We start from the raw sequence: 53,380 nt of genomic DNA, 5'->3' as shown, positions 1-53,380 counted from the left end.
CCTAGCTAGGCATGCGACTCTCGCAAGTGCACCTAAAGTGGAGACTTCCTCGCCGGCTTTCAAGCGAGGTATCCGGGCCATGCACCGCTGTCCTGCAGCGGGCGAAGGGCGGAAACCACGACCTGCGACGGTTCAGTCCCGGACGGAGCTGTCGCAGTGCGGCACTGCGATCAGCCCATGCCATCACAACGCAAAACGCGCGCCAATGGCGCGCGTCGCGTTGTCGCAAGGCCTGAGAAAACCTCAGGCCGAGGCGGTCTTGGTTTCGTCCTCGCGCTCGGCGTAGATGAACAGCGGCCGCGCCTTGTTCTCCACGGCCTCCGGCCCGATCACGATTTGCTCGACGCCCTCGAGCCCGGGCAGCTCGTACATGGTCTCGAGCAGAATGCCCTCCATGATCGAACGCAGGCCGCGCGCGCCGGTCTTCCGCTCGATCGCCTTGCGGGCGATCAGGCTGACGGCCTCGTCGGTGAAGGTGAGCTGGGTGTCCTCCATCTCGAAGAGACGCTGATACTGCTTGACCAACGCGTTCTTCGGCTCGGTCAGGATGGTCTTCAGCGCCGGCTCGTCAAGGTCTTCCAGCGTCGCCAGGACCGGCAGGCGGCCGACGAATTCCGGGATCAGGCCGAACCTCAACAGATCCTCGGGCTCGACCTCGCGGAAGATCGCGCCCGTGCGGCGCTCGTCGGGCGCCTTGACGGTCGCGCCGAAGCCGATCGAGGTGCCCTTGCCGCGGCTCGAAATGATCTTGTCGAGACCGGCGAAGGCGCCGCCGCAGATGAAGAGGATGTTGGTGGTGTCGACCTGCAGGAATTCCTGCTGCGGATGCTTGCGCCCGCCCTGCGGCGGCACGGAGGCGACGGTGCCTTCCATGATCTTCAGCAGCGCCTGCTGGACGCCCTCGCCCGACACGTCGCGGGTGATCGAGGGGTTGTCCGACTTGCGGCTGATCTTGTCGATCTCGTCGATATAGACGATGCCGCGCTGGGCCCGCTCGACATTGTAGTCGGAGGCCTGGAGCAGCTTGAGGATGATGTTCTCGACATCCTCGCCGACATAGCCGGCCTCGGTCAGCGTCGTGGCGTCGGCCATGGTGAAGGGCACGTCGAGGATACGGGCGAGCGTCTGCGCTAGCAGCGTCTTGCCCGAGCCGGTCGGCCCGATCAGCAGGATGTTCGATTTGGCCAGCTCGACGTCGTTGTGCTTCGTCGCGTGGCTGAGGCGCTTGTAGTGGTTGTGGACCGCTACCGAGAGCACCTTTTTGGCGTGATCCTGGCCGATGACATAGTCGTCCAGAACCTTGCGGATCTCCTTAGGCGTCGGCACGCCGTCCTTCGACTTCACCAGCGCGGATTTCGATTCCTCGCGGATGATGTCCATGCAGAGCTCAACGCATTCATCGCAGATGAACACGGTCGGGCCCGCGATGAGCTTGCGGACCTCGTGTTGGCTCTTGCCGCAGAAAGAGCAGTACAGCGTGCTCTTCGAGTCGCCGCCGGGCTTATTAGCCATTGTCCATCTCCAGTTCCGGAGACCGGGACCACACCAGCCGAGGCGGATGCAACCGTCGTCTCTCCGTCATAAATAAGCGCTCAGATCACGATGATTAGGTTAACGACCCGTTCCGATACATCCGGATACGCTGGGCCAATCCAAACCGGATCATAGTGGAGCGCTAGTCCGCTCACCCCCGACCCCATGCAAACACGGGGCCGATCTGCTTTCAATATGGCCCCTGTGAGCCGGCGCGCCAACCCACAGGTTCCACACCCCGCGTCGCAGGGCTCAGGCCGCCTCTTCCGGCCGCTTCTCGATGACCTGATCGATCAGACCGAACTCCTTGGCCTGCTCCGCGGTCATGAAATTATCGCGCTCCAGCGCGTTGTGGACGTCCTCGTAGGGACGGCCGGTGTGCTTCACGTAGATTTCATTGAGCCGCTTCTTCAGGCTCTCGACTTCCTTCGCATGGATCAGGATGTCGGTGACCTGGCCCTGATAGCCGCCGGAAGGCTGGTGAACCATGATGCGGGCGTTCGGCAGCGCGAAGCGCATGTCCTTGGCGCCGGCCGTCAGCAGCAGCGAGCCCATCGAGGCGGCCTGGCCGACGCAGAGCGTCGTCACCGGGCAGCGGATGAACTGCATCGTGTCGTAGATCGACAGGCCCGAGGTAACTACGCCGCCGGGCGAGTTGATGTAGAAGGAGATCTCCTTCTTCGGGTTCTCGGCCTCGAGGAAAAGCAGCTGGGCGACGACCAGCGAGGCGGAGAAGTCCTCGACCGGGCCGGTCAGGAAGATGATGCGCTCCCGCAGCAGGCGCGAGTAGATGTCGAAGGCGCGCTCGCCCCGGCTCGACTGCTCGACCACCATCGGGACGAGATTGTTGTAGGTCTCGATCGGATCGCGAAGCATTGATCTGTCCTCGGATGAGTGCGCCGGATTGCGGCGGTTTTGTCGAATCAGCGGCTGTCTCGGAAGACATTCACATAAGCACGCCGAACGCGACTGAAAAGGGAAGCGCCGCCGGTCACGAAGGCCGGCGGCGCGAATGCTGAAATTAAGGTTGCCGGCAGCCTCAGGCGGAGGCTTCGTCGGCCTTGTCCTCGGCCTTCTTGCTCTTCTTGGCAGCAGCCTTCTTCGGCTTGGCCTCGGCGGTCTCCTCGGCCTCGTCGTCGGCGTAGAGCGCCTCGCGCGACACCGTCTGATCGGCGACCTTCACCTGGCCGAGCAGATGGTCGACGACCTTCTCCTCGAAGATCGGGGCGCGGATCTCGGCGAGCGCCTGCGGGTTCTTGCGGTAGAACTCCCAGACCTCCTTCTCCTGGCCCGGGAACTGGCGGGCGCGCTCGATCAGGGCCTGGGTGACCTCGTCATCCGAGATCTGGACCTTGGCCTGCTCGCCGATCTCGGCCAGCACGAGGCCGAGGCGCACGCGGCGCTCGGCGATCTTGCGGTAATCCGCGCGGGCGGCGTCCTCGGTGGTGTCCTCGTCGGCGAAGGTCTTGTTGGCGGCCTTCATGTCGGCCTCGACCTGGCTCCAGACGCTGCTGAACTCCTGCTCGACCAGGGTCGGCGGCAGCTCGAAGGTGTACTTGCCGTCGAGCGCGTCGAGCAGGCCCTTCTTGAGCTTGCGGCGGGACTGAGCCTGGAAGTCGCGGCCGATCTGCTCGCGCACGGCAGTCTTAAGGGCGTCGAGCGACTCCATGCCGAAGGCCTTGGCGAGCTCGTCGTCGATCTTGGCCGCATCGGCCTTCTGGATCTCGGTGACGGTGACCTCGAACTCGGCGGGCTGGCCGGCGAGGTGGGCCGCCCCGTAGTTCTCCGGGAAGGTGACCTTGATCGTGCGGGTCTCGCCCTGCTTCGCGCCCTCGAGCTGCTCCTCGAAGCCGGGGATGAACTGGCCGCCGCCGAGATCGAGCGGGATGCCCTCGCCGGTGCCGCCCTCGAAGGCCTTGCCGTCGATGGTGCCGACATAGGAGATGATCAGGCGGTCGCCGCTCTCGGCCTTGGACTTCTCGCCCTTCGGCGAATAGGTGCGGTTGCCGGCAGCCATGCGCTCCAGCGCGGCGTCGACATCGGCGTCAGGCACCTCGGCGACGGGCTTCGTCAGCGAAACGTCGGAGATGTCGGCAAGCTCGATCTTCGGCAGCACCTCGAGCGCGACGGTGAAGGCAAGATCGCCCTTGGCCTCCATCGCGGCCTCGATCTCTTCCTTGTTCTCGGGGAAGCGGATCTGCGGCTCGAAGGCGAGCTTCAGATTGTTGTCGGCGACGATCTTCTGGTTGGCTTCGTTGACGGCGTTCTGCAGCACGTCCGACATCACCGAACGGCCATAGAGGCGGCGCAGATGCGCGACCGGCACCTTGCCGGGACGGAAGCCGTTGATCTTGGCCTTGCCCTGAAGGTCCTGCAGGCTGTCGTCGAGCCTGGTCTTCAGGTCGGCGGCGTTCAGCACCACCTGGAATTCGCGCTTGAGGCCCTGGGACAGGGTTTCGGTCACGTTCATTTTTTTACCGCCAACAGCTCGTTTACGTCTCAATGTCCAAAGCGCGACGCCGGTTCCGACCGCCGCCGCGCTCGCGAAAAAACCAAGCCGATGGTGCGGGCGGAGGGACTCGAACCCCCACGACTTTCGCCGCTGGTACCTAAAACCAGTGCGTCTACCAATTCCGCCACGCCCGCCGGCCCGATAGCGCTGCGCGCGAGCAAACGCAGCGCGGCCATCGTCAAGCCGCAGCGCTATACGCATTTCGGCCGCGCCATGCAGCAAAAAAATGACGGTTCTGCAAAGAACGCCTTTCGCGACGGTTTTTGCCGCGGGCGCCGCCGCGCCTCTCGCCTCGGAGGCCTGCCCGGATTATGCGATATCCCATGACGATATCGCGCCCTGCCCGACCACCGCTTCCGTCCCGTCGGCTCGTGCTCGCCGGCCTTGGCGGCGCCGGGCTCTTCCCGCCAGCGAAGGGCTTCGCACAGGCATCGGCCGACGCACCGAAAGCGCCGGATGCCGCGCAGCCCCGCGCGCTCACGGCCGCATCAGCCAAGGCGCGGCTGCGCCCGACGCCACCGGTCGACACCGAGATCTGGGCCTTCGATGGCGCAACACCGGGCCCGACGCTGCGAATCAAGCAGGGCGAAACGCTGAGCCTGAAACTGGAGAACCGGACCACCGCTCCGCTCGGGCTGCATTGCTACGGTCTGCGCGGCCCAGCAGCACGCGACGGCGTCGGCGGCTTCAGCCAGCCGCCGATCCCTCCGGGCGAGACCGGCGAGATCCGCCTGACCCCGCCGGACAGCGGCACCCTGCTCTACCGGCCACTGGTCCTCGGCGGCTCCTCGGAGCCTTGTGGCCGCGGTCTGAGCGGCCTGCTGATCGTCGAGGAGCCGGAGCCGCCTGCGGTCGAGCTCGACCTGCCCGTGCTGGTGACGGACTGGCTCCTGGGTGACGACCAGTCGCTTCAGCCCTTCGTTCTGCAAGGGAACCCCGCCGCTTCCGCCGGACGGCTCGGCAGCTGGCTCACTGTGAATGGCCGCTCGCCGCCCCTGCCGGTGACGGCAAGGCCGGGCGCGCGGATCCGACTGCGCCTCGCCAATGCCTGCAACGCCCGGATCATGCGGCTGCGCTTCGACGGCGGCAAGCCGACCGTGATCGCGGTCGACAGCCAGCCGACGGAGAGCTTCGAGCCGGTCCGCTCGCAACTGCCCTTCGCGCCGGGAACGCGCTACGACGTGATCCTCGACCTGCCGGTGGAAGTCGGCGCCTCGGTCAACGTCACCGCCCTGATCGGGCCGGGCCTGCCGCTGGTGCGAATCGTGACCGCGGGAGAGCCGAGGGTCCCGCCCGCCGCTGTTCCCCAGCTCAAGCTCAACCCGGCGCTGCCCGCAGCTGTCCGCATGCAGGATGCCACGCGCCCGGAAATCGTGATCGAAGGCGGCGCGAAGCTCTCCGACGACCAGAAGCTGGATTTCTCGGGCCTCGACCTCGCCAGGCCTTGGCTCATCAATGGCGGGGTCGGCAGCCTCGACAGCAAGCCCCTGTTCAGCGCGAAGCGCGGCACGCCGATGGTGATCGCCATCGACAACCGCACCGCCTTCATCCAGCCGATGCACGTCCATGGCCACGGCTTCCGGCTGCTGCACCCGCTCGACGACGGCTGGGAGAACTATTTCCTCGACACCGTACAGATTCCGGAGCGCAAGAGGCTGCACATCGCCTTCATTGCCGACAATCCCGGCCGCTGGCTGATCTCCTCGACCGTGCTGGAACGCTTCGACCTCGGCGTCTGGACCTGGTTCGAGGTGACGTGAGGCCGGGCCGTCAGAGGCCCAACCGGTCGACCACGTCCTGCACGATCGCGTCCTTGCTGTCCTCGACCGAGACGACCAGCGGCCGCTCGTCCGGTCCGGGCTCCTCCAGCGCCGCGAACTGGCTGTCGAGCAGCGCCGGCGGCATGAAATGGTGCTGGCGGGCGGCCATGCGCCGGCCGATCAGCTCGCGCGAGCCCTTGAGATAGACCAGCGCCACGTCTGGGCGGTCGCCGACGATCACCTGCCGATAGGCGCGCTTCAGCGCCGAGCAGGTGACGATGCCGTGCTCGTCCTTCCCCCTCAGATCGTCGATCCAGGCGGCGATGGCAGCGAGCCAGGGCTTGCGATCCTCGTCGGTCAGCGGCGTGCCGCCGGCCATCTTGGCGACGTTCTCGGGAGGGTGGAAGGAATCGGCGTCGCGGAAGGGCCAGCCGAGACGCGCGGCCAGCCGCTCGCCCAGCGAGGTCTTGCCGGAGCTGGCGACGCCCATGACGACGATGACGGCCGGATCGCCGTCCTTATGCTCTGCACTCACGCTGATCAGCCCTGCTTCTTCGGCTCGACATGGCCGCCGAAGCCGGCGCGCATGGCGGAGAGGATCTTCTCGCCGAACGTATGGTCCACCCGCGAGCGAAAGCGCGCGAACAGCGCCGAGGTCAGCACTTCGGCCGGCGTCGCCGTCTCGACGGCGGCATCGACCGTCCAGCGCCCCTCGCCCGAGTCCGAGACGTTGCCGGTGTAGGAGGACAGCTCCTCATCTGCCGCCAGCGCCTCCGCCGTCAGGTCGAGCAGCCAGGAGGTGACGACCGAGCCGCGCCGCCAGACCTCGGCGATCTCGGTGACGTCGAAGTCGAAGCCGTATTCGGCCGGCAGGCCCTCCTTGGCGGAGGCATTGCGGAGCAGGTCGAAGCCTTCGGCGAAAGCCTGCATCATGCCGTATTCGATGCCGTTATGGACCATCTTGACGAAGTGGCCGGCGCCGGTGGGACCACAATGCAGATAGCCCTGCTCAGCCGTCGGGTTGCGGCCCTCGCGATGCCGGGTCGGTTCGATGTCGCCCTTGCCAGGCGCCAGCGCCTTGAAGATCGGCTCCAGCCGGTCGAAGGCCGCCTTGTCGCCGCCGATCATCAGGCAGTAGCCACGCTCCAGCCCATGGACGCCGCCGGAGGTGCCGATGTCCATGTAGTGGATGCCCTTGGCCGCGAGTTCCTTGCCGCGGCGGACATCGTCCTTCCAGAAGGCGTTGCCGCCATCGATGAGGATGTCGTCGGCACCGGCAAGGCTGGCGAGCTCGGCGAGCGTCGCCTCGGTGATCTTGCCGGCCGGCAGCATCACCCAGATCGCGCGCGGCGCCTTGAGCTTGGCGACCATGTCCTTGAGATCGGCCGCCACGATCGCGCCGTCGGCGGCGAGCGCCTGCCCCGGCTTCGGATCGCGGTCATAGACCACGCATTCATGGCCGGCGCGCATCAGGCGGCGCACGATGTTGGCCCCCATGCGGCCGAGGCCGATCACTCCAAGCTGCATATCCGACACTCCGCGAAGCCCGCTTTTATCGCTGCTTCAAGCATGGAGGCGGCGGGCGGGGCAAGCCGGCGCAGTTCGGACGCTAGCCTTCGACGCGCTTCTGCAGGGCGCGCCACCGCCCCGGCGTAACACCATAAGCGCGGCGGAACTGGCGGGTCAGATGGCTCTGGTCTGCGAACCCACAGGCGAAGGCGGCGTCCGCGAGGGAGACGTCCCGCACCAGCATGCGGCGAGCGCGCTCGAGCCGGCGCATCACCAGATAATTGTAGGGGCTCGTGCCGAAGGCGGCGCGAAACTGGCGCGCCAGCGCAAAGCGGTCGAGCCCGGCTACAGCTTCGAGCCGCGCCGAATCGACGGCCTCCGTCGCGTGGGCATCGAGATAGTCGCGCGTCCGCTCCAGCGCGACCGGGTCGATGCGCTGCGCCCGGGAGCAAGCCGCCGAGGGATCGAGCGCGAGCAAGGCCCCGGCCAGCCGCTCGAGCATGTCATCGACGGCCATCGGATCGAGCGGCATCTCCAGGTCGCGCAGCGCGCGAGCGATGGCGCCTGCCAGCCGCGCGTCCTGCGACACCGCAGCCGAGACGAAGGGCAAGGCCCGGCCGCGCTCGCCCATCGCATCGCGGATCAGCCGCGGCTCGACATAGAGCATGCGGTAGCGGAAGCCCTCGGCGATGCCGGAACGCCCGTTATGGACCTCGTCCGGGTGGATGACGATCCCGTGTCCGCTGAGGCTGTCTCGCCGGATGCCGCGATAATCGAAGGACTGCACGCCCGAGAGCGTGAGGCCGAAGGCATAGGTGTCGTGGCGGTGTGGATCATAGGCGTAGCCGCGGAAGAAGGCCTCGATCCGCTCGATACCCGGCGCGCCGGTGCCGAGGCGGATCCAATCCTGCCGCTCCGGTCCGCACGATCGTTCAAGACGGGCCTTCCCGGCCTCGGTTAGCGATGAGCCCATGCGCTACGATACCAAGATCGCCCTCGTGGTTCGCGAAAATCTCGCAACCTGGCAGAAACTCAACGTCGCCAGTTTCCTGGCCGGCGGGCTCGTGGGAGCAACCCCGGAAATTTCCGGAGACCCCTACCACGACGGATCAGGCCGGTTCTACGGCCCGCTGATCCGACAGCCGGTACTGATCTTCGCCGCCACGAGCGAGGAGCTGAAGCAAGTGCTGCAACGCGCCCAGGGGCGCGGCGTGCGGGCTCACCTCTACACCAACGAGCTGTTCGCAACCGGCAACGACATCGATAACCGCGCGGCGGTGGCCGGCGTCGCGACCGACGATCTCGACCTTGTCGGCCTCGGGCTCCACGCCGAGCGCAAGGAAATCGACAAGATCGTCAAGGGGCTGAAGCTGCACGGGTGAGATTTCGATTCAGCCGGCGGATTTTCCGGGAATGAGCGCTTGACTTAGAGTGCGCTCGAACCCGTAGCTTCCCGGGCGTCGTGATGAGAAGCGTGTGCTCATGAAGATCGGCGAACTGGCCAGGCGTTCAGGACTATCGGCCCATACGATCCGCTACTACGAGCGGATCGGGCTCCTGCCCTATGCCGACAGGGACCGGTCGAGCCAGCGTGACTACGACGCTTCGATCCTCGTCTGGATCGAGTTCCTCGGCAGGCTGAAGACCACGGGCATGCCGATCCGCGAGATGCTGCGCTACGCGGCCTTGCGGGAACGGGGTTCCAGCACGGAATCCGAGCGTCGCGCGCAGCTGGAACGCCACCGCGAGCAGGTTCGCGCCCGCGTTGCCGAACTCCAAGCCTGCCTTCTCGTCCTCGACACCAAGATCGCCGGCTATGCCGACGTCGAGAAGAGGATCGAAGACCATGACGCATATCAACGCAAACGCCGAAACCAACAGGCGGGAGCGCGGCAGGCGCGCCCTCGCTGAGATCGACGGCGAAGCCGGCCACAAGGTGATTGCAGCGCTCGCCGACATTGCACCCGATTTCGCCGACTACGTGTTCGAATTTTCGTTCGGAGACATCTACTCGCGGCCGGGGCTCGACCTGCGCTCCCGCGAGATCGCGACGATTGCGGCTCTGGCCGCGATGGGCAACGCCCAGCCGCAGCTCAAGGTGCATATCGAGGCGGGTTTGAACGTTGGATTGTCGCGCCAGGAGATCACCGAAATCCTGATACAGATGGCGGTCTACGCCGGCTTCCCGGCAGCGCTCAACGGGCTGTTCGCGGCGAAGGAGGTGTTTGCGACGCGCGATCTCGCGGCCTGAGGCGAGGCGCATCTCGACCCGCTGACTCCTAATCAGCGTGTCTTGCCCTCACACCTGAATGAGCCGCTGCACCTGATTGCCGTCGAGCGTGTCCATCGGGCCGGAGAGCACGACCTCGCCGCGATCCATCACGAACATCGTATCGGCGAGATCGCGGGCGAAGTCGAAATACTGCTCGACGAGCACGATCGCCATGCCGCCCTTCTGGCGGAGATAGTCGATGGCGCGACCGATGTCCTTGATGATCGAGGGCTGGATGCCCTCGGTCGGCTCGTCCAGCACCAGCAGCCTGGGTCGGGTGACCAGCGCCCGCGCGATTGCGAGCTGCTGCTGCTGGCCACCCGAGAGGTCTCCGCCGCGCCGGCCGAGCATCGACTTCAGCACGGGGAACAGGTCGAAGAGTTCATCCGGGACGTAGCGCTCCTTGCGCTTCAGCGGCGCAAAGCCCGTCTCCAGATTCTCCTTCACCGTCAGCAACGGGAAGATCTCCCGCCCCTGCGGCACATAGGCAATGCCGGCGCGCGCGCGCTCCTCGCTGCGTAGGCCGGAAATCTCCTCTCCGTCGAAACGGATATGCCCCGCCGAGATCGCCTGATGGCCGACAATGGCGCGCATCAGCGAGGTCTTGCCGACCCCGTTGCGGCCCATCACGCAGGTGACCTTGCCGGGTTCGGCCGTGATGGAGACGTGGCGCAGGGCCTGGGCGGCGCCGTAGTGCAGGTTGATGGCGTCGACGGTCAGCATGGCTTCGCCTCCACTGCGATCGTGCAGGAGAAAGCGCGGGTCATCCCGGGCAGAGCGCAGCGCAGACCCGGGATCCATGCCTGAACCTCTGTCGGAGGCGCTCCGGCAGGGATTCCGGATCGGCGCGGCTGCGCCGCTTGTCCGGGATGACGGCAGAGGAGAACCGAGGCGTGTGTCGCGATCATCCCTCACCGCCCCAGATAGACTTCGACAACGCGCTCATTGGCGCTGACCTGGTCGAGCGGCCCCTCAGCCAGCACCGAGCCTTCGTGCAGCACCGTGACCTTCACGCCGAGTTCGCGGATGAAGCCCATGTCGTGCTCGACGACGATGACCGAATGATCCCGCGCGATCTCCTTGAGCAGCACAGCGGTCTGCGCCGTCTCGCCGTCGGTCATGCCGGCAGCGGGCTCGTCCACGAGCAGGAGCCTGGGGTCCTGCGCGAGCAGCATGCCGATCTCGAGCCATTGCTTCTGGCCGTGCGAGAGCGAGCCCGCGAGCCGGTCGCGTTTGTCGGCCAATTTCACGATGCCAAGGATGTCGTCGATGCGCTTCTGCTGCGGCGGCTCGGTTTTCCAGAACAGCGTTTTGCCGACCGTGCGCTTCGATTTCAGCGCCAGCAGGATGTTGTCCTCGATGGTGTGGAAGTCGAAGACCGTCGGCTTCTGGAATTTGCGGCCGATGCCGAGATTGGCGATCGCGGCTTCGTCGAGCTTGGTGAGATCGACGGTGCCGCCGAACATGACGGTGCCGACATCGGGCTTCGTCTTGCCGGTGATGATATCCATCATCGTGGTCTTGCCGGCGCCGTTGGGGCCGATAATCGCACGCATCTCGCCGGGCGCGATGGTGAGCGACAGGCCGCGGATCGCCTTGAAGCCGTCGAAGGAGACGCTGACGCCGTCGAGATAGAGCAGCGAAGAGGTCAATGCGCCGGGCACGGGAGCGTTCATCGCATTCACTCCGCCGGGGCCGGCTCGGCGGCCGGTGTCGCGTCGGGTTTGCGGCGGCGCGCCCAGAGCGCCTCGGCGGTGCCAAGGATTCCCTTGGGCAGGAAGAGCGTGACGACGACGAAGAGACCGCCCAGCGCGAAGAGCCAGTAAGGCGCCATGAAGCCCGAGGTGAACACCGTTTTGGCCCAGTTCACCACGCCCGCGCCGAGTGCTGCACCGACCAGCGTGCCGCGCCCGCCGACCGCGACCCAGATCACGGTCTCGATCGAGTTGGCCGGGGCGAACTCGCTGGGGTTGATGATGCCGACCTGCGGCACGTAGAGCGCTCCCGCGACGCCGGCCATGCAGGCCGAGACGGTGAAGACGAAGAGCTTGAAGCGATCGACCCGGTAACCGAGGAAGCGGGTGCGTGACTCCGCATCGCGGATCGCGATGACGACCTTGCCGAGCTTCGAGACGACGATGCCCCGCGCGATGAGAAAGCCGGCGGCCAGCATCACGCAGGTCATCGAAAACAGAGCGGCGCGAGTCCCTTGCGCCTGGACGTTGAAACCGAGGAGATCCTTGAAGTCGGTCAGGCCGTTGTTGCCGCCAAAGCCCATGTCGTTGCGGAAGAAGGCGAGCAGCAGCGCATAGGTCAGCGCCTGGGTGATGATCGAGAGATAGACGCCGGTGACGCGCGAGCGGAAGGCGAACCAGCCGAAGACGAAGGCGAGCAGCCCGGGCACCAGCAGCACCATCAACATGGCGAAGGGGAAGGAGGAGAAGCCCCACCAGTACCAGGGCAGTTCCTGCCAGTTCAGGAAGACCATGAAATCGGGCAGGATCGGGTTGCCGTAGACGCCGCGGGTGCCGATCTGGCGCATCAGATACATGCCCATGGCGTAGCCGCCGAGAGCGAAGAAGGCGCCGTGACCGAGGCTCAATATGCCGCAATAGCCCCAGACGAGATCGAGCGAAACCGCCAGCAGCGCGTAGCAGAGATACTTGCCCCAGAGCGACATGGTCGAGGTCGGGACATGGAAGGGGGAGCTTGCCGGCAGCAGCAGGTTCGCCAGCGGCACCAGCACCGCGAGGCCGATCAGGATGGCGAGGAAGACCCCGCCGCGCTTGTCCATGTTCTGGAGGAGGAAGCGGGTGATCATGCTTCCACCGCCCTGCCCTTGAGCGCGAACAGTCCGCGCGGTCGCTTCTGGATGAAGAGGATGATGCAGACCAGCAGCGCGATCTTGCCGAGCACGGCCCCGGCATAGGGTTCGAGCAACTTGTTGGCGACGCCGAGCGTCATGGCGCCGACCAGCGTGCCCCAGAGATTGCCGACGCCGCCGAAGACCACCACCATGAACGAGTCGATGATGTAGCTCTGGCCGAGATTCGGACTGACATTGTCGATCTGCGAGAGCGCAACACCCGCAAGCCCGGCGACGCCCGAGCCCAGCCCGAAGGTCAGCGCGTCGATGCGGCCGGTGCGGATGCCCATGGCCGAGGCCATGCGCCGGTTCTGGGTGACGGCGCGCATCTGCAGGCCCATCGGCGTCAGCTTGAGGATGGCGAGCAGCGCGGCGAAGACCAGCCCAGCAAAGACGATGATCCAGAGTCGGTTATAGGTGATTGCCAAACCACCAAGTTCGAATGCGCCCGACATGAAGGCGGGCGCGCCGACCTCGCGGTTGGTCGGGCCGAAGGCTGTGCGCACCGCCTGCTGCAGGATCAGGCTGATGCCCCAGGTTGCGAGCAGCGTCTCCAGTGGGCGGCCGTAGAGGAAGCGGATGACGCCGCGCTCGATGGCGATGCCGACCGCACCGGCGACGATGAAGGCCGCCGGGAGCGCAATCGCCAGCGACCAGTCGAACAGCCAGGGCGCATTGGTGCGGATCAGCTCCTGCACCATGAAGGTCGTGTAGGCGCCGAGCATCACCATCTCGCCATGGGCCATGTTGATAACGCCCATCACGCCGAAGGTGATGGCGAGACCGATGGCGGCGAGCAGCAGCACCGAGCCGAGCGAAAGGCCGTACCAGAGGTTCTGGGCGACGGCCCAGAGCTTCAACCTGCCCTCTATGGCAGCGACCGCCCTGCTCTGCGCATCCCGGAGCGTCGGCGTGATCTCTCCGGAGAGGCTGCGCAGCGCCGCCAGCGCATCCTGATCGCCGCGCTCGCGCAGCACCTCGACGGCCGCGACCCGGTCGAGCGGCTGGGCATCGGGCTTGGCGATCAGGATCGCGGCCTGGGCCTGGCGCAAGGCGGCGAGCGCGCGCGGATCGGTCTCCTTGCCGATCGCGGCCTCGACGATCGGCAGCAGGCCAGCATCGCGCGACTTGAAGACGGCCTCCGCCGCGGAGATGCGCTTGCCCGGATCGGGATTGAGCAGGGTCAGGCCGCCGAGCGCGGCCTGGACGGCGCGGCGCACGGCGTTGTTGAGGCGCACCGTCTTCAGCCCCTCGGGAGCGGCGGTCAGCGCCCTTCCGGTACGGGCATCGACAAAGCCACCCGCAACGGTCTTCACCACCACGCTGCCCGGTCCGGCGAGCAGCCGCCCGTCGCCGAGCGCCTCGACGATCAGCGCGGCATTCGGATGGGCGGTCGAGGCCAGGATCTCGATCGCGCGGGAGGTATCGGAATAGCTGTCCGCCGCGAGCCGCGTGAAGGCTTCATCGGCCGTCTGCGCGAAGGATGCGACCGAGGCGGCGAGGAGCGCCACGAGGATGACGGTCGCGTGCTTGAGGCGATGGAAGATGAGCATCGGGCCGGTTCGCCTCACGCTTGGTTCAACCTCAGCCCTCATCCTGAGGAGCCGCGCAGCGGCGTCTCGAAGGATGCTTCCAGCGCTCTCTGGATCATCCTTAGAGACGCGAGCCCTGCTCGCTCCTCAGGATGAGGGCCCGATCTGAAATAGGCCGCTCGTCGAGCCACGAATGAAGGGCGGCCGGGATTTTTCCCGTGCCGCCCTTCCCCCTCATGATCTCAGACGGCGCCGCACTTGCCGGTCTTGACGTTGAAGTTGCCGCACTTCTTCTCAACCCAGTCGCCGATCAGGTCCTTGGAGCCGTCGAGTTCCTTCGACCAGGCATCGCCGGGGACAAGGCCGCTGGTCTTCCAGACGACGTCGAACTGGCCGTCTTCCTTGATCTCGCCGATGAAGACCGGCTTGGTGATGTGGTGGTTCGGGAGCATCTTCGAGATACCGCCGGTCAGGTTCGGCGCCTCGATGCCCGGCAGCGCGTCGATGACCTTGTCCGCGTCGGTGCTCTTCACCTTCTCGACCGCCTTCACCCACATGGCGAAGCCGACGACATGGGCTTCCATCGGGTCGTTGGTGACGCGCTTCGGGTTCTTGGTGAAGGCCTGCCACTGCTTGATGAAGGCCTCGTTCTCCGGCGTCTTGATCGACTGGAAGTAGTTCCAGGCGGCGAGATGGCCGACGAGCGGCTTCGTGTCGATGCCGGCAAGCTCCTCCTCGCCGACCGAGAACGCGACCACGGGAATGTCGGTCGCCTTGATGCCCTGGTTGCCCAGCTCCTTGTAGAACGGCACGTTCGCGTCGCCGTTGATGGTCGAGACCACGGCGGTCTTCTTGCCGGCCGAGCCGAATTTCTTGATGTCGGAGACGATGGTCTGCCAGTCGGAATGGCCGAAGGGCGTGTAGTTGATCAGGATGTCCTCGGGCTTCACGCCCTTGGACTTGAGATAGGCCTCGAGGATCTTGTTGGTCGTGCGCGGGTAGACGTAGTCGGTGCCGGCGAGCACCCAGCGCTCGACCTTCTCCTCCTTGGCGAGATAGTCGACGGCGGGGATCGCCTGCTGGTTCGGCGCGGCACCGGTATAGAAGACGTTGCGCTCGCTCTCCTCGCCCTCGTACTGCACGGGGTAGAACAGGATGTTGTTGAGCTCCTTGAAGACCGGCAGCACCGATTTGCGCGACACGGAGGTCCAGCAGCCGAAAGTGGCCGCAACCTTGTCCTTGGTGATCAGTTCGCGTGCCTTCTCGGCGAAGAGCGGCCAGTTCGAGGCGGGATCGACGACGACGGCCTCGAGCTTCTTGCCAAGCAGGCCGCCCTTCTTGTTCTGCTCCTCGATGAGCATCAGCATGACGTCTTTCAGCGTCGTCTCGGAGATGGCCATCGTGCCCGAGAGCGAATGAAGGATGCCGACCTTGATGGTCTCCTGCTGCGCCGCCGCCGGCAGATGGGAGGATCCGAGGAAAGCGGCGCCGGCCAGAGCCGTGCCGAGGAATTCGCGACGATTGCTGTTCACGGACATCTCCGAAGGATGTTTGTTGGCGGCGCCCCTCGACGCCGGCAGGCCTCCCTGGCCCGGAAGCGACGTTCGCAAGGGCCGTGCCAATCGCACGCAACGTCAGCCGGCTGACGCAAATCTCTGCCGCGAGACGCGCCCTTGAGGAATTTCCTGCGATCATAAGCCAACGCCGCGCAATCATCGGGCTTCAGGCGGTAATTTTGGCTATTTCTTGGTCAAATCTCCTGCCGCATGTTTGTGCACCGCACCATCTGCCCGCAATTTCATCGACGGACACGGGCTTTCCTTTGACGGGCACAGCTTTTTTTTTGGCATTTACGAGTCGCAGAGAATCGCCTTAGCCTCATCTTCGTCGGTAACAACTGAAAGGAGGTGATCCAGTGTCTCATTGTCATCAACCGCTGGTGCAGGGCGGCTGGAGCTGGACCTCTTCTTGCTGGGGTACTTGTTCCGCGTGAGTTTTCGCACCTTTGATCCGGCTCGCTGGATCGCGGTTCGACAATGGAAGGGCTGTCCGAAAGGACGGCCCTTCTTCTTTTGATCTCGCGAATGCTGGCGCGAGCCCAAAAGGCGTGGCAGACAGGCGGGGTGACCTCCTTTCCCAGCCTTTACCCGTCGAGTACCAGCATTGTCCGTTCCTGAACCGAGCCGCGTGGCAATCCTCGACTTCATCGAGGAGGAGCGCGCCGCCGGCCGCGAGGTCGGCCGCCGCGAGATCGCCAAGGCCTTCGGGCTGGACCAGGGCGGCAAGATCTGGCTGAAGCGGCTGCTGAAGGAACTTGCCGAGGAAGGCGAGATCGGCGGCGACGGCAAGGATCGCCCGGTGCATCCGCGCGGTGCGCTGCCTCCCGTGCTGCTGTCCGAGATCAAGCGCCGCGACCGCGAGGGCGACCTCGTCGCCCAGCCTCTCGAATGGGACGAGGCGGAAAGCGGTGCACCCCCGCACATCCTGGTCGAGCGCGTCCGCGACGGACGACGGAAACCGAACGCAGCGGCCCCGGCACCCGGCGTCGGCGATCAGGTCATCCTGAAGCTGACCCGGCTGAGGGGCGTCGAGGGCTTCGCCTATTCCGGCCGCGTGCTCAAGATCATGGGCAAGGCCAGGGCCGCCGTGCTCGGCATCTTCCGGGCCCTGCCCGACGGGTCGGGCCGGCTGGTGCCGATCGACAAGAAGGCGCAGGGGCGCGAGGCGATCATCCCCAAGGGCCGCACCGGCGAGGCCGAGGATGGCGACCTCGTCTCGGTTTCGCTGCGCCGCGAGAGCCGCTTCGGCCCGCCAGAGGCGCATGTGCGCGAACGGCTGGGGTCGATCAAGTCCGAACGCGCCGTCAGCCTGATCGCGATCCACGCCCACGGCATCCCGCATGAATTCCCGCCGGCAGCCCTTCAGGAAGCGGCGGACGCACCGACCGCGACGCTGAAGGGGCGCGAGGACTGGCGCGAGCTGCCGCTCGTCACCATCGACCCGGCGGACGCCAAGGACCATGACGACGCGGTCCATGCGGCGCCCGATGAGGATCCGTCCAATCCAGGCGGCTTCGTCGTCACCGTCGCCATCGCCGATGTCGCGGCCTATGTCCGGCCGGGCTCGGCGCTCGATCGCGAGGCGCTGCAGCGCGGCAATTCGGTTTATTTCCCCGATCGCGTCGTGCCGATGCTGCCGGAACGGATCTCGAACGACCTGTGTTCTCTTCGCGAGAATGAAGACCGCCCGGCTATGGCGGTGCGGCTCGTACTCAAATCCGACGGATCGAAGAAGAGCCACTCCTTCCATCGCGTGCTGATGCGCTCGGCCGCCAAGCTCTCCTACCAGCAGGCGCAGGCCGCCATCGACGGCAAGCCGGACGGGAAGACCGGACCGATCCGCGAGAGCGTGCTGATGCCGCTCTGGGCGGCCTATGGCGTGGCGGCCCGCGCCCGCGACCAGCGCCAGCCGCTCGATCTCGACCTGCCCGAGCGCAAGTTGATCCTGAAGCCCGACGGCGCGGTCGAGCGCGTGATCGTGCCGGAGCGATTGGCGGCGCATCGGCTGATCGAGGAGTTCATGATCCTCGCCAATGTCGCGGCGGCCGAGACGCTGGAGAAGGCCGGGAGCCTGCTGGTCTATCGCTGCCATGACGAGCCTTCGCTCGAGAAGATGCGCGCGCTCGGCGAGGTCCTGGCCTCGATCGGCATCAAGCTGCCGAAGGACGGGGCGCTCAGGCCCGTGCTGTTCAACCGCATCCTGGCGATGATCAAGGGTTCGGAGAACGAGACGCTGATCAACGAGGTGGTGCTGCGCACGCAGGCGCAGGCCGAATATGTGGCCGAGAATTACGGGCACTTCGGACTCAATCTGCACCGCTATGCGCATTTCACCTCGCCGATCCGCCGCTATGCCGATCTGATCGTCCACCGCGCGCTCGTCACCGCGCTCAAGCTCGGCGATGATGGCCTGCCGAAGAACACGACGCTCGCCGAACTGCGCGAGGTAGCGACCCGCATCTCCGCCGCCGAGCGCCGCGCCATGGCGGCGGAGCGCGAGACCACCGACAGGCTGATCGCACACTTCCTCGCCGATCAAATCGGCGCGAGCTTCGACGGACGCGTCGGCGGGGTGAACCGCGCCGGGCTTTTCGTGAAGCTCAACGACACCGGCGCCGACGGTTTCATCCCCGCCTCCACTCTCGGGGGCGACTATTACCGCTATGACGAGGCTGCCCATGCCCTGGTCGGCGAGCGCACCGGCGAAAGCTGGCGCCTCGGCGACAAGGTGCACGTCAAGCTGGTCGAGGCCGCCCCCGTCGCAGGTGCGCTGCGCTTCGAGCTGCTCTCGGCCGGCAGAACTGTGGCGACTGGCCGCGCTGGCAAGCGCCGCGGCGGCGCGCCATATGGGGAAAGCCGGCCGGCGACCTTTGGCAAAAGGGCCAAGCCGGGCCGGGCCAAGCCCGGCAAGAGGCGGTGATGAGCGTCCAGATCCACAGCGCGGAAACGCATGTCGAGGCCCGCGACTGGCGCGAAGCCGTGGCGCGCGGGCTGAAAGGCCGCTGCCCGCATTGCGGGCAGGGCCGGCTGTTCCGCGCCTTCCTGAAGCCGGTCGATGCCTGCGAAGCCTGCGGCGAGGAGTTGCATCATCAGCGCGCCGACGACCTGCCGCCCTATATCGTCATCACCATCGTCGGCCATATCGTGGTCGGCGGCATCCTGCTCGCTGAGAAGTACGGCGACTGGCCGATGTGGTGGCACATGGCGCTCTGGCCGGCGTTGACGCTGATCCTGTCCATCGCCCTGATGCAGCCCGTGAAGGGCGGCGTCGTCGGCCTGCAATGGGCCGTGCGCATGCACGGCTTCGGCGGCGAGCCCGACCGGCCCGAACGCCAGCCCCTGCCCTCACCTGGACCGCGCCCATGACCGATCATACCGTCACCCTGACCCAGGCCGAGCGGGTCCGTACCACGGTCAACCTGCGTCCGAAGGACGCCGCCACCATGCTGATCCTCGACAGGAGCGGCGCGCGCCCGAAGGTGCTGATGGGCAAGCGCCATCCGGGCCACAAGTTCATGCCGGGCAAATACGTCTTCCCCGGCGGGCGGATCGACGAGGGCGATCGACGCATGGTCGCCACCGGGGCAGTGCCGCAGATCTGCGAAGACCGTCTCGGCAAGCGCTGCCTGCGCCCCAGCGCCGGCAAGGCGCGCGCGCTGGCGCTCGCCGCGATCCGGGAGACCTTCGAGGAGACCGGGCTGCTCTTCGGCTCCGACGAATTCGGCACGCCCGAGAACCCGCCGGCCGGCAGCTGGAGCGACTTCGCGGCGCAGGGCATCTTTCCCGATCTCTCTGCCGTCACCTTCGTCGCCCGCGCAATCACGCCGCCGCGCCGCCCGAAGCGCTTCGACACGCGCTTCTTCACGATCGATGCCTCCGCCGTCGCCAAGAAGATCGACGGCGTGATCGGACCCGATTCAGAACTCGTCGATCTCGTCTGGGTCGACTTCGACGAGGCCAAGGCGCTCGACCTGCCGACGATCACCACGGTCATCCTGCAGGATGTCGAATCGCGCATAGCCGGCGGCTTCGCGCCCTATCTGCCGGTGCCGTTCTATTGGGAGAAGCGTGGCAGCTTTGTGCGTGAGGAACTCTGAAAGCCCCGGTTTTCCGCCCCGGGCGCCGGCTGCGTCATCAGATCGTCTTTCTTTCTTGACTTCGCCGGCCCTTTGCGGCATCTCCCACGCCGACGGTTTGCCGGGTTCGCCCGGCCATTTTCTTTTCCGAGGGCCCTGCGGCCCGCATGGTTCGAGGATAGACCCATGGCCAAGGCCGTGACGATCAAGATCAAGCTGCTTTCGACCGCAGACACCGGTTTCTTCTACGTGACGAAGAAGAACTCGCGCACGATGACTGAGAAGATGTCGAAGAAGAAGTACGACCCGGTCGCGCGCAAGCACGTCGAGTTCAAGGAGACCAAGATCAAGTAAGGCACAGCCTTACCGATCCGGTCGACAAAGAACCGCCCTTTCGGGCGGTTTTTTGTTGCCTGCACGTCAGCTGTATTTCTGCCGGCTGAGCGGCTCAGCTATCATCCCGCCGGCTCGGCCGGCGAAGCACCGCGGGTCACATTTCAAGCGGAAGATGCGTGAGATCGGCGATCAGCCATGACAACAAGCCCGTGCCGATCATCAGCACGGCCACCAACACGGCCTGGACCATAACGCTACACCGCCCCCGTTTCCCGCGCGGCAATAGCTAGAATTTTAACGATTTGTAAATGAATTTATTTGGCAGAATCGCGCTCATGAAGGCTGCATGACGCCAGTGGAGGCAGCCCGACATGGATGAACTCTCTGAAGCCGGGCTGGATCTCGAGCTCCGCGAATTCGGCAAGCGATTGGATTCGCTACTGATCTCCCGCGGATGGAATCCCCGAGCACGGCGGAGCCCGCGTTCGAGCTTCGAGTTTTCGGCGAAGCGGTATTCGCCGGACACTGTCCACATCGTCCTGGACGCCGTCATGCCGGAAGCCGCAGCCAAGGAAATCATGGCCCTCGCTCTCCGGCACGGCCTGGCCGAACCGACCAAGCAAGACGCGCCGCCCGAGCCCCGCTGAACGAAGCGGCTCGCCGTGCAACCGCTCTGCGCGCACCTCAGTGCGTTCAGTCGCGCTCCACCCCGCTTCGCAGCGGGGTCATTGACTCTTCCAGGAAAGCCCCCACCTGTTGCGCTTTGCGCCGTCGCCCGGATGTCGAGCCGGGATAGCAGAATAGCGAGGCCCGAACGGCATGGTGCGACAGTTGCTGAAGCTGCTGGTCGAGATTGATTCCTCGCGCTTCCTGACCACACGCGTCGGCGCCGCGATCGGCGTGCTGGCTTTGCTCGCGGCCTTCGGCGCTGCAGGGTACTGGTTGCCGGCGGCGATCTCGGGCTATCTCTACCGCTGAAGCGGCAGCTCCAGAAACAAGGTGGCCGGCCGGCGGCGGTTCTGAGGAGGCCAGAATTCCGTCACCGACCGGCCGAGCCCTTCGGTTACCCAGGAGATGCGGCGGACCCGAGCTCCCGAGGGGCGTTCCGGAGCGGTCACCGGGACCGCTGCGTTGCAACGACCCTTACAATGCAACGTATCCGAATCAATCAAATCCAACCGATTCCCCTGCGTTCATCGATCGTTAACCCTACCGGCTAATCTTAAATTTCCGCGCGACGCAGCTGACTCTACGGCAATTCCAGAAACAACTTCAGATCGTTGCCGATTTTTGTTCACGCACTGCCTTAGCATTTTGCCGGAAGTGCCCTCATGTCGCAGATCACCGCCGTCGAGGGCAGCCAGACAAGGCCCGCCAGGCGAGCCCCAACGTCCATCGACCTGGCTTGAGCGAAGCTTGGTCGCCTACGCGGCGCTTGCCGCGACGACGCGGTTGCGGCCGCCAGCCTTGGCCCGATAGAGGGCGTCATCGGCGCGCTTCATGATATCGGCCGAGGAGGCGTCCCCGGCTCGGCGGTTCGCGACGCCCACCGAAACCGTGACCCTGATATCGTGCGTATCGCTCTGGATCGCGAAGGGCTCGCTTTCGACCCGCTCGCGAATGCGCTCCGCGACCTGGCAGGCGGCATCGCGCCCTGTATCGGGCAGGACGACGACAACCTCTTCGCCGCCCATCCGAGCAACGAGATCGATACCGCGGGTGCAGGCGCGGACGCGGTTGGCGAACTCGCGCAGCACCTCGTCGCCGGCGTCATGCCCCCAGCTGTCGTTGACAGCCTTGAAGTGATCGACATCGAGCAGAAGGATCGAGAGCGAGCGGGCACGCAGCGCCGACTCGTCGAACATCATGGCGAGCCGGCTGGTCATGAAGCGACGATTGTGCAGCCCCGTGAGCTGATCCATCACGGCCATCTCCATCGAGGACTGCACGCTGTCGCGCAGCCGCTCGGTGAAGCGCTTCCGGCGCACCTGGGTACGAACCCGGGCGAGCAATTCGTTGCGGTCGATCGGGCGGAGCAGGAAGTCATGCGCGCCGATATCGAGACCGCGCAGGATGCGGGCGCGATCCTCGGCCTCCCCCATCAACAGCACGGAGATGTTGCGCGTGCGCTCCAGCGAGCGCAGCTGGCTGCACAGGCGCAAGCCGTCCTGGTCCTGCAGGTCGAGGCTGATGATGACGCTGTCGAAGCCGCCCTCGGCAGCCCGCTGCGCAGCCTGCTGGGCATCTTTCTCGACCTCGACGGCATGGAAGGCCGAGAGCGCGCTCTGAAGCCGCTCGACCACGCTGGGCCGGTCCTCGACCAGCAGGATGCGGCCATTGAGCCCTGTTTCTGCTGCGGCGGCGGCCAGCGGATCCGCCATGCCAAGCCGGACCGAAGCAACGGCACGGCCGCGCAGCTCGTCAGTCATCTCCTTCAGCCGCGCCAGGCTCCGCACCCGGGCGAACAGCGCGGCATCGTCGAGCGGCTTGGTCAGGAAGTCGTCGGCGCCGGCATCGAGCCCCTGCAGGCGGTCTCGCGGCTGATCCAGCGCGGTGACCATGACGATCGGAATATGCGCGGTCGCCGGCGTGCCCTTCAGATAGCGGCAGACCTCGAAACCGTTCATGCCGGGCATCATGACGTCGAGCAGGACGATGTCTGCCTCGCCGCGCTCACAGATCGCAATCGCGTCCGCGCCGTTCAACGCCGTCACCACGCCGAAGTACTCTGCCGAGAGCTTGGCCTCGAGCAGCTTCACATTGGCGACGATGTCATCGACGACGAGGACGCGGGCAGTCATGGAACGCTCTTGCGCGGCTCAGGCGGCGCCGGCATAGGCGCGGACGGTCTCCAGGAACTTTGCAACCGAAATGGGCTTGGAGAGATAGGCCTCGCAGCCGCCCTCCCGAATCCGCTCCTCGTCGCCCTTCATGGCAAAGGCCGTGACGGCCACCACGGGGATCGACTTGAGGTCGTCGTCCTCCTTGATCCATTTGGTGACTTCGAGCCCGGAAACTTCCGGAAGCTGGATATCCATCAGGATCAGCGCCGGATGGTGCGTCCGCGCCAGCTCGATGGCTTCGATGCCATCCGACGTCTTCAGGGTCGCATAGCCATGCGCCTCGAGAAGATCGTTGAAGAGCTTCATGTTGAGTTCGTTGTCTTCGACGATCAGAACCGTCTTCATCAGGCCGCCCTTCATTTGCGCCAGGGATGTCCGCCGCCAGGCAGCGGTCTTCCCAAAATGGCGGCGTCGTTCGATGATTGCTATCACGCGAGCAGTTGACGAAACGCAAACCGGATACGCGACTCCCAGGCCATGGCACCACGACTGACCACCGAGGACGCAGAGACACTGGCGCTACGCGCCCTCGGCTTCCTGGCCGCCGAACCGGAACGGATCGAGCCGTTCCTGAGCGCAACCGGCCTCAACCCGGCCAATCTGCGCTCCGCCGCGAGCGAACCCGGCTTCCTCGCAGCCGTGCTCGACCATATCGCAGGAAGCGATTCGCTCCTGCTCGAATTTGCCGAAAATTTAAGGCTGAATCCGGAAATCATCGGCGAGGCGCGCCGCCTGCTGGCCGGGCCGGAGCCGGACGACTTCTCTTGACCGCGAATCCCCTTTCGCTGCGCAGCCTGTGCCGCGACTGCCTGGCGGATCACGAGGCGGCAGGGCCGCTCCGGCGCTGCCCGGCCTGCGGCTCGCCGCGCCTGATCCGCCACGCCGAGCGCGACACGCTCAGCCTCGCCCATATCGACTGCGACGCCTTCTACGCGACGATCGAGAAGCGCGACGAGCCGAGCCTGCAGGACAAGCCGGTGATCGTCGGTGGCGGCAAGCGCGGCGTGGTCTCGACCTGCTGCTACATCGCCCGCACCTTTGGGGTGCGCTCGGCGATGCCGATGTTCAAGGCGCTGAAGGCCTGTCCCGAGGCGGTGGTGGTCAAGCCGAACATGGCGAAATACGTCACCGTCGGCCGCGAGGTCCGGCAGATGATGCGCGAGTTGACACCGCTGGTCGAACCGCTCTCGATCGACGAGGCCTTCCTCGACCTCGGCGGCACAGAGCGTCTCCACCACGCCAGCCCGGCCGTGACTCTGGCGCGCTTCGCCAAACGCATCGAGGCAGAGCTCGGCATCACCATCTCGGTCGGCCTGTCCTATGCAAAGTTCCTGGCCAAGGTCGCGTCCGACCTCGACAAGCCGCGGGGCTTCTCGATCATCGGCCGAGGCGACGCGGTCCCATTTCTGGCCGACAAGCCGGTCAGCCTGATCCCCGGCATGGGGCCGGCGAGCGTGGCGAAGCTGGCGGAAGGCGGGTTCAAGTTGATCGGAGACCTCCGCGAGGCGCCGGTCGAAAAGCTCTTCCGCATCGCGGGCAAGGACGGCCCGCGGCTCAAGAACCTCGCCAACGGCATCGATCCGCGCGAGGTCACGCCCGAGCGCGAGACCAAGAGCGTCTCGAGCGAAACCACGCTCGACATCGATCTCTCCGCCTTCGACGAGCTGGAGCCGATCCTGTGGCGGCTCTGCGAGAAGACGTCGAAGCGACTGAAGGCGCAGGAACTCGCCGGCCGGACCATCACGCTGAAGCTGAAGACCGCGGACTTCCACACCATCACCCGCGCCACGCGGCTGCCAGAGCCGACACAGCTCGCCGCCCGGCTCTTTACCGCCGGGCGCGACCTGCTGAAGCGCGAGTGCAACGGCCCGCGCTACCGGCTGATCGGCATCGGCACCAGCGATTTCAGTCCGCCTGCGGAGGCGGACCATGGTGACCTCGCCGATACCGCGACGCCGCGCCTCAAGGCGATGGAAGGCGCGCTCGACAAGCTGCGCGCCCGCTTCGGCGACGAGGCGATCGGCAAGGGGCTGAGCCTCAGGCTGCCGGAGCGCCGATCGTCCAATCCGGCTATTTCACGCAAGCTTCCTGAGGAAGAAGATCCAGACGCGTGAGCGTGCCGCGTAGTGCGAAGCTGCCATAGTCGAGCTTGATCGCGCCGGTGACGCCGTTTTCGTAGAGCTCGAACGATATCGAATAGGACGGCGTCGATTCACCCGAGTCGACCTTGAAATAGGAGATTGTCACTGGCCAACGCGCCATCTTCTCGAATTCAGGACGCTGCAGCGGCTTTTCGGATGGCTCGCTCTCGATGCGCTTCCCGATGACCGAGAGCGTGTCGTAGACCTCCTTGCCCGAATTGGCGCCGTCATAAAGCCGCACGTTGAGGGTGTGCTTGCCAGTGCGCGCGGCCTGGATGACGGCCTTCATCTGGGCATTCGGGAACAGCGCATCGGCGCCGTCGCGATGGATTTCGGCCTTGGGCTGGCGCAGCTTCACCTCATAGCCGCCGCTGTTCTTCTCGGCAGTGCCGTCGACGGTTTCTGGTGTGGCGCCGCCCGAGGAGCTTTCGGTCTTGAAGCGATAGCTTGCGCCGTCGCCTGCCTCGAAGCTGGTCGTGCGCGCATCGATGACGCGTGGCCCCGCTTCAGTGCCGAGCTGCGTCACCTGCCGGAACGACAGGGCGTAGCCCTCACAGGCGTCGCCGGTGAACTCGAAGGCGATGCGGCCCTTGGCCGTCTCGATGTTGCCGGATGGCTTGGCGTTGTCGAGGACAAGGTCGTAGACCGCGCGATGCGGCGCGAGCACCACCCGGTCCGGCGCGGGTTGCGCCGCATTTGCCTGCGCCCAGGCCGGCCCGCCGGCCAGCATCAGGGCTGCGATACCGACCTGTCTCGCATGGGCCGCGAGCCTCAAACCTGTGTCGTTCATGCGCCGCTTTCCGTTCGATCCTCGATGGAAATCTAGGTGCATTGCGGCAATGGCGCAAACATGGCGATGAGCCCGCTTCCTGACGCCGCATCACCCCTGCTGGCGTCGCATGCCGCAATGCTTGCGGGCCGTCCGGGCTTCGGCCATGAAAGACCAGTCTTGAAAGACCCTGCCTCGCTCGCGGAGCCATGCCCATGAACGTCGTCGAAACGCGCCTCGCCGAACTCGGAATCACCCTGCCGAGCCCGGCTGCTCCCGTCGCCAACTACGTCCCCTATGTCATCACCGGCAACCTGCTGATCATCTCGGGGCAGATCTGCTTCGGCCTCGACGGCAAGCTTTCCGACAAGCACAAGGGCAAGCTCGGCGCTGAAATCTTCAACGAGGCCGGCCTCGAAGCGGCGCGGCTCTGCGCGATCAACGTTCTGGCCCAGGCCAAGGCGGCGCTCGATGGCGATCTCGGCCGGATCGTGCGCTGCGTGCGTCTCGGCGGCTTCATCAATGCCGCCCCGCATTTCGCGGCCCTGCCGGCGATCATGAACGGCGCCTCCGATCTCATGGTCGAAGTGCTCGGCGACAACGGCCGCCATGCCCGCTCGACCGTGGGCGTCGCCGAATTGCCGGCCGACGCCGCCGTCGAGGTCGAGGCGATGTTCGAGATTCTCTGATGGCACAGGGTTCCAACAATGCCGGCCGGCCCGACCTGGGCTGGCTGGTCGCGCGGCCGATCGCGCATCGCGGCCTGCATGATCTCGCTGCTGGCGTTATCGAGAACAGCTCCTCGGCGGCGCAGGCTGCGATCGCCGGCGGCTTCGGCATCGAGTGCGACGTCCAGCTCACCGCCGATGGCGAGGCGGTCGTGTTCCACGATTTCGTGCTCGACCGGCTGACGGGTGAGAGCGGTGCTGTCGTCGAACGCAAGGCCGAGGTGCTCTCCGCCATCACGCTCAAGGGCAGCGGCGACCGTATCCAGACCTTGTCGGCCTTCCTCGACCTGATCGGCGGGCGGGTGCCTGTTGTCATCGAGATCAAGAGCCGCTTCGACGGCGATCTGGCGCTGACGCGCCGGACGGTCGAGGTCGTCGCCGGCTACCGGGATCATCCGATCGTGATCAAGTCCTTCGATCCCGCGATCGTGACCGCTCTGCGCGAGATTGCGCCGGAGATTCCGCGCGGCATCGTGGCGATGAACGCCTATGATTACGGGGACTACGACAAGCTCTCCGCGGAACGGAAACATGCGCTGGCGAATCTGCTGCATTTCACCGAGAGCCGGCCGCACTTCCTGTCCTGGAAGGTCACGGACCTCGAAAGCGCCGCGCCCTATCTCTGCCGCAACGTGCTCGGGCTGCCGCTGATGAGCTGGACCGTACGCACGCCGGAGGATCGGCAGCGGGCGGCGAGGTTCGCCGACCAGATGGTCTTCGAGGGCTTTCGTCCTTGAGCAAACGCGAGAGCGACGATCTGATCGTTCGCGTCGCGACCTCGCTCAAGGCCGTAGCTGCAGGCGCATGGAACGCCTGCGCCAACCCTCTCGCCTTGCAGGACGCCGTCTCGGCGCCCTGCCCCGCCGATGCGGATGGTGGCATCGACCGGGACAACCCCTTCGTCAGCCATGAATTCCTGACCGCGCTGGAGGAAAGCGGCTGCACCGGTGGCCGCAGCGGCTGGTCGCCAGCCTATCTCCTTGTGGAGGATAGCGCGGGCGAACTGCTCGCCGCCGCGCCCAGCTTCCTCAAGAGCCACAGCCAGGGCGAATACGTCTTCGACCATGGCTGGGCCGATGCCTATGAACGCGCCGGCTGGCGCTACTATCCCAAGCTCCAGGTCGCGGCGCCCTTCACCCCGGCGACGGGCCCGCGCCTGCTGGTTGCCGACGGGCCGCGCGCTGCCGAGGCCCGCGCAGCCTTGATCGCCGGGCTGGAGGCGCTGCGGGGGCAGACGCAGGCCTCCTCGGTGCATGTCACCTTCGCGCAGGAACCGGATGTCGCCGCGCTGAAGCAGGCCGGATATCTCGAGCGCAACGATCTGCAGTTCCATTGGCAGAACGAAAGCTTCGGGAGCTATGACGACTTCCTGGCGACGCTCGCCTCGCGCAAGCGCAAGGCCCTGAAGCGCGAGCGGCGCGAGGCACTCTCGGCCGGTATCACGATCGAGGCGCTGTCGGGCTGCGACCTGACCGAAGCGGTCTGGGACGATTTCTTCGCCTTCTACCAAGACACCGGCTCGCGCAAATGGGGCCGGCCCTATCTCAACCGCGCATTCTTCTCGCGCGTCGGCGCGGCGATGGGCGAGCGCATCGTGCTGATGATGGCGAAACGCGCCGGCCGCTACATCGCCGGCGCCATCAACTTCCGCGGCGCCAACACCCTCTACGGCCGCAACTGGGGCTGCATCGAGGACCATCCCTTCCTGCATTTCGAGGTCTGCTATCATCAGGCCATCGATTATGCGATCGCGCATGGGCTTGCCCGCGTCGAGGCCGGAGCGCAGGGCGAGCACAAGCTGGCGCGGGGCTATCGGCCCGTCATCACCCACTCCCTGCACCATATCGCCGATCCCGGGCTCCGCCGGCCGGTCGCCGCCTATCTGACGCAGGAGCGCGAGCAGATCGCCGCCGCACAGGCCGCGCTCGCGGCCGAAACTCCGTTTCGCAAGACGGGAATGCTCGATGAATGACGCGGTGACGTTCGCAGCGGCGGCAGATCAGTCGATGTTCTGCCGAGATGCCGAACTCGGCTATCGGCGCAGCCTGACCGATTTCTCCGCTCCGCTGCTGCTCGATGATAGCTACAGGCTGGCGCATCTGCCGCTGGTGGCACCGGAGCATCCGCGCGTGATCGCCCGGCGCGAAGGCAAGTTCTACGAGATGGGCCGGCATCCGCGGGTATTCTCGCTGGTGCTGCCGGTTCATGATGCCGCCCTGCAGACATCGGCCGCCTTTCGCGCCTTGGAAGAAGAGCTCAGGACCGCGCCCTTCGCCGACAAGATCGCCTGGGAGATCCTGCCGAAGCGGCGCGACAAGCTGCACGCCACGGTGTGCGGCTCGCTCGGGATCGAGGAACCGCCAGCGATCGCACAGGCCACGCGCGACGCGCTCGCCCAGATCGAGCCCTTCGCCGTCGAGTTGCGCGGATTGTTCTCCGGCAACGTCAACCGCGGCCGGCTCTATCTCGCCGTCTATCCCGAGAGGCGCGATGACGCGAATATGCTGCAGGCGGTGCAGGGTGCCTTCGGGCGCCCTCCCGGCGATCTCTGGCTCGTTGGCCTCTACAACCTCCGGGATGATCTCGATGCCGCCGAAACGGCAGCGCTGGCTGATATCGTCGCGCGCTGGTGGGACCAGCCGCTCTTGCGTTTGGACGTGACGGCGCTGCAGGTGATGAGCGCTGGCGACGACCTCGTTCTCGACGGTGCCGTCGAGGAGACATTGTCGCTGGGCGCCTGACGCGGGCGAGACCCGCCTCCCCGGCCTTGACGCCCTTGCGTGGGGGCCACAGGTTCAGCGCTCCGCTTCCAAGCCATCGGAACCGCCATGACCGCCTATGATCCGTCCAACGTCTTCGCCAAGATCCTGCGCGGCGAGCTGCCTTCCCACACGGTCTATGAGGATGCCGAGACGATCGCGATCATGGACATCATGCCGCGCGCCGAAGGACATGTGCTGGTGCTCCCGAAGATTGCGTGCCGCAACGTCTTCGACGCGCCGGCAGAAGCGCTGAATGCCGTCGCATTGACGACCCAGAAGCTGGCGCGCGCCGTCAAGGCCGCCTTTGCCGCCGAGGGCGTCACCATCCAGCAATTCAACGAGGCGGCCGGCGGCCAGGTCGTCTTCCATCTCCATGTCCACGTCATGCCACGCTTCGACGGCGTGGCGCTGCGTCCGCATACGGGCGCGATGGAGAAGAACGAGGTGCTCGCCAGCAATGCCGAGAAAATTCGGGAGGCCCTGAAAAAAATCTGAGGGGCATGTCACAAGGGGCCTGGCTGCCTCGTCTTGTCGTCATCAACCGATGGAGAAAGACCATGAGCCAACGCCTCAATGCCTTCCAGGTCGCCCCCGGCGCGATCGAAGCGTTGCTGAAGACCCAGAATTACGTCAACGAGAGCGGGCTGGAGCACAGCCTGCTCGAACTGGTGAAGATGCGGGCGTCGCAGATCAACGCCTGCGCCTATTGCCTGCACATGCACTCCATGGATGCCCGCAAGGCAGGGGAGAGCGAAGCCCGGCTCTACCTGCTCGATGCCTGGCATGAATCCGACCTCTACACGCCGCGCGAGAAGGCCGCACTCGGCTGGACGGAAGCGCTGACCCGTCTTTCGGAGGGCAGCCCGAGTGACGAGGCCTTCGCCGGGCTGCGCGCCCATTTCAGCGAGAAGGAGTGCGTCGATCTCTCGCTCTCGATCGCCACGATCAACGCCTGGAACCGGATCAATGCCGGCTTCCGCTCGCGCCACCCGGCCGACCGTGCGCGCAAGACCGAAGCCGCCGCCTAAGCAGGTAACGTGCCTCCTGCCGGCGGGCTTCGCCCGCTGGCCGACACCTGTCCCACAGCGAGAACCACCATGAGCAAACGCCTCAACCCCTATACGACAGCGCCGGAGACGATGAAGCCACTGATCGCGCTCGAAGCCGCGATCAAGGAGTCCGGCCTCGAACACAGCCTGATCGAACTGGTGAAGATGCGGGCATCGCAGATCAATGGCTGCGCCTATTGCCTGCACATGCATTCGGCCGACGCCCGCAAGGTCGGCGAAAGCGAGGCGCGGCTCTATCTGCTGAGCGCCTGGCGCGAATCCGCGCTCTACACGCCGCGCGAGCGCGCCGCGCTGGCCTGGACAGAGGCGTTGACGCTGCTGCCGCAGACCCATGCGCCCGATGCCGATTACGAGGAGGCCTTGCGCCATTTCAGCGGGGAGGAGATGGTCAAGCTCACGTTGCTCATCGGCACGATCAATGTCTGGAACCGGATCGCGGTCGGCTTCCGCTCGCATCATCCGAACGACAGGGCACCCAAGGTCGACGCCGCCTAGGATCCGCACTCACAGGATTGCATGACGGACGTCACCGCCGCCGGCTTCGAGACCCACCGGTCCTATCTGACCCGCCTCGCCTACCGCATGCTCGGCTCGCTCAGCGACGCCGAGGACGTGGTGCAGGACGCCTGGCTGCGCTGGCACGATTCCGCGCCGGAAGCGCTGGCGAATCCGCGCGCCTGGCTCGGGCGCGTAGTCACGCGGCTCTGTCTCGACCTAATGAAATCGGCTACGCGGCGGCGCGAGAACTATGTCGGCGCCTGGCTGCCCGAGCCGCTGATCGAGGAGATCGGCGGCACCGCGAGCAGTGACGAGGGCCTCGACGTTCCCTATGTGCTCCAGCTCGCGCTGGAGCGCCTTTCGCCGCTCGAACGCGCCGCCTTTCTGCTGCACGACGTGTTCGACCTGCCCTTCTCCGAGATCTCCGAGACGCTCGGGCGCAGCGAGGCCGCCTGCCGGCAGCTCGTCTCGCGGGCACGCCGGCATGCAAGGCAAGAGGGTCCGCGCCACCCGCTCTCAGCCGAAGAGGCGCGTCGCTATGCCGTCGCCTTCTTCGAAGCGGCCCACAGCACCGACCCCACGAGCCTGAAGGGCTTGCTGGCGCAGGATGCAGTGCTGCATGGCGATGGCGGCGGCAAGGCGAGTTCGGTGCTCAACCCGATCTTCGGCAGCGAGAAGATCGGCCGCTTCTTCGCCGGCCTCGCCCGCAAGCCGGAACGGCAGGGCTTCGTCCCGCGCTACGAGCCGGTGCTGATCAACGGCATGCCCGGCTATATCAGCATGGAAACCGACACCGCGCAGGCGCTCGTTCTCGACATCCGCGACGGGCAGGTCCAGGCGATCTACGTCATTCGCAACCCGGACAAGCTCCGCCCTGTGCGGGATCGGCTCGACGCCGGAAGGGGCTAGGCCGCCCCGAACAGCCAGACGCCGCCGACCAGCACGACTTCACCGACCAGAACGGCCAGCATCATCCGGCGGCGGCTGACGGCCATCACGGCCGCGGAGGCGGCGAGCGCAGCGACCCGTACGAACAGCGGCGCATAGGCCAGCGCGCCCGGTGGTGTGACCATCAACTTGGCAACGATGCCGGCAAGCAGCGCCGTCGCGACCGCCCTCACCCATTCGAGCAGCGGCGAGTCGGCATCGAGCCCACGCGCGAAGCCGACGGCGAGCCAGCGCCAGATCTCGGTCGGCAGCACGGCGAAGAGCATCAGCGCGAGATAGGGCCAGAGCGGCCCGTCGAGCAGGGCGATCGGTTGGGTCATGCGGCCGCCTTGCGCTTGCGGCCCACCATGAAGGCGATGCTGCCGGCGATGAGCCCGGCGACGATGAGGTCGAAGCCGCCACCGATGAAGCGCTCGCAGAGCGGCGCGAGCGCCAGCCCCAGAACCAGTGCGGTGACGTCGCCGCGATGGCGTAAGCCAGCCGTCAGCGAGACCAGGAAGAAGATCGGCGTCAGGCAGAGCAGTCCGGCTGCAAAGGGAATCGGCAGGGTGTCGAGCAGGTAGTAACCGGCGAATGTGCCGACCGAGCTCACCGCCATGCAGGTATTGGCGAAGCCGAGGAAATAGGCCACGCGCTGGTGCACCGGGATGCCCGGCAGGCGGCGCAGCCCCTCGGTCCAGGCCGTCACTGCGACGTAGTGCGAAAGAAAGAGCTGCTGCCAGATGCTCTGACCGGGCCGGCGCAGCAGCGGCAGGATCGCCATCGTCATCGGCAGGAAGCGCAGCGAGGCGAAGGCTACCGCGATCGCGATCGCGCTCCAGGCGGCGCCGGCAGCGATGGAGGCGAAGAACAGCACCTGCGAAGGGCCGGCCCAGACGAGAATAGTCGAGAGTACGGCGACCTCGACCGGGTAACCGACGTCACGGGCGAGCGAACCGATACCGATCAGCCCGAAGCCGACGATCCAGGCCGGGAGCCGCAGCGCATCGCTCACACCGGCCAGCGCGACGCGCTGCCAGCTCCAGTCGGCGGATACGCTCATGGGATCATCGCTGCGAGCAGCCTCGGGGAAAGCAAGACGGCCCGTGCAGAGCGCACGGGCCATTCATCCCCTATGGCTTACCTCGCAAGGGCCCGCCAAGCTTCCGGAAGGAGGAACGGCCCTGCACTCCCTGCAAGGCCGCGGGTGCTCAGCCCTTGCCGCCCTTCATCGCCATGGTGACGAGCTCATTAGCGAAGTCGATCAGCTCTTTGGGTATGCCGCCGACCGCCTGGACGCCGAGATAGATCAGATAGATGAAGGCCGGCACCAGAATCCAGCCCAGCACCTCCTCGAAGATCTTGCGGCGGCGGCGGCGGCGGTCGCGCTTCTCGAACCAGCCCAGTTTTTCCTTGGGCGGGCGCTGCGGCGCGGGAGCCGGCGTGGGCATTATGCCCTCGCCGGTTTCGGCGAGGGCTGCTTTCTTGCGTCGGAACAACACGTTCTCAGGCCTTCGTCAGCGGTACTTTCGGAACAGTACGGACTGTGCGTCCGGATGTCTTCGGCGGATTGCCGGTGTCGTCATCCGGGCCAGAGCCCCCCTTGGGAGCCTTGCGGGGCGGCATCTTCGTGGTCTTGTCGCCGCCGACAGCCTTGGCGCGCGGCTTTGTCGCTCGCTTGGCCGTCGCGGTCGCGACGTCCTTCTCCGGCTTGGGCTTGGCCGGGCCGTCGGGGAATTCGAGCCCGAGCACCTTGATGCCGGTCTCGGACTGGACCACCACGACCCTGACGGCGCCACCGTTCTTGAGCCGGCCGAACAGAACTTCATCGGCAAGCGGCGTCTTGATCGTCTGCTGGATGAGCCGGGCCATCGGCCGGGCGCCCATCGCCTCGTCATAGCCGTTCTCGACCAGCCATTCGCGCGCCTCGTCCGAGAGCTCGATGGTGACGTTGCGGTCGGCGAGCTGGGCCTCGAGCTGGAGCACGAACTTGTCGACCACGCGGGCGACCACGCTCTTCGGCAGATGGCTGAAGGAGATGGTGGCGTCGAGACGGTTGCGGAACTCCGGCGCGAACAGCTTGTTGATCGCCTCGGTGTCGTCACCCTCGCGCTTCTGGCGCGTGAAGCCGTAGGCGTTGCGGGCCATGTCGGCGGCTCCGGCATTGGTGGTCATGATCAGGATGACGTTCCTGAAATCGACCTGCTTGCCGTTGTTGTCGGTCAGCTTGCCGTGGTCCATCACCTGCAGGAGGATGTTGAACAGGTCGGGATGGGCCTTCTCGATCTCGTCGAGCAGCAGCACGCTGTGCGGATGCTGGTCGATCTGATCGGTCAGCAGGCCGCCCTGATCGAAGCCGACATAGCCGGGAGGCGCGCCGATCAGCCGCGAGACGGTGTGGCGTTCCATGTATTCCGACATGTCGAAGCGGATCAGCTCGACACCCAGCGAGGAAGCGAGCTGGCGCGCCACCTCGGTCTTGCCGACGCCGGTCGGGCCGGCGAAGAGGTAGCAGCCGATCGGCTTCTCGCCATCGCGCAAGCCGGCGCGGGCGAGCTTGATCGCAGAGGACAGCGCCTCGATCGCCTTCTCCTGCCCATAGACCGAGCGCTTCAGCGTCTGCTCGAGATTGCGCAGCACCTCGGCATCGTCCTTCGAGACGGTCTTGGCCGGGATGCGCGCCATGGTCGAAACCGCGACCTCGACCTCCTTCACGCCGATGACCTTCTTGCGCTTGCCTTCGGGCAGCAGCATCTGCGAGGCCCCGGTCTCGTCGATGACGTCGATCGCCTTGTCCGGCAGCTTGCGGTCATGGATGTAGCGCGCCGAGAGCTCCACCGCGGCCTTGATGGCGTCGCTTGTGTAGCGCAGCTTGTGGAACTCCTCGAAATAGGGCTTGAGGCCCTTGAGGATCTCGATCGTGTCCGGGATCGACGGCTCGTTGACGTCGATCTTCTGGAAGCGGCGCACCAGCGCCCGGTCCTTCTCGAAATACTGGCGGTATTCCTTGTAGGTGGTCGAGCCGATGCAGCGCAGCGTGCCGGAGGCCAGTGCCGGCTTGAGCAGGTTCGAGGCGTCCATCGCACCGCCCGAGGTCGCACCGGCGCCGATCACCGTGTGGATCTCGTCGATGAACATGATCGCCTTGGGGTGCTGCTCGATCTCCTTCATCACCTGCTTGAGGCGCTCCTCGAAGTCGCCGCGATAGCGTGTGCCGGCGAGCAGCGTGCCCATGTCGAGCGAGAAGACGGTCGCGTCCTTGAGCACCTCGGGGACTTCCCCGCGGGTGATCTTCAGGGCCAGGCCCTCGGCAATCGCCGTCTTGCCGACGCCGGGGTCGCCGACCAGGAGCGGATTGTTCTTCTGGCGGCGGCAGAGGATCTGGATCGTGCGCTGCACCTCGGCCTCGCGTCCGATCAGCGGATCGATCCGCCCGTCCTTCGCTTTCCGATTCAGGTTGACGCAATAAGCCTCTAGCGCGCTTTCCTTTTTCTTCTTGTCCTTGTCCTCGGTGTTGCCCTGCTCGGAACGCTGCTCGCGCTGGGGCTCGCTCTCCTCCTCGGAGCCGCGCACCGGGCGGCTCTCGGTCGCGCCGGGGCGCTTGGCGATGCCGTGGCTGATGTAATTGACCGCGTCGTAGCGGGTCATGTCCTGCTCCTGCAGGAAATAGGCGGCGTGGCTCTCGCGCTCGGCGAACATGGCGACGAGCACATTGGCGCCGGTCACTTCCTCGCGGCCGGAAGACTGGACATGAATGACGGCGCGCTGGATCACGCGCTGGAAGCCGGCGGTCGGCTTGGAATCGTCGCGCCCGTCAGTGACGAGATTCGTCAGCTCGGCGTCGATGTAGTCGACGAGATTGCGCCTGAGCAGGTCGAGGTCGACGCTGCAGGCGCGCATCACGGCGGCCGCGTCCTGATCGTCGACCAGGGCGAGCAGGAGATGTTCGAGGGTGGCGTATTCGTGACGGCGCTCATTGGCGAGAGCCAGAGCCCGGTGAAGCGCCTGTTCGAGACTGCGCGAGAAACTCGGCAAGGGAGCGCTCCTATCTGTTTCCGGAAGGTGAGGTCTGACCCAAGGCTACTTCTTCTCCATCACGCATTGCAGCGGGTGCATATGCTTGCGCGCCAGATCCATGACGAGCGTAACCTTGGTCTCGGCGACTTCGTAGGTGAAGACACCGCATTCGCCGACGCCGTTCTGATGCACATGCATCATGATCCGCGTGGCTTCGGCGCGGTCCTTGTTGAAGAACCGCTCCAGAACGTGAACGACGAACTCCATCGGAGTGTAGTCGTCGTTCAGCAGCAGGACACGATAGAGATTGGGCTTACGCGTCCGCGTGCGGGTCAACACCGCAGTGCCGGTGCCTTCCTTGCTGCCGTCGGCCGGTGGGCCGGCACGCCGCGGGCGATCAGCCATGGCCTCCGCGCCCGCGCCCCCCGGCAGGCGCGAGGTCGGTTCGGCTCGCATTGCTGTGCCCTGACCTGCCTGCATCACTTGCGCCCCGCCATGCCTATCGCATTCCAATCCAAATCGATCCTGCGTTTCCCACCCGAGATAGTGCTTCGCCTACGAATTTACAGACCTCTCTCCTGCTTCGCCAGTCCGTTCCCGCCAGCTACACGCAACTCTTCGCGACATGGCTGCCAACCGCCTGCCGCGGCTTGACCCGGCCCGGCCCGGCCAGACATAGAGGCTGCCAGGGATCATGGACAGGATTTGGGCGTCGGCGATTTTTGCCCGAGGGCCAGGAGCCTGGCGCGGGCAAGCCTTCCAGCTTACCCGCGACGGGCGACGCCGCGATCGGACAAAAGCGACACGCCGGTGCGCGGTGAGGTGGAACAGGGCGACTGCAGCGTCGCGTGGCTTGCCGATAGCAATGATATCGGCTGCGCGACGCTCCTGGCATTCGACCTGCTTGACCGGCCCAAACCCTGTCCATGATCCCTGGCAGCCTCTAAGCCTCTCGCGGGCCCGCTGGACAAGGACACCACCATGACACCCAACGCCGTCGTCACCATCGGCGAGGAACTCGCCAGGCCCGTGCGTTTCGGCAATGCCTTGCCGCTCGCGCTGATCGCCGGCCCCTGCCAGATGGAAAGCCGCGACCATGCGCTCGAATGCGCGCTGGCGCTGAAGGAAATCGCGGTCGCTCTCAACATCGGACTGGTGTTCAAGGCCTCCTTCGACAAGGCGAACCGGACCAGCGTCAGAGGCACCCGCGGCATGGGCCTGAAAACCGCCCTGCCCGTCTTCGCCGAGATCCGCGAGCGCACCGGAATGCCGGTCCTGACCGATGTGCACGACGCGGGCCAATGCGCTCCTGTCGCCGAGGTCGTCGACGTGCTGCAGATTCCCGCCTTCCTCTGCCGCCAGACCGATCTGCTCGTCGCGGCGGCCCAGACCGGCCGGGTCGTCAACGTCAAGAAAGGTCAGTTCCTGGCGCCCTGGGATATGGTCAACGTCGCCGCGAAGGTGACCGAGAGCGGCAACCCGAACGTCATGCTGACCGAACGCGGTGTCTCCTTCGGCTACAACACGCTGGTTTCGGATATGCGCGCCCTGCCGACCATGGCCGAGATCGGCGCGCCGGTGATCTTCGACGCCACCCATTCCGTGCAGCAGCCGGGCGGCAAGGGCGCCTCCACGGGCGGCCAGCGCGAGTTTGTGCCGGTGCTGTCGCGGGCAGCCGTCGCCGTCGGGGTCGCCGGACTCTTCATCGAGACCCATCCCGATCCCGATCGCGCACCGTCCGACGGCCCGAACATGGTGCCCCTCTCCGAATTCCAGGATCTGATCGCCGAACTGCAGGGCTTCGACCGACTGGCCAAGAACCGCCAGGCGCCAGCCGTCGCCTATGTCTAAACCCGCGCAGGCGTCCAAATCCGATCTGGGCGCCCTGATCCCGATCCTGGGGCTCTGCGGCTTCGCCTCCACCTTCACCATGCGGCTGATCGACCCGCTGGTCCCGACCCTCGCGGGCGAGTTCGGCCAGAGCGTCCACCAGATCGCCTTCGTAGCGACCGCCTTCTCCAGCTGCTACGCCCTGGGCCAGCCCTTCCTTGGTCCCATCGCCGACTCGGTCGGCAAGCTGCGCAGCATCTCGACCTGCCTCGCCGCGCTCTGCGTGCTCTCGATACTCGCGGCCTTCGCCACCAGCTTCGGCGCCCTCCTCGTACTGCGTGCGGCGGGCGGCGCGATGGCGGGCGGCGTCATTCCTGCTGCGATGGCCGCCATAGGCGACCGTGCGCCGATGGCGGAGCGGCAGATCATGCTCGGCCGCTTCCTGGTGATCATGATCATCGGGCAGATGGCCGGCGCCACCTTCTCCGGGCTCGTTGCCGACTATATCGGCTGGCGTGCCGTGCTCGTCATTGCAGGCGTGCTCGCCGGCGGCGGCGCGCTCCTGGTGCGGGTCGTGCTGAAACCGCGGCCGGACGCCGCGCGTGCGCCGCTCAGCCTCGCGGGCGCGATCACGAGCTACAAGGCGGTCTTCGCCAATCCGCGCAGCAAGCTGCTTTATCTGCTCGTCCTGCTGGAAGGATCGCTCGTCTTCGGATTGTCGCCTTTCATCGCCGCCATCCTGCACGAGCGGTCGGGCACCAGCTCTTCACAGGCCGGCCTTGCCATCGGCGCAATGGGTCTCGGCGGGCTCGTCTACGGCGTGCTGACGCGCATCCTGGTCGAACGGGTCGGGCCACGGCAGATGATGCGCTATGGCGGCCTCGCGGTGGCGCTGGCCTATTTCGCCTTCACCGTGCCCGCGCCGTGGTGGACGGCCATCGGCGTATTCCTGCTGACCGGCTTCGGCTTCTTCCTGCTCCACGGCACGTTCCAGGCGCAGGCGACGGAGCTCGCGCCGACGGCGCGCGGCTCGGCGATGGCGCTGTTCGCCTGTTTCTTCTTCATGGGGCACGCGACCGGGCCGCTGGTCATGGGTGCATTGCTGAATCTGCTCGGGACTCAGCATGCACTGATCGTCTTCGGCATCGGGATCGGTGTGCTCGGGCTCCTCACGCCGCGCCTGCTGCCGCCGCTCGGCTCGCGGAGCTGAACAGAGCCCGCCGCCCGAACGGAATTTCGCCGCTGATCGCGCGGAGCCCCTTCTCCTGCATCGAAGTCGGCCGTTGTCGACTTCGACACATCAAATGCTGATCTCGGGCCGGCCCGTGATCATTTGGAGTCGCAGGCCCTTCGCCGAGCAAGCTGCGCTATCCCCGCCGCAGCCGTCCGAGCCTCGCTCTCGCGCCCGGTGCCTCAGCGTCCGCGATAGGGCGCGACGCCCTGATCCGGCAGCCAGAGGCCCTTCGGCGGCTCGCCGGTCTGCCAGAACACGTCGATCGGAATGCCCCCGCGCGGATACCAGTAGCCCCCGATGCGGAACCATTCCGGCTCGAGCAGATCGACCAGCGTCTTGCCGATCGAGACGGTGCAATCCTCGTGGAAGGCGCCGTGATTGCGGAACGCGCCGAGATAGAGCTTCAGAGACTTCGACTCCACCAGCCACTGGCCCGGCAGATAGTCGATGACGAGGATGCCGAAATCAGGCTGTCCCGTCACCGGGCAGATCGAGGTGAATTCCGGGCAGGTGAAGCGCGCGAGATAGCGCGTGCCGGCATGGGGGTTGGGCACGCGGTCGAGTCGCGCTTCCTCGGGCGAGGTGGGCAACGGGCCGCTCTGGCCGAGCTGCAAGGTCGAGGCGTCGATGGCCATGGAAGATGCTCCTCAAGTTTGCCGGAGCCTGTAGCTCATCTTCCGCGAAGGGGGAAAGCCGCGAATGCCACGCGCTCGCCATCGTCGGACGCTACGAGCGCGCATCGACGCCCAAAGCTCATGCCTGCTTCAACTCGATCAATATTTATCGAGTTTCCACACGCTTCCTTGGTTCGACGGAAGCCAGACTATAGCCCCAAAGTAACTATTCGGCACCGATCAATACAATTCTATGATAATTGCAGGCATATTGTTTCTGGTCGGGTTCTTGATCGGTCTCTCGCACGGATATCCGGCGATCGTGCTCGCCAGCGCGATCATGACCTTTGTTGCCTTCCCCCTCTGGCTGGTTCGGGGGGAGCTCGGCCTGTTCAGTATCCTCGTCTGGATCGGCTATCTCTTTGCGCTGCAGAGCGGCTTCATGCTCGGCACCTATCTCGGCATGTCGAACGACGAGAGTTAGATCTCCCGGCTGTCCTACCAGAACCAGATCGGCCGCCCGGCGAAGGCGCACAGCCCGGCCCACCACAGGATCGTCAGACCGCACCAGAACAGGACAGCAAGCAAGGAGGGTCGGTGGCGGCCCGTAAGATTCTGGAACATGTTCGTTTCTCGAAGGAAAGCTGGACGGCGTTCGTCCGGCTCTCCCGCAACCTGCGAGCCAGCAGCGAGGTCGGTCCGCGCGGCTTTGCCACCCACGACCGAACATCGATGGCTCGAAGCGCCCGGATGCGGATCGGGGCTTTCGCGACGGCAGGCTGTTGGCTAGAAGCGCCTCACCCTTCCTCGTCCTCTCCGGAGCCTGCCATGACCGCGATCATCGACATCATCGGACGCCAGATCCTCGATTCCCGCGGCAACCCGACGGTCGAGGTCGATGTCGTGCTCGAAGACGGCTCGATGGGCCGCGCCGCCGTCCCTTCCGGCGCCTCGACCGGCGCGCATGAGGCGGTCGAGCTGCGCGACGGCGACAAAAGCCGCTATCTCGGCAAGGGCGTGCTCAAGGCCGTGGAGTCGGTGAACATCGCTATCGCGGAGGCGATCGTCGCGATGGACGCCGAAGACCAGACCGCCATCGACCAGACGATGATCGAGCTCGACGGCACGCCCAACAAGGCGAAGCTCGGCGCCAACGCCATCCTCGGCGTCTCGCTTGCCGTCGCCAAGGCTGCGGCGGAAGCCTCGGGCCTGCCGCTCTACCGCTATGTCGGCGGCACCTCGGCCCGCGTCCTGCCCGTGCCGATGATGAACATCGTCAATGGCGGCGCCCATGCCGACAACCCGATCGACTTCCAGGAATTCATGATCATGCCGGTCGGCGCGGAGTCCTTCGCCGAAGGCCTGCGCATGGGCTCGGAGATCTTCCACACGCTGAAGAAGAAGCTGCACGACGCCGGCCACAACACCAATGTCGGCGACGAGGGCGGCTTCGCCCCCAACATCAAGTCGGCGGAAGCCGCACTCGATTTCGTGATGCAGGCGATCGAGAGCGCCGGCTATCGGCCCGGCGAGGACATCGCGCTGGCCCTCGACTGCGCCGCGACCGAGTTCTTCAAGGACGGCGCCTATGTCTATGAGGGCGAGCGCAAGACGCGCGACCCCAAGGCGCAGGCCAAGTACCTCGCCAAGCTCGTCGGCAACTACCCGATCGTCTCGATCGAGGACGGCATGTCGGAGGATGACTGGGAGGGCTGGAAGGCGCTGACCGACCTCGTCGGCGCCAAGTGCCAGCTCGTCGGCGACGATCTGTTCGTCACCAATGTCGAGCGCCTGTCACAGGGCATCAAGGGCAAGACGGCCAACTCGATCCTGGTCAAGGTGAACCAGATCGGCTCGCTGACCGAGACGCTGGCCGCCGTCGAGATGGCGCAGCGCGCCGGCTACACCGCCGTGATGTCGCATCGCTCGGGCGAGACCGAGGATTCGACGATTGCCGACCTCGCGGTCGCGACCAATTGCGGGCAGATCAAGACCGGCTCGCTCGCCCGCTCCGACCGGACGGCGAAGTACAACCAGCTACTGCGCATCGAGGAGGAGCTGGGCGCGCAGGCGATCTATGCCGGCCGCGCAGCGCTGAAGGCACTGGCCTGATCGAGGCCTCGGCTGCCGCGCTCACCAGCGCGGCAGCAGGCTCGTTGCCTGGGAGAGCCCCCAGACACCGGCCGCCTGCACGCTGCCGGCGGCGCCCGATACTGCGTCGGAGACTTTGGTCGCCGGCGCCACGACGAAGCGGCTCCAGGAATCGTCGCGGGACTCCTCGCCCCCCTGTGCCATTTCGATTGCCGTCGCCGCGGCCGGAGGCAGGATCACGAGCGGGGTTGCGACGACGACGTTGCGCTCTGGCGGTGAAGCGGTTCGCCGCGCCGGGGGCGAATGTCTCGCCTTGCCCGGCGTTTCCAGCCGCGGCTTGCCGAGCTCCGCGAATTGCGGTGGGGCCCATTCGTCGCCCTCCGGCCAGCTCACCGACATCGGCATCGCCAGGGCGGCCGGCGTAACCTGCTGATTGGCCGCGAGACCCTCGTTCGCAGCAAGGTCAGACCCATCGAGCCGATCGGCGATCTTGCCGTCCCGGAGCAGCGCGAGTTTCGGCAGCGCCGCCTGCTCGACCCGCGCATGCGCGGCCCTATGGCGCGGCACGGCGCCGGACAGCAGGCCGGGAAGCGTCGCGACCACCGCTGTCGCTGTGGCGATGCCCAATGACAGTAGGAGATGGTGGCCGAGGCGGCTCGCCATGGCAGCAGGCCTGGGGGAATAGCGGTTGCCGGGCATCGGCGATCACTCCGGTGGCTGGCCGATCTTGATATCGCAGTGCAAGGAAACCGGCGCGTCACGGCGCCAGCGGGGCCGAAACGCGGCGCAATTGCGGTCCGTCGCCGCAGGCGCAGGTGCCATGCACAGCGGCCGGTAACGGCACCGCAGCAATCCACGCTATGCCGGCGCATGGATCAGCGCGTCGTCAGCCTTCCTGCGCCTCACGACAAGGAGCGCCGCCGGCGCAGGCTGGCTGTAGCCGGGATGCTGCTCAGCGTCCTGATCTTCGGCTCGAACTTCGCCATCAGCCGCCATGCCGTGCTGCACGGCATCACGCCTTACGATCTGCTGGCACTCCGCTTCGCCACGGCCGGCCTCCTGCTGCTGCCGCTTTTCCTGCGGCCCGGCCTCGCCAGCTGCGGCGGCGTCGGCTGGGGGCGCGGGTTGCTGCTGACACTGTCGAGCGGCTTCCCCATGACCTTCCTGATGCTGATGGGATTGACCCTCGCACCGGCGGCGCATGGCGCCACGATCGGACCGGGCACCGTGACGCTCATCGGTATCGTCGGCTCGATCGTGCTGTTCGGCGCGGTGCTCACACGCAATCTCGTGATCGGCATCTGCGGCGTGCTCGCCGGTCTGGCCTGTCTCGCCATCGCCGGCTCGAGCGGCTCGAGCGCCGGCACGCTGCGAGGAGACCTGATGTTCCTCGGCGTCGGCCTGCTCTGGGGCTTCTATCCGCTGATGATCCAGCTCTGGAAGGTCGATGGCCTGCGCGCCGCAGCTATCGTCTCGGTACTGTCGCTGGTGTGGCTGCCGATCTACGCCCTGTTCTTCTTCCGCGGCTTCGACATCGCACCATGGTGGCTGCTGTCGCTGCATGCGCTCTACCAGGGCGTGGCCAATGTCATTATCGGCCTGTGGATCTGGGGCTGGGCGGCGCATGTCCTGGGGCCGGCGGTCGTCGGCCGCTTCCCGCCCCTGATCCCTGTCACCGGCACATTGCTAGCGATCCCGGTGCTGGGCGAGATCCCCTCCTCGCTGCAGCTCGCCGGCATCATGCTGATCATCGCCGGGCTGTTCGTCGCCTCATGGCGCAAGCCGGCGCGCAAGGCCGGTCAGGGCCAGATTCCAGCCGACCGATAAGGCGAGCCCCATGGCGAGCGCCGTCCACGAGCCGAACGGCACCGCCATCCAATGCACGACGGCAAGCCCAAGCCCCGTGCCCAGCAGCCCGAGAGCCCCGCTGCCGATCACCGCTGCGGTGGCCTTCCCGCCGATGCGGGGATGCAGGATCACAATCAGGCTCGACAGGACGATCGGCAGACCGGCAAGGACACCCGACCAGAGCGGCCCGACCCGATCGCTCGCGGTTGTGACGATTCCCGCCAGCACCGCGACGCAGCCTGCCCGGATCGGAATGGCATAGCGCGAAAGTGCGGCGGGGGCGGCCGTGCGCACGGAGAGATAAGGCCGCACGAGCATATGCACGACACCGAAGGCAAGGATGGTCAGGACCGTGAGCGGCAGCGCCGGCAGTGCCAGGCTGCGCACGCCGGCCAGCACGAGAACCCAGACGGCCGCGGCGGCCACGAGCGAGGGCAGCATCGTCAGGCGCTGGGCCAAAAGCACATAGCTCAGGATGAAGGCGGAATGGGTGAGATTGGCGTTCATCGTGCCCAGCGCACTGGCGGCAATGAAAGCGGCGTCGTGATCGAGCGCAAGGAAGACAAGCACCGGCCCGAGCGAGATCGGCAGCGTCGCGATCATCGCCGCGACCAGAGGCCCCGTGCGCTCGGCCAGAACGGAACAGCCGACCACCACCGAGGCAGCGATCGCCATCTTGATCGGTAGAAGAGCCAGCCCTGCGCTCAAGCCGTCTCGCCCCTGGCCCAGCCTTCCTTGGTCTCGGCGATGAAATCGGCGAGGCGCCCGGCCGCAATGGCGGCGCGCAGGCCTGCCATCAGATCCTGGTAATAGGCGAGGTTGACCCAGGTCAGCAGCATCTTGCCGAGCATCTCCTCGGCCTTGACGAGATGATGCAGATAAGCGCGCGACCAGCTGTTCGCCGCAGGGCAGGAGGATTGCTCGTCGATCGGCCGCGGATCCTCGGCGTGCTTGGCGTTCTTGAGGTTCATCCGGCCGAAGCGGGTGAAGATCTGGCCGTGGCGGCCGGCGCGGGTCGGCATCACGCAATCGAACATGTCGATGCCGCGCGCCACCGCTTGGACGATGTCGTCCGGCGTGCCGACGCCCATGAGGTAGCGTGGCTTTTCCTGCGGCAGATGCGGCTCGACCGTCTCGATCATCGCCAGCATGATTTCCTGCGGCTCGCCGACCGCGAGACCGCCGACGGCGTAGCCCTTGAGGTCCATCGCGGCGAGCTCGCGCGCGCTCTCGATGCGCAGATGCGGTACCGCCCCGCCCTGCACGATGCCGAACAGCGCCCGTCCGGGATGGTTGCCGAAGGCCGCCTTGCAGCGCTCGGCCCAGCGCAGCGACAGGCGCATCGCCTTCTCCGCCACTTTGTCCTCGCAGGGCAGCGCGACGCATTCGTCGAGCTGCATGACGATGTCGGAGCCGAGCAGATTCTGGATCTCGACCGAGCGCTCGGGCGTAAGGACGTGCTTCGAGCCGTCGATATGCGACTGGAAGGTGACCCCCTCCTCCGTCAGCTTCCTGAGCTGCGACAGCGACATCACCTGGAAGCCGCCGGAGTCGGTCAGGATCGGATGCGGCCAGTTCATGAACTTGTGCAGCCCGCCGAGCCTGGCGACGCGCTCGGCGCCGGGACGGAGCATCAGGTGATAGGTGTTGCCGAGCACGACATCGGCGCCGAGCGCCCTCACCTGCTCGGGATACATGCCCTTCACGGTTGCGGCGGTGCCGACCGGCATGAAGGCGGGCGTGCGGATGACACCGCGCGGCATGCTGATCGCGCCGGTGCGGGCGGCGCCGTCGCGGGCGGCGACATGGAAGGCGAAGTCGGTTGTCGCGGCGGTCTGGGGCTGCGCGAGTTCGGGCTGTGCGTTCATGCGCTGCGAGGTAGAGCAGCACGCGCCTTTAGGGAAGAGGCGCGCGCGCTGGATGGGCGTTCGCCGCCGTCATGCTCGAGCTTGCCCCGAGCATCTCGGGACTAGAGGGCTCTTGAGCCTCATTCGACAGGAGATGCTCGGGTCGGCGCCGGGCGCCGCCCGAGAATGACGGCAGTCGCCCAGGCTCAGCCCTTCGCCAGCGCCGCCTCGTAGATTTCGGGCTTGAAGCCGACGACCGTCCTGCCCCTGCCGAGATCGAGCACCGGGCGCTTGATCATCGAGGGCTGGGCGAGCATCAGCGCGATGGCCTTGGCCGCATCGAGCCCCTGCTTCTCGGCGTCGGGAAGCGCACGGAAGGTCGTGCCGGCGCGGTTGAGCACCGTCTCCCAGCCATGCTCCTTCACCCAGCGCTCGAGCGAGGCCTTGTCGATACCACTCGCCTTGTAGTCGTGGAACGCGTAGGTCGCGCCATGGCCGTCGAGCCAGCTGCGCGCCTTCTTCATCGTGTCGCAGTTCTTGATGCCGTAGATGGTGATCGTCATGCCTTCGCCCGGACTGTGTGGAATGTCGCAGCATCCGCCACCCAGCTGTCATCCGGGTTTGTCAGCAAGACTGCAAACAGGCATGACATGGCGGATGACATCGTCGGATGCAGGCAGGAGATAGCATGGATATCGTCTCGGCCTCAGCGCAGAAAACGCCGGCGCCACCTGCTTTTCCCCATCGCCGCTGGAAGGACCACCCGGTCGTCGGCGTCGACTTTCCCGATGCCACGACCTTCACCTGCGACGGCCGCTGGATGCAAACTGCCTGCGAAGCCCTGGCGGCCCATCTTGATGAGGAAACCGACCTTCTTGCCGGAATCGACGTCGGCGGCCTCGGCTTTGCGGGCGCGCTGGCATTCAGAAACGGCCTCGGCTTCATCGATATCCGCAAGGTCGGTTCGATCCGCGCGGACGTCGTCCGCAGTCTCGCGGCCAATTACGAGCTCGGCAATGGCGTCGCCCTGTCGAAGGGCCATCGGCTCGACGGACGTCATGTCGCCATCATCGACGACTGCCTGATCACGGGCGGCATCGCGCTGGCGACGGCGCAGCTGCTTCGCCGACTTGGCGCACACTGCACGCATGCGCTCTTCGTCTTCGAACTCGACGGGCTGGGAGGCCGCGAACGACTTGCCCAGGGCGGCATCTCCGTGCACGCCCTGGAAAGACTGGCACCGGTTCAGCCCGTGCCCTCCCCCAGCGACATGCCCTGAGGGAGTGCCGGCATTCAGGGGCGCTTCGGGATGTCGAGGCCGCGCTGCACCGCGGGGCGCGACAGGCAGCGCTCCAGCCAGATCGGCACATGCGTCAGCGTGGAATAGTCAACGAGTTCGCCTGCCCCGTAGAAGCCGACGAGATTGCGCACCCAGCCGAGGATCGCGATGTCGGCGATGGTGAATTCGTCACCCATGATCCAGGTGCGGCTCGCCAGCCGCTCCTCCAACACGGCGAGCAGGCGCTTGCTCTCGCTGGCGTAGCGGTCGCGCGGGCGCTTGTCCTCGTATTCGCGGCCGGCGAACTTGTGGAAGAAGCCGAGCTGGCCGAACATCGGGCCGATCGCCGCCATCTGGAAGAACACCCACTGGATGGTCTCGTAGCGCGCGGCCGGATCCTTCGGCAGCAGCTTGCCGGTCTTCTCGGCGAGATAGAGCAGGATCGCGCCCGACTCCCACAGGCCCAGCGGCTTTCCATCCGGCCCGTTCGGATCGATGATCGCGGGAATCTTGCCGTTCGGGTTGAGCGAGAGGAATTCCGGGCCCCAGGTCTCGTTCTTGCCGATGTCGATGAGGTGGGGCTCGTAAGGCAGTTCCAGTTCCTCCAGCGCGATCGACACCTTCACGCCGTTCGGCGTCGGCAGCGAATAGAGCTGGATGCGGTCGGGATGGCTGGCGGGCCAGCGCTTGCTGATCGGGAAAGCGGAGAGATCGGCCATAGGGTGCTCCGGTTGAATCGGAAGAGCTTCGGCGCCGGACGATAAAGCCGCGCGCGCCCAAAGCAACGGGGCGCGCCTCCCGTCGTCGCAAGGCGGGCTTGCGATGATGCATGATCACGGGTTGGCCGAGGGCGAACGGCCGAGGATTTCGTACGGTTCGCGGGGAACGCTGCGGATCAGCACGAAATCCTTCACCGTCCAGCTCAACGGCCGCACGCGAAACGCCAGCATGCGATAGCGGTCGTAGAGCAATGTCAGATGGAGCCTGCGCGCAAGCCGCTTGCCGCGAAAACCACCTGCCCTCATTTCCCCATCCAGGGCGAGCGACGGGCAGCGCCGTCAGGGCGATATACGCTCATGGCCGATGACGCGGCCGTGAGCGCCCGCGCTCACTCCCACTCGATCGTGCCGGGCGGCTTCGAAGTCACGTCGTAGACGACGCGGTTGATGCCCTTGACCTCGTTGATGATGCGGGTCGCGGCGCGGCCAAGGAAGTTCATGTCGAAGGGATAGAAATCCGCGGTCATGCCGTCGACCGAGGTCACGGCGCGCAGCGCGCAGACATGATCGTAGGTGCGGTAGTCGCCCATCACGCCGACGGTGCGCACCGGCAACAGCACGGCGAAGGCCTGCCAGATCACGTCGTAGAGACCGGCCTTGCGGATCTCGTCGAGATAGATCGCATCCGCCTTGCGCAGGATGTCGAGCTTCTCCTTGGTGATCTCGCCGGGGCAGCGGATGGCGAGGCCGGGCCCCGGGAAGGGATGCCGGCCGACGAAGGCCTCGGGCAGGCCGAGCTCGCGGCCGAGCACGCGGACCTCGTCCTTGAACAGCTCGCGCAGCGGCTCGACGAGCTTCATCTTCATGCGCTCGGGCAGACCGCCGACATTGTGGTGGCTCTTGATCGTCACCGAGGGGCCGCCGGAGAAGGAGACGCTCTCGATCACGTCGGGATAGAGCGTGCCCTGCGCCAGGAAATCGGCGCCGCCGAGCTTGGCCGCCTCTGCGTCGAAGACGTCGATGAAGAGCCGGCCGATGGTCTTGCGCTTGGCCTCGGGATCGGCACCGCACTTGGCAAGCTCGGAGAGGAACAGCTCCTCGGCCTCAACATGGACCAGCGGGATGTTGTAGTGATCCCGGAACAGGCGAACCACCTCTTCGGCCTCGTTCATCCGCATCAAGCCGTGGTCGACGAAGACGCAGGTGAGCTGATCGCCGATCGCCTCGTGGATCAGCACGGCCGCAACAGCCGAGTCGACGCCGCCGGAAAGGCCGCAGATGACGCGGCCGGTGCCGACCTGCTCGCGGATCTTCTTCTGCATCTCGGCGCGATAGGCCGACATGCTCCAGTCCGGCTTGCAGCCGCAGATCTCAACGACGAAGTTGCGCAGCAGCTTGCCGCCATCCGGGGTGTGGACCACCTCGGGGTGGAACATCGTGGTGTAGAAGCGCCTGATCTCGTCGCTCGCCACCGCGAAGGGCGCGTTCTCCGAGGTCGCCTTGACCGAGAAGCCCTGCGGCAGCTCAGTGACGCGGTCGCCATGGCTCATCCAGACCGGGTAGCGGGAGCCCTTCTCCCAGACACCGGCGAAGAGCGCCGAAGGAGCAAGGATTTCGACATCGGCACGGCCGAACTCGGCGGCGTGCCCGCCCTCGACCTTGCCGCCGAGCTGATGCGCCATGGTCTGCTGGCCGTAGCAGATACCCATCAGCGGGATATCAGCCGTGAAGACCGCCTCGGGCGCGCGCGGGCTGCCCTCGTCCGGCACCGAGGCCGGGCCACCCGAGAAGATCACGCCCTTGGGCTTCAGCCGCCCGAACGCCTCATCCGCAGACTGGAACGGGGCGATCTCGCAATAGACGCCGATCTCGCGGATGCGCCGCGCGATCAGCTGCGTCACCTGCGAGCCGAAATCGATGATGAGGATGGAGTCGTGATGGGGCTGAGCGCTCGTCATCGCGTCCCGTTAATGGATCGCGCGGGCGTGCGCAACGGCCGCGTCTCAATCCCCCCGCTGGAGGCAAGCCAGATAGAACCCGTCCGTGCCGGCGCGCAGCGGCGAGAGCTGCAGGCCGAATTCCGTGGCGAAGCGGGCGAGCAGGGAGAAGTCGCTTTCCGCGCCCTTGAGCACGTCGATCGGTGCGACCAGAGCAAAGCCGGGATGGCGGCCGAGGAAGGCGCGGATGGCCTCGTCATTCTCGTCCGGCAGCATGGAGCAGGTGATGTAGGCGATACGCCCACCGGGGCGCACCAGCTTGGCGGCGCGGGCCAGCACCTCGGCCTGGTCTTTGATCCGCTCGGCGAGCGCGCCGGGGCGCACGCGCCATTTCGCATCGGGATTGCGCCGCCAGGTGCCGGAACCGGTGCAGGGCGCATCGACGAGCACCAGATCGGCGTGGCCGGCAACATCCGCCAGCGGCTCGTGGCCGCGCGAGCGTGGGATGCGCACCTCGACGATACCAGCGCCCGAGCGCGCCACGCGGTCGTGCAACGGCGCGAGCCGCCGGCTGTCGAGATCGGTCGCATAGAGGCTCCCGCGGTTCGCCATCAGCGCGGCGAGCGCCAGCGTCTTGCCCCCTGCCCCGGCGCAGAGATCGATGACGGTCTGGCCCGGCCGGGCGCCGGCGAGCAATGTCACCAGTTGCGAGCCTTCGTCCTGAACCTCGAACGCGCCGGCAAAGAAGCCGGGCTCCGTCTGCAGCGAAGGGCCGCGCCCGTCATGACCCGGCTGGAAACGCAGCGCATCGGGCGACCAGGCGCCGGTCTCGGGCTGATGGTGAGCGAGATCCTTGAGCACGGCGTCGCGGGTGGCCTTCAGGCGGTTGACGCGCAGATCGATCGGCGCACGGGCGGCCAGTGCCTGCCCTTCCGCCATCGCCGCCTCGCCGAAGCCGCGTTCGAATGAGGGCCAGAGCCATTCGGGCACATCGGCCCGCACCCAGTCGGGCGCGCCCTCGTCAGAAAAGGCGGTCAGAAGCGCGGTCTCATCGGCGGTGAGCGGCGCAGGGGCGTGGTTCTCGCCCGAAAACAGCGCGGCGATCTCGTCCAGCGGCAGGCCTCGCAGCCCCGCGAGCATGCCGAGAACCAGCGCGCGCGGCTCCTCGGAAGCCATGGCGTAGCCGGCGGACGCCTTGCGCCGCAGCGCATCATAGACGAGCGAGGCGATGGCCGCGCGGTCCTTCGAGCCGGCGAAGCGGCGGGACAGCCCCCAATCCTTCAGCGCATCGGCTGCCGGGCGGCGGCGCTCGATGATGTCCTGCAGCACCTCGATGGCGGMGCTGATCCGGGCGGCTGGCGTCATGGTGTTTCAATCCTGGCACGGACGGCTCGGGCCCGGCGCCGCAAGGCGGTGAGTGAGGTGTGCTTCGACCAATTCGAACATGACGCCGAGGCATGGTGGCCCATGCGGCATGCACTTGACGCGGTCGTTTCACAAGCGGAAACACGATGCAACCGCATGTCGCGGCCACCGGGATATTCGCACATGAAAAGCGCCAGCCGCATCGTCATTCTGAGCCTTGTCGCCTTCGGCCTTGCCGCTTGCGCAACCCAGCCGCAGCCGGAATTCACGCCGCCGCCCTCCAAGCGCCTCGACGCGAAAACCACGCTCGAAAACCGCCGCTGACAGCGAGCGCACGCAGGATCGCCCGCGCCCTCGACCGGGGTCGCGGGCTTTTTTTGGGGTATCGCATCGCGCGTCAGCCTTTGCTCACGATCCGACGTATTCTTTTCATGGGCCTGTCACATCGCCCGACCTAAGTTCGCGCGCATTTCCGCGAGCCGGGGTCAAACCATGAAAAAAACGCTGCTTCTCTCGACATCGCTTCTCGCCGCACTGGCCATGCAGCCACTGGCGGCCCTCGCCCAGCAGGTGTCCCCCTCGACCGCCCGCAAGCCGCTGATCATCGCCCATCGCGGCGCCAGCGGCTACATGCCCGAGCACACGATCGAGGGCTACAAGCTCGCTATCGAGATGGGCGCGGACTTCATCGAGCCCGACCTGGTGTCGACGAAGGACGGCGTCCTGGTCGTGCGGCACGAGCCGATGCTGAGCGGCACCACCGACGTCGCCGACCGGCCGGAATTCGCCAATCGCAAGACGACGCGCAAGGTCGATGGCATCGACACCACCGACTGGTTCGCCAATGATTTCACCCTGGCGGAGATCAAGACCCTGCGGGCCAAGCAGGCCTTCGCCGATCGCGACCAGTCGCACAACGGCAAGTACCAGATCCCGGCCTTCCAGGAGGTGATCGACCTTGCCAAGTCGGAAAGCGCCCGCACCGGCCGCACCATCGGCATCTACCCGGAAACCAAGCACCCGACCTATCACACCGCGCTCGGCCTCGCCTTCGAGGACAAGCTCCTCGACATGCTCAAGGCTGCCGGCTGGACCGAGAAGACCTCGCCGGTGTTCATCCAGAGCTTCGAGACCGGCAATCTGAAGTACCTGCGCAAGAAGACGCAGTTGCGCCTCATCCAGCTTGTCGACGGCGACKACGTCGACAAGGACGGCAAGGTTACGCTCGTGGCCCCGTTCGACCGTCCCTATGACTTCGCGGTGCTCGGCGACAAGCGGACGTTCCAGGACATGCTCTCCGCCGAAGGGCTCAAGGAGATCGCGACCTATGCCGACGGCGTCGGCCCCTGGAAGCCCTACATCATGGCTGCCAAGCAGACGATCGGCGCTGACGGCAAGCCGCAGGACCTCAACGGCGACGGCGCCATCGACGAGCGCGACCGCACGCTGATCGCGCCGACGAACGTGGTCAAGGATGCCCATGCCGCCGGCCTTCTCGTCCATACCTGGACCTTCCGCAGCGAGCCGAAGCGGCTGGCCTCGGACTTCAAGGGTGACGCCGCGGCCGAGTACAAGGCCTTCTTTGCGCTCGGCATCGACGGCCTGTTCTCGGACTTCTCGGATCAGGCCGTGAAGGCGCGCGACGCGAAGTAAGCTTCCAACCGGGCAAGGCTAACGGCCGGATAAACCAAGGCCCGCGGCGTCTCCCGCCGCGGGCCTTGGTCGTCAACGGGCTTCTCGCCCGCTCCCCTTCAAATCAGATTGGTCAATCGCAGACGCGGGTCGTGCGCCGCACCACGCCGCGCGGCGTCTCCCGCTCGGTCGTGACCGTGCGGCAATCGTCGCCGCGGTAATAGTTGGCGCGTCGCCATTCGCGCTCGCGCCTTTGCTCGTAGCGCTCCTGACGCATCTCGCGATCGATCGCCCGCTCATGCGGCGTACGGGGGTCGACGCTCACGCCGCCCGGACCAATGTTGATCGACTGAGCATAGGCACCGCCGCTCGCCAGAAGAGCAAGAGCTATGACTGGGACAAAACGTTTCATCACGTATCCTCCGTTTGCGCCATCAACGCACCGGACGAGGACTCGTTCCGTAGAGGGTTTCGCCTACACCTGAAGATGCTTTGCGCTTCCTTGTGATTCGCTCGTTAGACGAAAAAGCGCGCCGGCAAAGCCGACGCGCTTCCATCGCTCACCGAGCTGTTCTTTGTCAGTGCAGGATCTGGGAGAGGAAGAGCTTGGTGCGCTCGTGCTGCGGGTTCTTGAAGAACTCGTTGGGGGTGTTCATCTCGACGATCTGGCCGGCGTCCATGAAGATGACGCGGTCGGCGACCTGGCGGGCGAAGCCCATCTCGTGGGTGACGCAGAGCATGGTCATGCCCTCCTCCGCCAGCGAGACCATGGTGTCGAGCACTTCCTTGACCATCTCGGGGTCGAGCGCCGAGGTCGGCTCATCGAACAGCATGATCTTCGGGCTCATGCACAGCGAGCGGGCGATCGCGACGCGCTGCTGCTGGCCGCCCGAGAGCTGGCCCGGATACTTCGCCGCCTGCTCCGGGATCTTGACGCGCTTGAGATAGTGCATTGCGATCTCCTCGGCGTCCTTCTTGGGCATCTTGCGCACCCAGATCGGCGCCAGCGTCAGGTTCTCGAGGATCGTCAGATGCGGGAACAGGTTGAAGTGCTGGAACACCATGCCGACRTCGCGGCGGATCTCGTCGATCTTCTTGAGRTCGTTGGTGAGCTCCGTGCCRTCRACGATGATCTGGCCCTTCTGGTGCTCCTCGAGCCGGTTGATGCAGCGGATCATCGTCGACTTGCCCGAACCGGACGGGCCGCAGATGACCAGCTTCTCGCCGCGCTGAACCTTGAGGTTGATGTCCCGCAACACGTGGAACTCGCCGTA

Annotated in this window: 59 protein-coding genes and 1 tRNA gene; 28 read left to right on the top strand and 32 right to left on the bottom strand. The window is 66.1% G+C overall.

Annotated features, from left to right (window positions below; translation table 11 throughout):
• Positions 1-243: 243 nt before the first annotated feature.
• The 4 genes from clpX to AC1DIN_RS25325 form a co-directional block, all read right to left on the bottom strand.
• Positions 244-1,512, bottom strand: a complete 1,269-nt coding sequence (clpX, locus tag AC1DIN_RS25340) for an ATP-dependent Clp protease ATP-binding subunit ClpX (protein WP_441470350.1) — start codon at positions 1,510-1,512, stop codon at positions 244-246.
• A gap of 273 nt (positions 1,513-1,785) precedes the next feature.
• Complete coding sequence (locus AC1DIN_RS25335; protein WP_441470351.1) at positions 1,786-2,409, bottom strand: ATP-dependent Clp protease proteolytic subunit; 624 nt, start codon at positions 2,407-2,409, stop codon at positions 1,786-1,788.
• Between the two features lie 163 nt (positions 2,410-2,572).
• Positions 2,573-4,003 carry a trigger factor gene (gene tig / locus AC1DIN_RS25330; protein ID WP_441470352.1) on the bottom strand — a complete coding sequence of 477 codons (1,431 nt, stop codon included), beginning with the start codon at positions 4,001-4,003 and terminating at the stop codon, positions 2,573-2,575.
• A 91-nt stretch (positions 4,004-4,094) separates the two neighbouring features.
• A tRNA-Leu gene (locus tag AC1DIN_RS25325) sits at positions 4,095-4,179 on the bottom strand.
• A 189-nt stretch (positions 4,180-4,368) separates the two neighbouring features.
• Here AC1DIN_RS25325 and AC1DIN_RS25320 point away from each other — a divergent pair.
• Positions 4,369-5,805 (top strand): multicopper oxidase family protein, encoded by a 1,437-nt coding sequence (locus AC1DIN_RS25320; protein ID WP_476811745.1) that lies wholly within the window; start codon positions 4,369-4,371, stop codon positions 5,803-5,805.
• Positions 5,806-5,815: 10 nt separating this feature from the next.
• Here AC1DIN_RS25320 and AC1DIN_RS25315 read toward each other — a convergent pair whose 3' ends face one another.
• The 3 genes from AC1DIN_RS25315 to AC1DIN_RS25305 form a co-directional block, all read right to left on the bottom strand.
• Positions 5,816-6,340, bottom strand: a complete 525-nt coding sequence (locus tag AC1DIN_RS25315; RefSeq protein WP_476811744.1) for a gluconokinase — start codon at positions 6,338-6,340, stop codon at positions 5,816-5,818.
• A gap of 5 nt (positions 6,341-6,345) precedes the next feature.
• Positions 6,346-7,341: a phosphogluconate dehydrogenase (NAD(+)-dependent, decarboxylating) gene (gnd, locus tag AC1DIN_RS25310; protein WP_476767346.1), complete on the bottom strand. Its 996-nt coding sequence runs from the start codon at positions 7,339-7,341 to the stop codon at positions 6,346-6,348.
• 73 nt (positions 7,342-7,414) lie between these two features.
• The gene (locus AC1DIN_RS25305) at positions 7,415-8,287 is read right to left on the bottom strand and encodes an AraC family transcriptional regulator (protein WP_476811743.1); all 873 of its coding nucleotides are present in this window, start codon (positions 8,285-8,287) and stop codon (positions 7,415-7,417) included.
• On the opposite strand from AC1DIN_RS25305, the gene AC1DIN_RS25300 reads away from it, so the two are divergent.
• The 3 genes from AC1DIN_RS25300 (at position 8,286) to AC1DIN_RS25290 (ending at position 9,565) form a co-directional block, all read left to right on the top strand.
• Positions 8,286-8,696 (top strand): DUF2000 family protein, encoded by a 411-nt coding sequence (locus tag AC1DIN_RS25300; protein ID WP_476811742.1) that lies wholly within the window; start codon positions 8,286-8,288, stop codon positions 8,694-8,696. The two genes, AC1DIN_RS25305 and AC1DIN_RS25300, sit on opposite strands and share 2 nt — an antisense overlap.
• A gap of 100 nt (positions 8,697-8,796) precedes the next feature.
• On the top strand, positions 8,797-9,225 hold the full coding sequence (locus AC1DIN_RS25295) for a MerR family transcriptional regulator (protein WP_441470358.1): 429 nt from the start codon (positions 8,797-8,799) through the stop codon (positions 9,223-9,225).
• Positions 9,161-9,565, top strand: a complete 405-nt coding sequence (locus tag AC1DIN_RS25290; RefSeq protein ID WP_441470359.1) for a carboxymuconolactone decarboxylase family protein — start codon at positions 9,161-9,163, stop codon at positions 9,563-9,565. Before AC1DIN_RS25295 ends, AC1DIN_RS25290 begins: the two co-directional genes overlap by 65 nt.
• 48 nt (positions 9,566-9,613) lie before the next feature.
• On the opposite strand, the gene urtE is transcribed toward AC1DIN_RS25290, so the two are convergent.
• The 5 genes from urtE to urtA form a co-directional block, all read right to left on the bottom strand.
• Positions 9,614-10,309 carry an urea ABC transporter ATP-binding subunit UrtE gene (gene urtE / locus AC1DIN_RS25285; RefSeq protein ID WP_441470360.1) on the bottom strand — a complete coding sequence of 232 codons (696 nt, stop codon included), beginning with the start codon at positions 10,307-10,309 and terminating at the stop codon, positions 9,614-9,616.
• Between the two features lie 188 nt (positions 10,310-10,497).
• Positions 10,498-11,262, bottom strand: coding sequence for an urea ABC transporter ATP-binding protein UrtD (gene urtD / locus AC1DIN_RS25280; RefSeq protein ID WP_441470361.1), 765 nt, complete (start codon positions 11,260-11,262; stop codon positions 10,498-10,500).
• A 5-nt stretch (positions 11,263-11,267) separates the two neighbouring features.
• Positions 11,268-12,380, bottom strand: coding sequence for an urea ABC transporter permease subunit UrtC (gene urtC, locus AC1DIN_RS25275; RefSeq protein ID WP_441470414.1), 1,113 nt, complete (start codon positions 12,378-12,380; stop codon positions 11,268-11,270).
• 23 nt (positions 12,381-12,403) lie between these two features.
• The gene (gene urtB, locus AC1DIN_RS25270) at positions 12,404-14,005 is read right to left on the bottom strand and encodes an urea ABC transporter permease subunit UrtB (protein ID WP_476811741.1); all 1,602 of its coding nucleotides are present in this window, start codon (positions 14,003-14,005) and stop codon (positions 12,404-12,406) included.
• Between the two features lie 221 nt (positions 14,006-14,226).
• Positions 14,227-15,522, bottom strand: coding sequence for an urea ABC transporter substrate-binding protein (gene urtA / locus AC1DIN_RS25265; protein WP_441470363.1), 1,296 nt, complete (start codon positions 15,520-15,522; stop codon positions 14,227-14,229).
• A 649-nt stretch (positions 15,523-16,171) separates the two neighbouring features.
• On the opposite strand from urtA, the gene rnr reads away from it, so the two are divergent.
• The 6 genes from rnr to AC1DIN_RS25235 all read left to right on the top strand — a co-directional run bounded on the left by rnr (position 16,172) and on the right by AC1DIN_RS25235 (position 20,933).
• Positions 16,172-18,463: a ribonuclease R gene (rnr, locus tag AC1DIN_RS25260; RefSeq protein WP_476811740.1), complete on the top strand. Its 2,292-nt coding sequence runs from the start codon at positions 16,172-16,174 to the stop codon at positions 18,461-18,463.
• Complete coding sequence (locus tag AC1DIN_RS25255) at positions 18,463-18,909, top strand: DUF983 domain-containing protein (RefSeq protein ID WP_476811739.1); 447 nt, start codon at positions 18,463-18,465, stop codon at positions 18,907-18,909. Before rnr ends, AC1DIN_RS25255 begins: the two co-directional genes overlap by 1 nt.
• Positions 18,906-19,640, top strand: a complete 735-nt coding sequence (locus tag AC1DIN_RS25250; RefSeq protein ID WP_476811738.1) for an NUDIX hydrolase — start codon at positions 18,906-18,908, stop codon at positions 19,638-19,640. Before AC1DIN_RS25255 ends, AC1DIN_RS25250 begins: the two co-directional genes overlap by 4 nt.
• A gap of 165 nt (positions 19,641-19,805) precedes the next feature.
• Positions 19,806-19,973: a 50S ribosomal protein L33 gene (gene rpmG / locus AC1DIN_RS25245; protein ID WP_038367996.1), complete on the top strand. Its 168-nt coding sequence runs from the start codon at positions 19,806-19,808 to the stop codon at positions 19,971-19,973.
• Between the two features lie 353 nt (positions 19,974-20,326).
• Positions 20,327-20,602: a hypothetical protein gene (locus tag AC1DIN_RS25240; protein ID WP_476811737.1), complete on the top strand. Its 276-nt coding sequence runs from the start codon at positions 20,327-20,329 to the stop codon at positions 20,600-20,602.
• Positions 20,603-20,774: 172 nt separating this feature from the next.
• The gene (locus AC1DIN_RS25235; RefSeq protein WP_476811736.1) at positions 20,775-20,933 is read left to right on the top strand and encodes a hypothetical protein; all 159 of its coding nucleotides are present in this window, start codon (positions 20,775-20,777) and stop codon (positions 20,931-20,933) included.
• A gap of 446 nt (positions 20,934-21,379) precedes the next feature.
• Here the strand turns inward: AC1DIN_RS25235 and AC1DIN_RS25230 are convergent, their stop codons facing one another.
• Both AC1DIN_RS25230 and AC1DIN_RS25225 read right to left on the bottom strand, forming a co-directional pair.
• The gene (locus tag AC1DIN_RS25230) at positions 21,380-22,756 is read right to left on the bottom strand and encodes a PleD family two-component system response regulator (RefSeq protein ID WP_476811735.1); all 1,377 of its coding nucleotides are present in this window, start codon (positions 22,754-22,756) and stop codon (positions 21,380-21,382) included.
• Between the two features lie 18 nt (positions 22,757-22,774).
• Entirely contained in the window at positions 22,775-23,146 is a 372-nt protein-coding gene (locus AC1DIN_RS25225; protein ID WP_441470415.1) for a response regulator, read from the bottom strand.
• A gap of 129 nt (positions 23,147-23,275) precedes the next feature.
• On the opposite strand from AC1DIN_RS25225, the gene AC1DIN_RS25220 reads away from it, so the two are divergent.
• Positions 23,276-23,566 carry a DUF3572 domain-containing protein gene (locus AC1DIN_RS25220; RefSeq protein ID WP_476811734.1) on the top strand — a complete coding sequence of 97 codons (291 nt, stop codon included), beginning with the start codon at positions 23,276-23,278 and terminating at the stop codon, positions 23,564-23,566.
• On the top strand, positions 23,563-24,912 hold the full coding sequence (locus AC1DIN_RS25215) for a DNA polymerase IV (protein ID WP_476811733.1): 1,350 nt from the start codon (positions 23,563-23,565) through the stop codon (positions 24,910-24,912). Before AC1DIN_RS25220 ends, AC1DIN_RS25215 begins: the two co-directional genes overlap by 4 nt.
• Here AC1DIN_RS25215 and AC1DIN_RS25210 read toward each other — a convergent pair.
• Positions 24,869-25,729, bottom strand: coding sequence for a cell envelope integrity EipB family protein (locus AC1DIN_RS25210; RefSeq protein ID WP_476767226.1), 861 nt, complete (start codon positions 25,727-25,729; stop codon positions 24,869-24,871). The genes AC1DIN_RS25215 and AC1DIN_RS25210 overlap by 44 nt on opposite strands.
• Before the next feature lie 194 nt (positions 25,730-25,923).
• Here AC1DIN_RS25210 and AC1DIN_RS25205 point away from each other — a divergent pair, with 194 nt between their 5' ends.
• The 8 genes from AC1DIN_RS25205 to AC1DIN_RS25170 all read left to right on the top strand — a co-directional run bounded on the left by AC1DIN_RS25205 (position 25,924) and on the right by AC1DIN_RS25170 (position 31,675).
• A complete protein-coding gene (locus AC1DIN_RS25205; protein WP_441470373.1) occupies positions 25,924-26,397 on the top strand; it encodes a RidA family protein in 474 nt (157 codons plus the stop codon).
• On the top strand, positions 26,397-27,173 hold the full coding sequence (locus tag AC1DIN_RS25200; protein WP_476811732.1) for a glycerophosphodiester phosphodiesterase family protein: 777 nt from the start codon (positions 26,397-26,399) through the stop codon (positions 27,171-27,173). The genes AC1DIN_RS25205 and AC1DIN_RS25200 overlap by 1 nt, the downstream gene beginning before the upstream one ends.
• The gene (locus AC1DIN_RS25195) at positions 27,170-28,408 is read left to right on the top strand and encodes a GNAT family N-acetyltransferase (RefSeq protein ID WP_476811731.1); all 1,239 of its coding nucleotides are present in this window, start codon (positions 27,170-27,172) and stop codon (positions 28,406-28,408) included. The genes AC1DIN_RS25200 and AC1DIN_RS25195 overlap by 4 nt, the downstream gene beginning before the upstream one ends.
• Positions 28,401-29,177, top strand: coding sequence for a 2'-5' RNA ligase family protein (locus AC1DIN_RS25190; RefSeq protein WP_476811730.1), 777 nt, complete (start codon positions 28,401-28,403; stop codon positions 29,175-29,177). Before AC1DIN_RS25195 ends, AC1DIN_RS25190 begins: the two co-directional genes overlap by 8 nt.
• A gap of 87 nt (positions 29,178-29,264) precedes the next feature.
• Positions 29,265-29,693, top strand: coding sequence for an HIT family protein (locus AC1DIN_RS25185; protein WP_476811729.1), 429 nt, complete (start codon positions 29,265-29,267; stop codon positions 29,691-29,693).
• A 62-nt stretch (positions 29,694-29,755) separates the two neighbouring features.
• Positions 29,756-30,226 (top strand): carboxymuconolactone decarboxylase family protein, encoded by a 471-nt coding sequence (locus AC1DIN_RS25180; RefSeq protein ID WP_441470378.1) that lies wholly within the window; start codon positions 29,756-29,758, stop codon positions 30,224-30,226.
• Between the two features lie 69 nt (positions 30,227-30,295).
• On the top strand, positions 30,296-30,763 hold the full coding sequence (locus AC1DIN_RS25175; RefSeq protein ID WP_441470379.1) for a carboxymuconolactone decarboxylase family protein: 468 nt from the start codon (positions 30,296-30,298) through the stop codon (positions 30,761-30,763).
• A gap of 21 nt (positions 30,764-30,784) precedes the next feature.
• Entirely contained in the window at positions 30,785-31,675 is an 891-nt protein-coding gene (locus AC1DIN_RS25170; protein WP_476811728.1) for a sigma-70 family RNA polymerase sigma factor, read from the top strand.
• On the opposite strand, the gene AC1DIN_RS25165 is transcribed toward AC1DIN_RS25170, so the two are convergent.
• From AC1DIN_RS25165 to clpS, 5 genes are all read right to left on the bottom strand, one after another.
• Complete coding sequence (locus AC1DIN_RS25165; RefSeq protein ID WP_441470381.1) at positions 31,672-32,034, bottom strand: AzlD domain-containing protein; 363 nt, start codon at positions 32,032-32,034, stop codon at positions 31,672-31,674. The genes AC1DIN_RS25170 and AC1DIN_RS25165 overlap by 4 nt on opposite strands.
• Positions 32,031-32,756, bottom strand: a complete 726-nt coding sequence (locus tag AC1DIN_RS25160) for an AzlC family ABC transporter permease (protein ID WP_476811727.1) — start codon at positions 32,754-32,756, stop codon at positions 32,031-32,033. The genes AC1DIN_RS25165 and AC1DIN_RS25160 overlap by 4 nt, the downstream gene beginning before the upstream one ends.
• A 148-nt stretch (positions 32,757-32,904) precedes the next feature.
• Complete coding sequence (locus AC1DIN_RS25155; RefSeq protein ID WP_476811726.1) at positions 32,905-33,144, bottom strand: hypothetical protein; 240 nt, start codon at positions 33,142-33,144, stop codon at positions 32,905-32,907.
• 55 nt (positions 33,145-33,199) lie between these two features.
• Positions 33,200-35,728, bottom strand: a complete 2,529-nt coding sequence (gene clpA, locus AC1DIN_RS25150; protein ID WP_476767222.1) for an ATP-dependent Clp protease ATP-binding subunit ClpA — start codon at positions 35,726-35,728, stop codon at positions 33,200-33,202.
• Between the two features lie 45 nt (positions 35,729-35,773).
• The gene (clpS, locus tag AC1DIN_RS25145; RefSeq protein WP_441470385.1) at positions 35,774-36,115 is read right to left on the bottom strand and encodes an ATP-dependent Clp protease adapter ClpS; all 342 of its coding nucleotides are present in this window, start codon (positions 36,113-36,115) and stop codon (positions 35,774-35,776) included.
• A gap of 576 nt (positions 36,116-36,691) precedes the next feature.
• Between clpS and kdsA the strand changes: the two genes are divergently transcribed.
• Together kdsA and AC1DIN_RS25135 are read left to right on the top strand one after the other, a co-directional pair.
• The gene (kdsA, locus tag AC1DIN_RS25140) at positions 36,692-37,561 is read left to right on the top strand and encodes a 3-deoxy-8-phosphooctulonate synthase (protein ID WP_476811725.1); all 870 of its coding nucleotides are present in this window, start codon (positions 36,692-36,694) and stop codon (positions 37,559-37,561) included.
• Positions 37,554-38,750, top strand: coding sequence for an MFS transporter (locus AC1DIN_RS25135; protein ID WP_441470387.1), 1,197 nt, complete (start codon positions 37,554-37,556; stop codon positions 38,748-38,750). The genes kdsA and AC1DIN_RS25135 overlap by 8 nt, the downstream gene beginning before the upstream one ends.
• A gap of 203 nt (positions 38,751-38,953) precedes the next feature.
• On the opposite strand, the gene queF is transcribed toward AC1DIN_RS25135, so the two are convergent.
• Positions 38,954-39,409 carry a preQ(1) synthase gene (gene queF, locus AC1DIN_RS25130; RefSeq protein WP_441470388.1) on the bottom strand — a complete coding sequence of 152 codons (456 nt, stop codon included), beginning with the start codon at positions 39,407-39,409 and terminating at the stop codon, positions 38,954-38,956.
• Positions 39,410-39,677: 268 nt separating this feature from the next.
• On the opposite strand from queF, the gene AC1DIN_RS25125 reads away from it, so the two are divergent.
• Positions 39,678-39,872: a hypothetical protein gene (locus tag AC1DIN_RS25125; RefSeq protein WP_441470389.1), complete on the top strand. Its 195-nt coding sequence runs from the start codon at positions 39,678-39,680 to the stop codon at positions 39,870-39,872.
• A gap of 14 nt (positions 39,873-39,886) precedes the next feature.
• Here AC1DIN_RS25125 and AC1DIN_RS25120 read toward each other — a convergent pair whose 3' ends face one another.
• Entirely contained in the window at positions 39,887-40,012 is a 126-nt protein-coding gene (locus AC1DIN_RS25120; RefSeq protein WP_441470390.1) for a hypothetical protein, read from the bottom strand.
• Between the two features lie 204 nt (positions 40,013-40,216).
• Between AC1DIN_RS25120 and eno the strand changes: the two genes are divergently transcribed.
• The gene (gene eno, locus AC1DIN_RS25115; RefSeq protein WP_441470391.1) at positions 40,217-41,500 is read left to right on the top strand and encodes a phosphopyruvate hydratase; all 1,284 of its coding nucleotides are present in this window, start codon (positions 40,217-40,219) and stop codon (positions 41,498-41,500) included.
• A 21-nt stretch (positions 41,501-41,521) separates the two neighbouring features.
• Here eno and AC1DIN_RS25110 read toward each other — a convergent pair whose 3' ends face one another.
• Positions 41,522-42,178, bottom strand: coding sequence for a hypothetical protein (locus AC1DIN_RS25110; RefSeq protein ID WP_441470392.1), 657 nt, complete (start codon positions 42,176-42,178; stop codon positions 41,522-41,524).
• A 171-nt stretch (positions 42,179-42,349) separates the two neighbouring features.
• Between AC1DIN_RS25110 and AC1DIN_RS25105 the strand changes: the two genes are divergently transcribed.
• Positions 42,350-43,306: a DMT family transporter gene (locus tag AC1DIN_RS25105; RefSeq protein ID WP_476811724.1), complete on the top strand. Its 957-nt coding sequence runs from the start codon at positions 42,350-42,352 to the stop codon at positions 43,304-43,306.
• On the opposite strand, the gene AC1DIN_RS25100 is transcribed toward AC1DIN_RS25105, so the two are convergent.
• The 3 genes from AC1DIN_RS25100 to AC1DIN_RS25090 form a co-directional block, all read right to left on the bottom strand.
• Positions 43,250-44,035 (bottom strand): hypothetical protein, encoded by a 786-nt coding sequence (locus AC1DIN_RS25100; protein ID WP_476811723.1) that lies wholly within the window; start codon positions 44,033-44,035, stop codon positions 43,250-43,252. The two genes, AC1DIN_RS25105 and AC1DIN_RS25100, sit on opposite strands and share 57 nt — an antisense overlap.
• On the bottom strand, positions 44,032-45,195 hold the full coding sequence (tgt, locus tag AC1DIN_RS25095; protein WP_476811722.1) for a tRNA guanosine(34) transglycosylase Tgt: 1,164 nt from the start codon (positions 45,193-45,195) through the stop codon (positions 44,032-44,034). Before tgt ends, AC1DIN_RS25100 begins: the two co-directional genes overlap by 4 nt.
• A gap of 185 nt (positions 45,196-45,380) precedes the next feature.
• The gene (locus tag AC1DIN_RS25090; RefSeq protein WP_476811721.1) at positions 45,381-45,737 is read right to left on the bottom strand and encodes an ArsC family reductase; all 357 of its coding nucleotides are present in this window, start codon (positions 45,735-45,737) and stop codon (positions 45,381-45,383) included.
• 125 nt (positions 45,738-45,862) lie between these two features.
• Between AC1DIN_RS25090 and AC1DIN_RS25085 the strand changes: the two genes are divergently transcribed.
• Entirely contained in the window at positions 45,863-46,453 is a 591-nt protein-coding gene (locus tag AC1DIN_RS25085) for a phosphoribosyltransferase family protein (RefSeq protein ID WP_441470397.1), read from the top strand.
• Positions 46,454-46,467: 14 nt separating this feature from the next.
• On the opposite strand, the gene AC1DIN_RS25080 is transcribed toward AC1DIN_RS25085, so the two are convergent.
• From AC1DIN_RS25080 to AC1DIN_RS25065, 4 genes are all read right to left on the bottom strand, one after another.
• Positions 46,468-47,172: a glutathione S-transferase N-terminal domain-containing protein gene (locus tag AC1DIN_RS25080; RefSeq protein ID WP_441470398.1), complete on the bottom strand. Its 705-nt coding sequence runs from the start codon at positions 47,170-47,172 to the stop codon at positions 46,468-46,470.
• 114 nt (positions 47,173-47,286) lie between these two features.
• Complete coding sequence (locus AC1DIN_RS25075) at positions 47,287-47,478, bottom strand: hypothetical protein (RefSeq protein ID WP_476811720.1); 192 nt, start codon at positions 47,476-47,478, stop codon at positions 47,287-47,289.
• A gap of 83 nt (positions 47,479-47,561) precedes the next feature.
• On the bottom strand, positions 47,562-49,130 hold the full coding sequence (gene guaA / locus AC1DIN_RS25070) for a glutamine-hydrolyzing GMP synthase (RefSeq protein WP_441470400.1): 1,569 nt from the start codon (positions 49,128-49,130) through the stop codon (positions 47,562-47,564).
• A gap of 45 nt (positions 49,131-49,175) precedes the next feature.
• Complete coding sequence (locus AC1DIN_RS25065; protein ID WP_476811719.1) at positions 49,176-50,474, bottom strand: RsmB/NOP family class I SAM-dependent RNA methyltransferase; 1,299 nt, start codon at positions 50,472-50,474, stop codon at positions 49,176-49,178.
• A 183-nt stretch (positions 50,475-50,657) separates the two neighbouring features.
• Between AC1DIN_RS25065 and AC1DIN_RS25060 the strand changes: the two genes are divergently transcribed.
• Both AC1DIN_RS25060 and AC1DIN_RS25055 read left to right on the top strand, forming a co-directional pair.
• The gene (locus tag AC1DIN_RS25060; RefSeq protein ID WP_441470402.1) at positions 50,658-50,798 is read left to right on the top strand and encodes a hypothetical protein; all 141 of its coding nucleotides are present in this window, start codon (positions 50,658-50,660) and stop codon (positions 50,796-50,798) included.
• Positions 50,799-50,966: 168 nt separating this feature from the next.
• Positions 50,967-52,127 carry a glycerophosphodiester phosphodiesterase gene (locus tag AC1DIN_RS25055; RefSeq protein ID WP_476811718.1) on the top strand — a complete coding sequence of 387 codons (1,161 nt, stop codon included), beginning with the start codon at positions 50,967-50,969 and terminating at the stop codon, positions 52,125-52,127.
• Between the two features lie 112 nt (positions 52,128-52,239).
• Here the strand turns inward: AC1DIN_RS25055 and AC1DIN_RS25050 are convergent, their stop codons facing one another.
• Positions 52,240-52,518, bottom strand: coding sequence for a PepSY domain-containing protein (locus AC1DIN_RS25050; protein ID WP_441470404.1), 279 nt, complete (start codon positions 52,516-52,518; stop codon positions 52,240-52,242).
• A gap of 166 nt (positions 52,519-52,684) precedes the next feature.
• The coding region (locus tag AC1DIN_RS25045; protein ID WP_476811717.1) for an amino acid ABC transporter ATP-binding protein at positions 52,685-53,380 on the bottom strand (696 nt) is incomplete at its 5' end.

This window comes from Allobosea sp. 05T438, from assembly GCF_056396025.1.
The sequence above is the reverse complement of the archived record's forward strand: the minus strand, read 5'-3'. Positions and strand labels throughout refer to the sequence as shown.

Coding starts and splice junctions, on each gene's coding strand:
- clpX (WP_441470350.1), bottom strand. CDS start 1,512: ATGGCTAATAAGCCCGGCGGCGACTCGAAGAGCACGCTGTACTGCTCT.
- AC1DIN_RS25335 (WP_441470351.1), bottom strand. CDS start 2,409: ATGCTTCGCGATCCGATCGAGACCTACAACAATCTCGTCCCGATGGTG.
- tig (WP_441470352.1), bottom strand. CDS start 4,003: ATGAACGTGACCGAAACCCTGTCCCAGGGCCTCAAGCGCGAATTCCAG.
- AC1DIN_RS25320 (WP_476811745.1), top strand. CDS start 4,369: ATGACGATATCGCGCCCTGCCCGACCACCGCTTCCGTCCCGTCGGCTC.
- AC1DIN_RS25300 (WP_476811742.1), top strand. CDS start 8,286: ATGCGCTACGATACCAAGATCGCCCTCGTGGTTCGCGAAAATCTCGCA.
- AC1DIN_RS25305 (WP_476811743.1), bottom strand. CDS start 8,287: ATGGGCTCATCGCTAACCGAGGCCGGGAAGGCCCGTCTTGAACGATCG.
- AC1DIN_RS25295 (WP_441470358.1), top strand. CDS start 8,797: ATGAAGATCGGCGAACTGGCCAGGCGTTCAGGACTATCGGCCCATACG.
- AC1DIN_RS25290 (WP_441470359.1), top strand. CDS start 9,161: ATGACGCATATCAACGCAAACGCCGAAACCAACAGGCGGGAGCGCGGC.
- urtE (WP_441470360.1), bottom strand. CDS start 10,309: ATGCTGACCGTCGACGCCATCAACCTGCACTACGGCGCCGCCCAGGCC.
- urtD (WP_441470361.1), bottom strand. CDS start 11,262: ATGAACGCTCCCGTGCCCGGCGCATTGACCTCTTCGCTGCTCTATCTC.
- urtC (WP_441470414.1), bottom strand. CDS start 12,380: ATGGACAAGCGCGGCGGGGTCTTCCTCGCCATCCTGATCGGCCTCGCG.
- urtB (WP_476811741.1), bottom strand. CDS start 14,005: ATGCTCATCTTCCATCGCCTCAAGCACGCGACCGTCATCCTCGTGGCG.
- urtA (WP_441470363.1), bottom strand. CDS start 15,522: ATGTCCGTGAACAGCAATCGTCGCGAATTCCTCGGCACGGCTCTGGCC.
- AC1DIN_RS25255 (WP_476811739.1), top strand. CDS start 18,463: ATGAGCGTCCAGATCCACAGCGCGGAAACGCATGTCGAGGCCCGCGAC.
- AC1DIN_RS25250 (WP_476811738.1), top strand. CDS start 18,906: ATGACCGATCATACCGTCACCCTGACCCAGGCCGAGCGGGTCCGTACC.
- rpmG (WP_038367996.1), top strand. CDS start 19,806: ATGGCCAAGGCCGTGACGATCAAGATCAAGCTGCTTTCGACCGCAGAC.
- AC1DIN_RS25240 (WP_476811737.1), top strand. CDS start 20,327: ATGGATGAACTCTCTGAAGCCGGGCTGGATCTCGAGCTCCGCGAATTC.
- AC1DIN_RS25235 (WP_476811736.1), top strand. CDS start 20,775: ATGGTGCGACAGTTGCTGAAGCTGCTGGTCGAGATTGATTCCTCGCGC.
- AC1DIN_RS25230 (WP_476811735.1), bottom strand. CDS start 22,756: ATGACTGCCCGCGTCCTCGTCGTCGATGACATCGTCGCCAATGTGAAG.
- AC1DIN_RS25220 (WP_476811734.1), top strand. CDS start 23,276: ATGGCACCACGACTGACCACCGAGGACGCAGAGACACTGGCGCTACGC.
- AC1DIN_RS25210 (WP_476767226.1), bottom strand. CDS start 25,729: ATGAACGACACAGGTTTGAGGCTCGCGGCCCATGCGAGACAGGTCGGT.
- AC1DIN_RS25205 (WP_441470373.1), top strand. CDS start 25,924: ATGAACGTCGTCGAAACGCGCCTCGCCGAACTCGGAATCACCCTGCCG.
- AC1DIN_RS25200 (WP_476811732.1), top strand. CDS start 26,397: ATGGCACAGGGTTCCAACAATGCCGGCCGGCCCGACCTGGGCTGGCTG.
- AC1DIN_RS25190 (WP_476811730.1), top strand. CDS start 28,401: ATGAATGACGCGGTGACGTTCGCAGCGGCGGCAGATCAGTCGATGTTC.
- AC1DIN_RS25185 (WP_476811729.1), top strand. CDS start 29,265: ATGACCGCCTATGATCCGTCCAACGTCTTCGCCAAGATCCTGCGCGGC.
- AC1DIN_RS25180 (WP_441470378.1), top strand. CDS start 29,756: ATGAGCCAACGCCTCAATGCCTTCCAGGTCGCCCCCGGCGCGATCGAA.
- AC1DIN_RS25175 (WP_441470379.1), top strand. CDS start 30,296: ATGAGCAAACGCCTCAACCCCTATACGACAGCGCCGGAGACGATGAAG.
- AC1DIN_RS25170 (WP_476811728.1), top strand. CDS start 30,785: ATGACGGACGTCACCGCCGCCGGCTTCGAGACCCACCGGTCCTATCTG.
- AC1DIN_RS25165 (WP_441470381.1), bottom strand. CDS start 32,034: ATGACCCAACCGATCGCCCTGCTCGACGGGCCGCTCTGGCCCTATCTC.
- AC1DIN_RS25160 (WP_476811727.1), bottom strand. CDS start 32,756: ATGAGCGTATCCGCCGACTGGAGCTGGCAGCGCGTCGCGCTGGCCGGT.
- AC1DIN_RS25155 (WP_476811726.1), bottom strand. CDS start 33,144: ATGCCCACGCCGGCTCCCGCGCCGCAGCGCCCGCCCAAGGAAAAACTG.
- clpS (WP_441470385.1), bottom strand. CDS start 36,115: ATGGCTGATCGCCCGCGGCGTGCCGGCCCACCGGCCGACGGCAGCAAG.
- kdsA (WP_476811725.1), top strand. CDS start 36,692: ATGACACCCAACGCCGTCGTCACCATCGGCGAGGAACTCGCCAGGCCC.
- AC1DIN_RS25135 (WP_441470387.1), top strand. CDS start 37,554: ATGTCTAAACCCGCGCAGGCGTCCAAATCCGATCTGGGCGCCCTGATC.
- queF (WP_441470388.1), bottom strand. CDS start 39,409: ATGGCCATCGACGCCTCGACCTTGCAGCTCGGCCAGAGCGGCCCGTTG.
- AC1DIN_RS25120 (WP_441470390.1), bottom strand. CDS start 40,012: ATGTTCCAGAATCTTACGGGCCGCCACCGACCCTCCTTGCTTGCTGTC.
- eno (WP_441470391.1), top strand. CDS start 40,217: ATGACCGCGATCATCGACATCATCGGACGCCAGATCCTCGATTCCCGC.
- AC1DIN_RS25110 (WP_441470392.1), bottom strand. CDS start 42,178: ATGCCCGGCAACCGCTATTCCCCCAGGCCTGCTGCCATGGCGAGCCGC.
- AC1DIN_RS25105 (WP_476811724.1), top strand. CDS start 42,350: ATGGATCAGCGCGTCGTCAGCCTTCCTGCGCCTCACGACAAGGAGCGC.
- tgt (WP_476811722.1), bottom strand. CDS start 45,195: ATGAACGCACAGCCCGAACTCGCGCAGCCCCAGACCGCCGCGACAACC.
- AC1DIN_RS25090 (WP_476811721.1), bottom strand. CDS start 45,737: ATGACGATCACCATCTACGGCATCAAGAACTGCGACACGATGAAGAAG.
- AC1DIN_RS25085 (WP_441470397.1), top strand. CDS start 45,863: ATGGATATCGTCTCGGCCTCAGCGCAGAAAACGCCGGCGCCACCTGCT.
- AC1DIN_RS25080 (WP_441470398.1), bottom strand. CDS start 47,172: ATGGCCGATCTCTCCGCTTTCCCGATCAGCAAGCGCTGGCCCGCCAGC.
- AC1DIN_RS25075 (WP_476811720.1), bottom strand. CDS start 47,478: ATGAGGGCAGGTGGTTTTCGCGGCAAGCGGCTTGCGCGCAGGCTCCAT.
- guaA (WP_441470400.1), bottom strand. CDS start 49,130: ATGACGAGCGCTCAGCCCCATCACGACTCCATCCTCATCATCGATTTC.
- AC1DIN_RS25060 (WP_441470402.1), top strand. CDS start 50,658: ATGAAAAGCGCCAGCCGCATCGTCATTCTGAGCCTTGTCGCCTTCGGC.
- AC1DIN_RS25050 (WP_441470404.1), bottom strand. CDS start 52,518: ATGAAACGTTTTGTCCCAGTCATAGCTCTTGCTCTTCTGGCGAGCGGC.